Source organism: Streptomyces sp. NPDC094143, assembly GCF_040303825.1.
In the GTDB taxonomy this organism is placed as follows: Bacteria; Actinomycetota; Actinomycetes; order Streptomycetales; family Streptomycetaceae; genus Streptomyces.
The window spans coordinates 1-56,222 of the sequence record NZ_JBEOTZ010000027.1 but is presented as its reverse complement, the minus strand read 5'-3'; the positions used below and the strand labels follow the sequence as shown (position 1 = coordinate 56,222).

Sequence of the window (56,222 nt, the reverse complement as noted above, 5' to 3'; positions counted from 1 at the left end):
CTGGCTCGGACTGCACGCGCTGCGCGTCGACACGACGACCGCGCTGCTGAAGATGTTCCGCCACCGGGACCGCTTCGGGGAACAGCGCACCCGCTACCACCGCACGCTCAACTCCTGGTACTGGCTGGGCTGGTGGGTGCAGCCCGTGCTGGAGAGCCCGCGCGACCTGCTGCTCGCGCACGCCTCGCACTGGCTGGACGGCCGCCATGTCCCCGAGCTGGACCGGGCGCTCGCCGGGCTGCCGCCGGTGGACACCGACCACCAGGTCCGTTTCCTGCACGCCTGCCGCGCCTATCTGGTCAAGGACTGGGAGCAGTTGGTCCGGCACACCGACCCGCTCCTCGACGACCCCGTGCTCGGCATCGAGGCGGGGCTGTTCGGCGGCATGGCCCGGGTGCGGCTGGAGATGTACGGGCAGGCCGAACCGCTGCTGTCCGCCGCGCTGATGCGCTGCCGCAGCGAGCAGCCGCAGCGCAAGGAGCTGCGCTACTGGCTGGCCCGGGCCCATGAGGGCACCGGCCGCAGTGCCGCCGCGCTCCCCCTGTACCGGGCCGTGCACCGGGTCGACCCGGCGTTCATGGACACCTCGGCCCGGCTCGCCGCGATCGCCGAGGGCGACGGCTACGAGGACGCCGCCGGCCTCGCGGCGATCACGCTCACCGGTGCCGGGCAGGACGCCGTGGACGGGCCGGACGGCTTCGACCCGCTCTTCGGCACCGAGGGGCGCGAGCTGAGACTGCCCGACCTGGAGCCGCCCGCCTCCGCTCCCCTGCCACCGGTCACGGGCCCCGCGGTCCGCGCGAGGACCGGCCCGACGCCGTCCCTGCCCACCGGGCCCACCGACCCCGCGTTACTGGAGGAGGCGCTCGCCGAGCTGGAGCGGATGGTCGGGCTGGAGCCGGTGAAGCGCCAGGTCAAGGCGTTGTCGGCGCAGTTGAACATGGCCCGGCTGCGGGCCGGCCAGGGGCTGCCGGTCCAGCCGCCGAAACGCCACTTCGTCTTCTCCGGCCCCTCCGGCACCGGCAAGACCACCGTCGCCCGCATCCTCGGCCGTGTCTTCTACGCCCTCGGGCTGCTCGGCGGCGACCATCTCGTGGAGGCCCAGCGCGCCGATCTGGTCGGCGAGTACCTCGGGCAGACCGCCGTGAAGGCGAACGAGCTGATCGACTCGGCCCTCGGGGGCGTCCTCTTCGTCGACGAGGCGTACGCGCTGTCCAACTCGGGATACGGCAAGGGCGACGCGTACGGCGACGAGGCGCTCCAGGTGCTGCTGAAGCGGGCGGAGGACAACCGCGACCACCTCGTGGTGATCCTGGCCGGCTACCCGGAGGGCATGGACCGGCTGCTCGCCGCGAACCCCGGGCTGTCGTCCCGCTTCACCACACGCGTCGACTTCCCGTCCTACCGTCCCCTGGAACTCACCGAGATCGGCAAGGTGCTGGCCGCGGAGAACGGCGACGTCTGGGACGAGGAGGCCCTGGACGAGCTGCGCTCCATCGCCGGGCACGTGGTGGACCAGGGGTGGATCGACGAACTGGGCAACGGGCGGTTCCTGCGGACGCTGTACGAGAAGAGCTGCGCCTACCGGGATCTGCGGCTGTCGGTGTATCCCGGGGTGCTGGGGCGCGAGGACCTGGCGACCCTGCGGCTGCCGGATCTGATGCAGGCGTACGGGGAGGTGCTGTCCGGGCGGGGCCCGCAGGATCCGCCCGGACCGTGAGGTACCGGCGTGGTGCCGGGCCGCGGCCCGGCGTGGAGCGCCGCTACGTCGCCAGCACCTCCTCGCCCGACCGCGGCTCGGTCAGCCGTACCTCGCGCACCTGGCGGTGGGCGGGGTCCCGCACCTCCCCGACCAGCAGCTCCAGCACGTCCTCCAGGGCGACCAGCCCGAGCACCCTGCCCGAGCCGTCGGCCACCTGCGCCAGGTGCGTCGCCGCCCGCCGCATCACCGTCAGCGCGTCGTCCAGCGGCAGCTCCGACCGCAGGGTCGTCATGGGCCGCCACAGCTGCTGCGGCACGGCCCGGTCCGAGTCCTCCAGGTCCAGGACGTCCTTGACGTGCAGGTAGCCCATGAACGCGCCGTTGTCCGCCGCGACCGGGAAGCGGGAGTACCCCGTGCGGGCGGTCAGCTCGACGATCCGCCCCGGGGTGACCGAGGGGCTGACCGTCACGAGGGACTCGCGCTTCAGCAGGACGTCCGTCACCGGGCGGGAGCCCAGCTCCAGCGCGTCCTCCAGGCGCTCGGCCTCCTCCGGGTCGAGCAGGCCCGCCTGCCCCGCGTCCTCCACCAGCCGGTTGAGCTGCTCGCTGGTGAAGACGGCCTCGACCTCGTCCTTGGGCTCGACGTGGAAGAGCCGCAGGATGCCCTGGGAGACGGCGCCGAGGGCGACGGTGACCGGCTTGCAGAAGCGGGCGAACCAGACCAGGCCGGGGCTGAGCCACAGCGCGGCCTTCTCGGGCGCCGCCATCGCCAGGTTCTTCGGGACCATCTCGCCGATGACGAGGTGGAAGAAGACCACGGCGGCCAGGGCGATCACATAGGTGAGCGGGTGGATCACGCCCTCGGGCAGGTGGACCCGCTCGAAGACCGGCTCCAGCAGGTGGGCCACGGTCGGTTCGGCGACCGCGCCCAGGGTCAGGGAGCAGACCGTGATGCCGAACTGGGCCGCCGCCATCATCTGCGGCAGCCGCTCCAGCCCGTACAGGACCTGGCGGGCGCGGGCGGTGCCGAGCGGTTCGATCTGGCTGCGGCGTACCGAGACCAGCGCGAACTCGGCGCCCACGAAGAAGCCGTTGGCCAGCACGAGCAGCGCGGCGAAGAGGAGTTGGAGCACGCTCATCGGACGGCCTCCGCCCTGGCGGTCACCGGGGCGGTCCGCACGAGCCGGATGCGCTCCGCGCGGTAGTGCCCGACCTGGCGCACCGCGAGGCGCCAGCCGGGCAGCTCCGCCTTGTCGCCGACGGCCGGGATCCTGCCCAGCAGATCGGCGATCAGGCCGGCGACCGTCTCGTAGGGGCCCTCGGGGACGTCGAGGCCTATGCGCTGGAGCACGTCGACGCGGCAGCTGCCGTCGACGTCCCAGGCGGGCCTGCCGTCCTCCGGCGGCGCGGCGGCCAGCTCGGGCAGGTCGTGCTCGTCGTGCTCGTCGCGGACCTCGCCGACGAGTTCCTCGACGATGTCCTCCAGCGTGACGACACCGGCCGTGCCGCCGTACTCGTCGACGACGACCGCGATGGGCTGCTCGCTGCGCAGCCGGGTCAGCAGGGGCTTCACGGGCAGGGTCTCGGGGACGAGCAGCGGCGGGCGGGCGATACGGCCCACGGGGGTGCGCAGCCGGTCCTGGACGGGCACGGCCAGGGCGTCCTTGAGGTGGACCATGCCGACGACCTCGTCGATCCGCTCCCGGTAGACGGGGAAGCGGGACAGGCCGGTGGCGCGGGTCAGGTTGACCACGTCCTCGGCGGTGGCGGAGGACTGCAGGGCACTGACCCTCACGCGCGGCGTCATCACGTGCTGCGCGGTCAGCTCGCCGAGGGACAGGGTCCGCACGAAGAGGTCGGCCGTGTCCTGTTCGAGGGCGCCGGCCAGGGCGGAGTGGCGGGCCAGGGAGACCAGCTCGCCGGGGGTGCGGGCGGAGGCCAGCTCCTCGGCGGGCTCGAAGCCCAGGGCCCGTACGAGCCGGTTCGCCACGGCGTTGAGGCCCGCGATGACCGGGCGGAACAGCCGGGCGAAGACGTGCTGCGGTGCCGCGACGAAACGCGCGACCTGCAGCGGCCTGGACACCGCCCAGTTCTTGGGCAGCAGCTCGCCGATCACCATCTGCACGGCGGAGGCCACCAGCATGCCGACGACGACCGTGACGCCGGAGACGGCTCCCTCAGGTACGCCGATCGAGGTGAACGGGCCGTGCAGCAGCTCCGCGAGCGCCGGCTCCGCGAGCATGCCGACGACCAGGGAGGTGATGGTGATGCCCAGCTGGGTGCCGGAGAGCTGGAAGGACAGTTCCCTGAGTGATTCGACGACGCGCTGGGCGCGCCGGTCGCCCTCGGCGGCGGCCTTCTCGGCCTCGGGCCGTTCGACCGTCACGAGTCCGAACTCGGCCGCCACGAAGAAGCCGTTGGCGAGAATCAGCAGGAACGCGGCTGCCAGAAGCAGCAGGGGGGTGGTCATGATGCCGCCGCCTGTGCACGGTCGCGGACACGGTCCGCGCTATGTCGGCAGGGGGCGGCGCAGGTACTGCAGGACGATCCGTCCATCGCCGGAGGGGGTCACTCCTCTGTCAGCAGGAAGCCTCTGCGCACCGGGCGGGGCAGCAGCGGCGAAGGCGCGTCCGTCGCGCCTCCGCCAACAGATTAATCAAGACACCGCCCGGTGCGGCAGTGGCGACCGCCGTGCGGCTCGCCACGCCTCAGCCCTGATGCCGCTCGGGGTCCGTGACGGAGCGGGCCTCGACGAGCGCCCGCAGGGCCCGGGCGTCGGCGATGGCACGCTGCTTGGCAAGGCCCGGCTGGATGCCCAGGGCGGGCAGGCTGGTGCCGTCGCTGAGGTTGAGGAACACCCAGGGGTCGCCGGGGCGGAGGGTCACCTGGAGGATCTCCGCCCAGGCCAGCCGGCGCTTGTTCGTGAGGTTCACCACGGTGACGCCGTCCTCGTCGGCGACCACCTTGGGCCGCGCCAGCAGGAGCAGCACGGCGTCCAGCAGGAGTGCCGTGACCACGAAGCTGAGGCGCTCGGCGGGGCTGAGCTGCTTCAGCAGCATCGCGACGGCCGTGATCACCACGAGGATCGCGACGGCGGCGCCGATCAGCACGGCGCGGGTGCTGCCCGGGCGGAACGTGACGGGCAGGGTGGGCAGCTCGGACATCGGTGTACGCCCCTCTTACAGACGGCAGGCGTGGATGGCCGTGGTCAGGATGGCCCGGGCGCCGATGTCGTACAGGTCGTCCATGATCCGCTGCGCCTCCTTGGCGGGGACCATCGCGCGCACGGCGACCCAGCCCTCGTTGTGCAGCGGGGAGACGGTCGGCGACTCCAGGCCCGGGGTGAGGGCGACGGCCTTCTCCAGCTGCTCGACCCGGCAGTCGTAGTCCATCATCACGTACGTCCGGGCGACCAGGACGCCCTGGAGGCGGCGCAGGAACTGCTGGACCTTGGGGTCGTCGGGGTCGGCGCCGGTGCGGCGGATCACGACGGCCTCGGACTGCATGATCGGCTCGCCGACGACCTCCAGACCCGCGTTGCGCAGGGAGGTACCGGTCTCGACGACGTCGGCGATGACCTGGGCGACGCCGAGCTGGATGGCCGTCTCGACGGCGCCGTCCAGGTGGACGACGGAGGCCTCGATGCCGTGCTCGGCGAGATGGCCGGCGACGATTCCCTCGTAGGAGGTGGCGACGGTCTTGCCCGCCAGGTCGGCCAGGCCGCTGATGGTGCCGGGCTTGCCGGCGTAGCGGAAGGTGGAGCGGGCGAAGCCGAGCGGGAGGATCTCCTCGGCGTCGGCGCCGGAGTCGATGAGCAGGTCCCGGCCGGTGAGGCCGATGTCGAGCTGTCCGGAGGCGACGTAGATCGCGATGTCGCGGGGGCGCAGGTAGAAGAACTCGACCTCGTTGGTCGGGTCGACGATCCGCAGTTCCTTGGACTCGCGGCGCTGCTGGTAGCCGGCCTCATGCAGCATCTCCGCCGCAGGTCCTGACAGGGAACCCTTGTTGGGGACGGCGATGCGCAGCATGAGGTCGGCTTCCTTTGCGTGGGGTCGGGCGGTAACGGGTGCGGCTTACAGGTGGGCGTAGACGTCGTCCAGGGAGATGCCGCGGGCGACCATCATCACCTGGACGTGGTACAGCAGCTGCGAGATCTCCTCGGCGGCCGCTTCCTTGCCCTCGTACTCGGCGGCCATCCACACCTCGGCGGCCTCCTCGACGACCTTCTTGCCGATGGCGTGGACGCCCTTGCCGACCAGTTCTGCGGTGCGGGAAGTGGCGGGGTCGCCGTGGGCGGCCTTGTGCTGGAGCTCGGTGAAGAGCTCCTCGAACGTCTTCTTGGACATGGTGACGCTCAGCCTATGCCACAGGTGCGGTTCGTCAGCGCCAGGGTTCGGATACTGAGCGGAGCGTGGCCGCCGTCGCCACCGCGGCCGTCACCGCCTCGTGCCCCTTGTCCTCGCTGGAGCCCTCGATGCCCGCGCGGTCCAGGGCCTGCTCCTCGGTGTCGCAGGTCAGCACGCCGAAGCCGACAGGGACGCCGGTGTCGACGGACACCTGGGTGAGGCCCTGGGTGACGCCCTGGCACACATAGTCGAAGTGGGGGGTTCCGCCTCGGATGACGACGCCGAGGGCGACGATCGCGTCGTAGCCGCGGCCCGCGAGGACCTTGGCGACCACGGGCAGTTCCCAGCTGCCGGGAACCCGGAGCAGGGTCGGCTCGTCGATGCCCAGGTCGTGCAGGGCCCGCAGGGCGCCGTCCACCAGACCGTCCATCACCTTCTCGTGCCACTGCGCCGCGATGACGGCGACCCGGAGATCACCCACATTGCGTACGGACAGTTCCGGTGCACCCTTGCCGCTCACGTTGCTCCCTAGTGTGCTTCGTTACTGGTTGCCGCAGGCCGGCACGGTGGTCGTGTCCAGCCAGGGCAGGTCGTGGCCCATCCGGTCCCGCTTGGTGCGCAGGTAGCGGAGGTTGTGCTCGCCGGCGCTGACCGGCATCGGTAGGCGCGCGGTGACGACGATGCCGTGCCGGGTGAGGGCGTCGGTCTTGTCGGGGTTGTTGGTCAGCAGCCGGACGCCGCGCACGCCGAGGTCGGCGAGGATCTGCGCGCCCGCGCCGTAGTCGCGGGCGTCGGCGGGCAGGCCGAGTTCGAGGTTGGCGTCGAGGGTGTCGCGGCCGCGCTCCTGGAGCTCGTAGGCGCGCAGCTTGGACATCAGGCCGATGCCGCGGCCCTCGTGTCCGCGCAGGTAGACCACGACTCCGCGGCCCTCGTCCTGGATGCGGGCCAGGGACGCCTCCAGCTGGGGGCCGCAGTCGCAGCGGGCCGAGCCGAAGACGTCGCCGGTGAGGCATTCGGAGTGGACGCGGACCAGGACGTCCTGGCCGTCGCCGATGTCGCCGTGCACCAGGGCGACGTGCTCGACGCCGTCGACGGTGGAGCGGTAGCCGTAGGCGGTGAACGTGCCGTGCGCGGTGGGCAGTCGGGTCCTGGCCTCACGGCGGACGGTGGGCTCGCTGCTGCGGCGGTAGGCGATCAGGTCCTCGATGGAGATGATCGTCAGACCGTGCTTGCGGGCGAAGGGGACCAGCTCGGGCAGGCGCAGCATGCGCCCGTCCTCGCCGGCGATCTCGACGATGGCACCGGCCGGGCGCAGGCCGGCGAGGCGGGCGAGGTCGACGGCGGCCTCGGTGTGGCCGTTGCGGGTCAGGACGCCGCCGGGCCGGGCGCGCAGCGGGAAGATGTGGCCGGGGCGGACGAAGTCGCCGGGCCCGGACACGCCGTCGGCGAGCAGCCGCAGGGTGGCGGCGCGGTCGGCGGCGGAGATGCCGGTGCTCACGCCGTGGGCGGCGGAGGCGTCGACGGAGACCGTGAAGGCGGTCTTCATCGACTCGGTGTTGTCCTCGACCATCTGCGGGAGCTTCAGCCGGTCCAGTTCGTCGCCCTCCATGGGGGCGCAGATCAGGCCGCGGCACTCGCTCATCATGAAGGCGACGATCTCGGGCGTCGCCTTCTCGGCGGCGATGACGAGGTCGCCCTCGTTCTCCCGGTCCTCGTCGTCGACGACCACGACCGGGCGGCCGGCGGCGATGTCGGCGATGGCCTGCTCGACGGGGTCGAGCACCAGGTCCTCGAACTCACCGTCGGTGCGGTACAGGATCGGTGCGGCACTCATGCCGGCGCTCCTTCCAGGGTGGGCCGCGCGGCCTGACGCGAGCGCAGCCACCAGTCGCGCAGGCCCCACAGGACGAGCGCGCCGTAGATGACGTAGACGAAGCCGGAGAAGGCGTAGCCGTTGGCGAAGTTGAGGGGCACACCGACGAGGTCGACGAGCAGCCAGGCGAACCAGAACTCGACCATGCCGCGGGCCTGCGCGTACATGGCGACCACCGTGCCGACGAAGATGTAGGCGTCCGGCCAGGGGTCCCAGGACAGCTTCGGGTACGCCGTGAACAGCAGCGCCACCGCGACCGTCCCGGCGGCGGCCGCCGCGGCCATCGCCGCGCGCTCGCGCCAGGTGGCGAACCGTACGGCGATGTGGCCGTCCTCGCCCCGGCCCGTGCCGCGCTGCCACTGCCACCAGCCGTACAGGGCGACGACCATGACGACCGCCTGCTTGCCGGCGCTGCCTGTCAGGTGGCCGAAGAAGGCGCCGAAGAGGATGAGGCCGGCCAGGAACTGCACGGGCCAGGTCCAGATGGAGCGCCGCCAGCCGAGGGCGAGGGCGGCCAGGCCGAAGAGGTTGCCGACCATGTCGGACCAGAGGATGTGCTGGCCGAAGAGGACGAACGCCTCGGAGTTCAGCGTGTTCACCGGCCGGCCCCCTGCGCGCGGTCGCCGAGCATCCGCTCGACGTACTTGGCGATGACGTCCACTTCGAGGTTGACCGGGTCGCCGGGCTGCTTGTGGCCGAGCGTGGTCAGGTCGAGGGTGGTGGGGATGAGGCTCACGGTGAAGTGGTCCGGGCCGGCGTCGACGACGGTGAGGCTGATGCCGTCGACGGTGATGGAGCCCTTCTCGACCACGTACCGGGTGAGGTCCGCGGGCAGGGAGATCTTCACGATCTCCCAGTGCTCGGACGGCTTGCGCTCCAGGATCTCGCCGGTGCCGTCGACATGGCCCTGCACGATGTGCCCGCCGAGGCGGTCGCCTACCGCCATGGGGCGTTCGAGGTTGACGCGGGATCCGGCCCTGAGGGCACCGAGGCTGGAGCGGTTCAGGGTCTCGGCCATGACGTCGGCGGTGAACTCGTCGCCTTGGTGGTCGACCACCGTGAGGCAGACGCCGTTGACGGCGATGGAGTCGCCGTGTTTCGCGCCCTGGGTGACGACGGGGCCCCGCAGGCGGAAGCGACAGGCGTCGTCGAGGGTCTCGACGGCGGTGACCTCGCCCAGCTCTTCGACGATTCCGGTGAACACTTCCCGGGTCCTCCTGCCTCTTCGGGCACGGACTCCGGGGCTGTCGATGACGACAGATGGAACGAACGGGAACACCGGGGACGACGCCGGACGGAGTCCGCCCTCAGGACGGACCGCTCGGGCGGCGCGCACGGATGCCCGCTCGCCGCGCACTGCCTCCCATCCGGACTTTAACCGTCGGTCCAGGAATTTCACCTGGTCAACCGGCCGCTGGAGGCGACCGGGTCGCGGACTGTAACCGCCGGTTCGGACTTTCACCGACCCCGGAGTGCGCTGCTACTGGTACACGGCCAGTGTGCCACGCCTGATCGGGGTCCAGACGGGCGAGCGGTGTGGGGTGCCTCACAGAACGTGGCACATTCCTTCCCGTGCGCGACGGTCCGCCAACTCCCGCGCCCGGCCCGGGACTCGGCTTGGTACACACCTATTGACGCTGTGGTCTAGTCCTTTCTAGGGTCAGCGCCAGGGTCGGCACTTCCCACCCCCCCACGGACCGGCCCGGCGGCGGTGACGACGGCCCTTGCCCGCCGTCGGGCCTCCCAAGCGCCGGGCAAGCGCGGCGCGCCCGTCCGCCGCGGGCGCTACCAGCGCGGCGCCGCCTCCCCGCGCGTGAACAGCTCGTCCTGCGCGCGGTCCCGCGCCGTCAGCAGCGCACCGCGCAGGACCGCGCCGCCGCCCAGGGTGGTGGCCCGCACCTCGGTGGGCAGCGGGGTCATCCGGGCGAGGCGCTCGCGCACCCGCGCGGCGAGCTCCGCGCCACCGGCCCGCCCGACCTCACCACCGAGCACGACGCACCCGGGGTCGAGGATCGCGACGACCGAGGCGACCCCGACGGCCAGCCGGTCGGCGAGGGCGTCCAGAAACCGGGCGGCGGGCGCGGTGTCCCGAGCCGCCGCATCCCGGACCAGTCCGGCCGCCGCCCGCAGCACTCCCCCGGCCGAGGCCCGCCGATCGGCGGCCGTCGGCACACCGCAGCGCCCGGCGAGGTCCACCACCGCCGCCGCCGAGGCCAGGGAGTGGAAGCCGCCCTCGCAGTCGGTGGCGGTCGGCAGCGCTGCGGTACCCGGCACGGGGAGGAAGCCGATCTCGCCGGTGCCGCCGGAGGCACCGCGGCGCAGCGCGCCGTCGAGGACCACCGCCGCTCCCGTGCCGTGGCCCAGCCACAGCAGGACGAACGTGTCGCGGTCCCGGGCTGCGCCGTCGCGCTGCTCGGCCACGGCCGCGAGGTTGGTCTCGTTCTCCACGCTCACCCGCGCCTCGGGCAGCCGCTCCTGGAGGGCGGCGACCAGCCGGCGGTGCCACTCCGGCAGTCCCGAGGAGTCGCGCAGTTCGCCGGTGGCCGGGTCGATCAGACCGGGCGCCCCGATGCCGACGGTGTGCAGCCGGTCCGCCCCGGCCTCCTTGACCGCGCGCTCGACCAGCGCGACCGCCTGCTCCACGGCGGGGCCCGTGCCCACACCCCCGTCGATCGGCACCGACGCCTCGGCCAGCACCCGCCCCACCAGGTCGGCTACGGCCACGGCCACGCCCTCGGTGCGCACGTCCAGCGCGGCGAGGTGCGCCCGGTCGGCGACGATGCCGTACACCTTGGCGTTGGGTCCGCGCCGCTGCTCGCCCGCCTCGCCGACGACCGCGATCAGGCCGGCGCCGGTGAGCCGCTCGACGAGGTCGGCGACGGTCGGCCGGGACAGTCCGGTCAGCTGCTTCAGCTGCCCCGCCGTCAGCGGGCCCTCCTGCTGGAGCAGACGCAGGGCGAGCCGGTCGTTGATGGCCCGGGCGGTGCTCGGGGATGCGGGCATGCCGGGATCCTTCCAGATCGTCGGACCGCTCGGCCGTGACCCGACGGGAGACCCTCTTATTATCAGGCAGGGTTCCTGATAGTTTACGGCCGCACGACGTGGTGCACGAGCGAGCAGGAGGGGGACCGCAGAATGGGCAACGTGGTCGACGCACAGCGCGAGGTGAAGCGGTCGCGGTACGCCGTGGCCGCCGTCTTCGCGGTGCACGGCGCCGTGACCGGCTCGTTCGCCACCCGGGTCCCCTGGATCCAGGACCACGCCGGGGTGAGCGCCGGTCAGCTGGGCATCGCCCTGGCCTTCCCCGCGCTCGGCGCCTCGATCGCGATGCCGCTGGCCGGCAGCGTCAGCCACCGCTTCGGCGCCCGCAACGCGCTGCGGGGGCTGATCGCCCTGTGGACGCTGTCGCTGGTGCTGCCGGCCCTCGCGCCGAACCTGCTCACCCTCTGCCTGGCGCTGTTCGTGTACGGCGCCACGGCGGGCATGGCGGACGTGGCGATGAACGCGCTGGGCGTCGAGGTCGAGAACCGCCTGGACCGGTCGATCATGTCCGGGCTGCACGGCATGTGGAGCGCGGGCGCCCTGATCGGCTCGGCGGCCGGCACGCTCGCCGCGCACCTCGGCTCGGACGCCCGGCTGCACCATGTCCTGGCCGCCGCGGTCCTCACCGTGGCCGGTGTGCTGTCCTGCCAGTGGGTGCTCGACCTGCAGCCCGCCGAGGACGAGGAGCCGCCGCCCCGGTTCGCGCTGCCGCCCCGCTCGGCGCTGCTCATCGGCGCGATCGGGTTCTGCGCGGTGTTCGCGGAGGGCGCGAGCCTGGACTGGTCGGCGGTGTACCTGCGCGAGCAGTTGCAGACCTCGGCCGGTCTCGCGGCGGCCTGCACGACGGGCTTCACACTCACCATGGCCGTGGCCCGGATCGCCGGCGACAAGGTCGTGGACCGCTTCGGCGCCGTGCGGACCGTGCGGGCGAGCGGGGTGTTCGCCGTCCTCGGCGGGCTGCTGATCGTCCTCGCCGAACATCCGGCGGTGGCCATGGCGGGGTTCGCGCTGATGGGACTGGGCATCGCCGTCGTGGTGCCGCTGTGCTTCGCGGCGGCGGGCCGCAGCGGCGCCAACCCGAGCCTGGCCATCGCCGGCGTCGCGACCATCACCTACACCTCGGGCCTGATCGCGCCGAGCGCGATCGGGATGCTGGCCCAGGCGACCAGCCTGATGGTGTCGTTCTGCCTGGTGACGGTGCTCTCCGGCGGCCTGGTCGTCTTCGCCCGGGTGCTCCGCCCGGGCGACCGGGTGAAGATCAGCCGGCCGGACGCAGCAGTTCCCGGCCCGCGGCCCTGAACTCCTCGCTCCAGGGGGCCGGGCGCAGCGTGGCGGCGTCCAGCCGGACCAGGACCCGGGTGCCGCGGGCGTAGGTGGTGGCGCCGTCCGCCGAGCAGAAGCGGAAGCCGTAGGTGAGCCCGGTCGTGCCGAGACGCTCCAGCCAGAGGTGCACGGCGTAGGGGCCTGGCCGGTTCACCGGAGCCTCGTACGTGATCGTCAGCTCCTTCACCGCGTTGCAGGCGTCGCCGGCGGCCGCCCAGTCGCCCTCGAAGCGGATGCCCCGCTCCTGCCACAGTCCGGCCCAGGCCCGCTCCACCATGAGCGGGTAGCGGGCGTTGTGCAGCAGGCCCAGCGCGTCCAGGTCGTCGAAGTGGACGGTCACGGGGACCAGCCGGCCGTGGGACAGGGCGGGGCTGGTCAGGGCTTCGGCGGTCACGGGCGGGGGCTCCTGGGCGTACGGATCGGTGGTTACTACAGCGACCACCATCCTAAGCGTCCGCTCATGTGTACGGAGCATGCCCCGGCAGCCCGGACAATGGTCCGGACTCAGCTGCCCGCACGACGAAAGCGACACCCCCATGGATCTCGGCGTCCGCTGGAAACTGCACGGCGACGGACGCGTCCCGGCCCCCGGTGCGGTGGTCCGGCCCGATGAGCGGCTCTCCTGGCCCCGCACGGCCGGACTCGGCGCCCAGCACGTGGTGGCCATGTTCGGGGCGTCCTTCGTGGCGCCGGTCCTGATGGGCCTGGACCCCAACCTGGCGATCATGATGTCGGGCGTCGCGACGGTGGTGTTCCTGCTGGCCACGCGCGGCCGGGTGCCCAGCTACCTGGGCTGCTCGCTGTCCTTCGTCGGGGTGGCGGCGGTGATCCGCGCGCAGGGCGGCAGCAGCGCCACCGTCACCGGCGCGGTCTTCGTGGTGGGCGCCGCGCTGTTCCTGGTGGGACTCGCCGTGCGGCGGTTCGGGGCGCGGATCATCCACGCCGCTATGCCGCCGATCGTGACCGGCGCGGTGGTGATGCTGATCGGCTTCAACCTGGCCCCGGTGACGGCCTCGACCTACTGGCCGCAGGACCAGTGGACGGCCCTGCTGGTGATGCTGTTCACCGGGCTGGCGGTGGTCTGCCTGCGTGGTTTCTGGTCCCGGATCGCGATCTTCCTGGGCCTGGTCTTCGGGTACGGCATCTCCTGGGTCTTCGACCTGGCCTTCGGGAAGATCCACTCCGCGGACGGCAGCGGCAAGGTCACCGACCACTGGCGTCTCGACCTCTCCGGTGTGGGCCAGGCCGACTGGATCGGACTGCCGACGCTGCACGGCCCGTCCTTCGAGTGGTCGGCGATCCTGATCGCCCTGCCGGTCGTCATCGCGCTGGTCGCGGAGAACGCCGGGCACGTGAAGGCGGTCGGCGAGATGACCGGCGACTCGCTGGACGACAAGCTCGGCACGGCGATCGCGGCCGACGGCGTCGGCTCGATGCTGTCCACCGCGGTCGGCGGCCCGCCCAACACCACGTACTCGGAGAACATCGGCGTGATGGCCGCGACCCGCGTCTACTCCACGGCCGCCTACTGGGCCGCCGCCGGCTTCGCCCTGCTCTTCGGCCTCTGCCCGAAGTTCGGCGCGGTCGTCGCGGCCATCCCCGGCGGGGTGCTCGGCGGGATCACCGTCATCCTGTACGGCATGATCGGCCTGCTCGGCGCGCAGATCTGGATCAACGCCGAGGTGGACCTGCGCAATCCGCTGAACCTGGTCCCGGCGGCGGCGGGCATCATCATCGGCGTCGGCAACGTGTCCATGGAGATCACGGACACCTTCTCGCTGAGCGGCATCGCGCTCGGCACGGTGGTCGTCATCACCGGCTACCACGCCCTGCGGGCCTTCGCCCCGGCCCACCTGAGGACGCAGACGCCACTGCTGGACGAGGGCACCTCGTCCTACGACGACGCCAAGTCGTAGGCGTAGGACGCGTTGAACGTCCCGGGCCTGCCCCTGCAGCCGTCCGACTCCCCCGGCAGCTTGACCCACAGGTAGGCGTCGATCCGGGGTTCGCCGGTGGTCAGGGTCGGGGTGCGGCCGAGGCCGCGGCCCGCGGGGTCGCACCACTCGCCGTCGGCCGGGGCGCCGTTGCCGTTGCGGCTGGTGTCGATGACGGCGCCGAGGCTCGCCGGGCCGCCGAGTGCCTCCAGGACCCGCCGGTCGTGGGCGATCTCGTCGGCGGTGGTGTGGAAGTTGGAGACGTTGCTGAAGATCCCGTCCGAGGACGCGGGCGAGGCGGCACCGGCCTGGCGCAGCCAGGCGGCCTGCTTGCCCGGTGCGTTCCAGCCCGAGTGCCCGGCGTCGAAGTAGACGCGGGCCCGGGGGTTGGCGTCCTTCAGGACCCGCCCGGCCCGGGCCAGGGAGGCGAAGCGGTCGGCGCGCTCACCGGCGGAGAGGCACTCGGCCTGGGCGACCGAGTCCGGCTCCAGGACGACGATGACCTCGCCGGAGCCCAGCCCGTCGGCGAACCGGTCGATCCAGGAGTCATAGGCGTCCAGGTCGGGCGCCCCGCCCTGGGAGTGGCCGCCGCAGTCCCGGCCGGGGATCGCGTATGGCACGAGGACGGGCACCCGGCCCTGGGCGGCCCCGCCCGAGGTGACGGCGGCGACCCGGCCGGTGACGGTGTCCGGGGCGTACTCGGCGAACCAGACCGCGGCCGGCTGCTCGGCGATACGGGACGCGATGACCGCGTGCCGGGGGTCGCCGGAGTGGGTGCGCACCCAGTCGAGCACCTGGGAGTCGGGGTGGCGGTAGAGCCGGCCGGCCGCCGGGGCGTCGCGCTGGTGCCGCACGGCCCTGCTCCGCGACGGGGACGGCGAGGGCGAGGGACGCGCGGACGCGGAGGCCGAGGACGCAGCCGCGGACGGGGACGGCGACGGCACCGCGGGCAGGGGCGCCAGGCGCGGGGAGGCGGTCACCTCGGGGGTCCTGGCCCGGTCGGAGCCGCGCCGACCGCCGTCGAACGCGGAGAACGTCCCGGCGACCGCACCCGCCACGACCACGACGGCGGCCGCCGCGACCATGGCGCCGCGCCGGGCGGCGCGTCGGCGCGCGGCCCTGCGGGCGGCCAGGCGCTGGGCACGCGAGCATGACACCGTGCTGCTCCCCCTCCCCCTGCGGCGGGCGGTGTTCCCCCGTTCCGGGGAAGCGCCGGGCCCGCCGGTACTTCCGCCGGCCTGGAGCTGGGACTCTGCCCGCATGCCGCGCTGCGAACAAGTCCCCCCGGCCGTGGACACACCCGTCGACGGAGTCGTCCGCCGTATGCGCACCCTCGACGCGGCCCTGCATCCGCGCGACGGCGTGGCGGTCTTCAACCGCGTCTACCTCGCCGTGACGGAGACGGTGGACCGGTACGTCGACACCGGGCGGTTCGCGGACCCGTACGCCGCGATCACGCTGGACGTCCGGTTCGCGCGGCGGTACCTGGACGCGGTCGACGCGGCGGCCCGCGACCGGCGCGCACCGGCCTGCTGGCGGCCGCTGTTCCAGTTCCGCCGCCATCCCGGGGTACGCCCGTTGCAGTTCGCGCTGGCGGGCATCAACGCGCACATCGGCCACGATCTCGCGCTGGCCGTCGTGGACACCTGCCGTACGCTCGACTGCGCTCCGGCCGAGCTGGAGGACGAGTTCGACACCGTGGGCGATCTCCTCGTGTCGCTGGAGGAGCGCATCCGCGAAGATCTGATGCCGGGCCCCGACCTCCTGCAGATCGCCGACCCGCTGACCCATCTGCTCGGCTCCTGGAGCCTGGAACGGGCCCGGGACGCGGCCTGGACGGCGGCCCGGGCCCTGTGGGCCCTGCGTGGACTCCCCGACCTCGCCGGGGAGTTCACCGAACGCCTGGACACGGCGGTGGGCCTGGCGGGGCGCATGCTGCTCACGCCCCTGGCCGAACCGCCGCTCCGGAGCTAGTCCTCCGGCAGTTCGACGGGTGCGATCTCGTCGTAGACGTCGCCCGGCCCCGGGTTGGTCGGGTCGGTCGTGCCGCCGAGGTGGTGCATGACGCCCCAGACCGCGTTGAGGGCGGTCTGGACCGCGCCCTCGGCCCAGCCGGCCGTCCAGGAGATGTCGTCGCCTGCGAGGAAGATGCCGCGCTTGTCCTCGGGCAGCCGGTCCTGCATGAAGTGCGTGAACAGGCGCCGCTGGTAGCGGTAGTGGCCGGGCAGGTTGGCCTTGAACGCGCCCATGAAGTAGGGCTCGTTCTCCCAGGACACGGTGACCGGGTTGCCGATGATGTGCTTGCGGATGTCGACCTTGGGATAGATCTCGCCGAGCGACTTCAGCATGACCTCCATCCGCTCGTTCGCGGACAGCGGCAGCCACTTCAGGCTGTCGTCGCACCAGGTGTAGGACAGGCAGATGACGGCGGGCTTGTCCGGGCCGTCGTCGAGCAGGTAGGTGCCGCGGGTCATGCGGTCGGTGAGCGTCATCGACATGACGTCGCGGCCGGTCTCCTCGTCCTTGTCCAGCCAGAACGGGCGGTCCACCGGCACGAACAGCTTGGAGCTCTCCATGTAGTGGGTGCGCTCGATGGCCGTCCAGTGGTCCATCGGGAAGAGCGACTCGTCGCAGTCGATCTTCGACAGCAGCATCCAGGACTGGGCGGTGAAGATCGCGGCGCGGTAGGTGCGGATGTCGCCGCGCGCGTCGGTCACCGTGATGCGGTTGCCGGCCGTGCGGTGCAGCCGGGTCACCGCGGGGCGGGGCTCGCGGCCCTCGTGCAGGCCCGCGAGCGAGGTGCCGAGCGGCCAGTGGACGATCTTCTGCGGCTCGCGCTCCCACAGGCGCAGCGGCAGCTGCTGGGAGCCGCCGACGATGCCGCGGTGGTGGTCGTCGGCCTCGGTGTAGACGACGCGGAGGATCTCCAGGATGGAGTTGGGGAAGTCGGTGTCCCAGCCGCCCGTGCCGAAGCCGACCTGGCCGAAGATCTCGCGGTGCCGGAAGGACTTGAACGCCTCGGAGTCGCACAGGAAGCCGTAGAAGGTCTGGTTGTCGAGCTTCTCGACGAGCCGGGACCAGATCTCGCGGATGCGCGGGACGTCCCGCTCGCGCAGGGCGCGGTTCATGTCGGAGAAGTCGGCGCCCTCCTCCAGGCACCGGCCCCAGGCCTCGGCGACGTCCCGGTAGACCTGCGGCAGGTCGTCGATGGTCTCGGCGTAGTGCGACTCGCCCTTGAGGTCGACGACGGTCGACGGGGTCGCCTCGGCCAGCGGGTTGGGGAACGGCCGCGTCTCGAGGCCGACGAGGTCGATGTAGTGCTGCAGGGCCGTGGAGGACGGCGGGAAGCGCATCGCGCCCATCTCGGCGGTGAGGGACGCCTCGCAGCCCTCGAAGCCGACCGTGCGCAGCCGCCCGCCGATCTGGTCGGCCTCGTAGACGACCGGCTTGAGGCCCATCTTCATCAGCTCGTACGCGGCGACGATGCCGGACAGGCCGCCGCCGATGACCGCGACCTCCGTGCCGTGCTCGGTGGCGGGTATCTGCCCGAGACCGGCCGGGTGGGCGAGGAAGTCGTCGTAGGCGTACGGGAAGTCCGGGCCGAACATGGTGATCGGCGGCTGCTGCGCGTCTGCGTGCTCGACGGCGTTGGGCACGGTGGACGTCATGGGGTACGGACTCCTTGCACAGAAACGAACGGGCGGTTCAGGGGGTTTCAGACGAGCGGCCCGTACAGGCCGGGGCGCCGGTCCCGCAGATACGGGTTGTTCTCGCGCGACGCGGCGAGGAAGGCCGGGTCGACGTCGGCCAAAACGAGGTCCTCGCCCCGCCCGGCCCGGGTCCGGGCGATGCCGTCGGGCCCGGCCAGCGTGGACAGGCCCACGAACTCGAACTCGCTCTCCCGGCCCACCCGGTTGACGTACGCGACGTACAGCTGGTTCTCGAAGGCCCGCACCGGGATCATCGACTCGGCGACGAACTGGAACGGGTGCATCTGCGCGGTCGGCACGACCAGCAGGTCGGTTCCCGCCAGGGCGTGGGCGCGGACGTTCTCCGGGAACTCCACGTCGTAGCAGATGAGGATCCCGACGCGCAGGCCGGCTACCTCGGCCTGGACGACCTGCTGCTCGCCCGGCGTGAAGTGGTCGCGTTCGAAGCAGCCGAAGAGGTGGGTCTTGCGGTAGTTCGCCAGGCGGGTGCCGTCGGCCGAGATGAGCTGGGCGGAGTTGAACACCGCGTCGCCGGCCCGCTCGGGGTAACCGTAGGCGATCGCCAGCCCGTGGCTCGTCGCGATCTCGGCGATCGCGTCCGCGCAGTCGCCGTCGGCCGGTTCGGCGAGCCGGGCGATGTCGTCGCCGATCGCGTAGCCGGTCAGGAACATCTCCGGGGTGAGCAGCAGCCCGGCGCCCGCGGCGGCGGCCCGGCCCGCGGCCTCGTCGAGGACCTTGAGGTTCTCGACGGTGGAGCCGGGGCGGCCGGAGCTCTGGAGCAGGGCGGTGCGCATGCGTGTTCCTCACCGGGCGAAGGGTGGCTGGCGGGCCCAAGGGGTGGTTGAGGGGGCCACGTAGACGGTACGGGCGGCTGACCAGGGCGGACAAGCAGGAGCCGTTGCGCGCCGGTGAACGGTTCGTTGCGTGCTTGCGGGGGCCGGCGGCGATTCGTTGCGCGACTTCGGGCGTAGCCCCGCTCCTCCTGGGAGCCCGGTCCCGGCCGGTCCTCCCCGCCGCGCGGCGGAGGCGGGGTCCCGTCCGGAGCGCGATGTCCCGCGGGTGCCGGGCCGGGAGAGTGAGGGCTGTCCACACGACCTGCGGAAAGGACCGAAATGAAGCGCCGTACGAAGATCGTCGTGCTCGGCTCCGCACTGCTGCTCACCGCCGGGGCGGCCTCGGCCGCGACCGCGTCCGACGCGCCCCGGCCGCGCGAGGCGGCGGCCCTCACCGGCACCGCCAAGCTGTACCGCTCGGCCGGGGACGACATCACCTTCTCCTTCGACGCGCACCTGGCCGCGCGGGACAAGGCCGATCCGATGAAGGCCACCGGCACCTTCGAGTTCAGCCACTACCTGAACGGCGAGGGCGCCCGGGCGGAGGTCGCGGTCGACTGCCTGGTGACGGGCGGCAGGGTCGCCGTCGTCTCGGGCGTCGTCACCGAGTCGGATCTGCCGGGCGCCGAGGGCAAGCGGGTCGGGGTCACCGTCCACGACCTCGGCCGCCACGACCGGCTCGGCTACAGCTGGGCCGCCACGGGCAACCCCGCCGAGATGGAAGGGCTGCCCAAGTGCGTGAGCTCCGCCCCCTTCGAGAAGGTCGCGAAGGGGACGGGCGACTTCACCGTCGTGCCGTGGCAGCCCGAGCTCTGAGCAGCGCCAGGGCGGTCATCAGGTAGGGCACCGCGAGCACCGCGAAGACGGTGCCGTGGGAGAGGCCGGCCCCGAGCAGCGCGTACGCGCCGAACGTGGCGACCGTGGCCAGCTCGGTGGCCAGGCTCGCCACGGAGGTGAGCGTGGCCCGGCGGGACTCGTCGATGCGGTGCTGGAGGCGGACGTCGGCCAGCACCTCCGCCAGCTGGAACCCGGCGAAGGCGAGGCCGACCAGGGCGATACCCGTCAGAGAGCGGGACACGCCGCCCACGGCCAGGACGAGGGCAGCGCCCGCGAGCAGGGCCGCGAAACCGGTCGTGCCGAGACGTTCGGCCGGTCCGGCCAGGAGGCCGCCGACGGTGGCGCCCGCCCAGATCAGCATGATCAGGTAGGGCACCGTCGCCTCCGCGACGCCGATGTCGCGGACCAGCAGCGGGGTGTACTCGTCGAGCGCGCCCCACACCGCGGCCACGGCCGGGACCAGCAGCAGGGCGCCGCGCACCGAGCGGTCCCGGCGGACCTGGGCGAGTCCGGTCCGCAAGGTGGCCGCCCAGCCCTCGCCGCCGGTCTCCGGCCGCACCCGGTGCTCGGGGAACCGGGTCGCGGTCAGGGCGGTCAGCGCACAGGCCACAAGACTGGCGGCACCGACGGCGGCGTAGCCGCCCTGGGCGAAGACGGGTCCCGCGAGGCCGAGGGAGGCCACGGTGCCCGTCAGCCGCGCGGCCCGGGCCCGGCCCATCACGCGCGCGTACCGGCCGGCGGCGCCCAGGTGGTCCAGTTCGTCGTAGACGAGGGCCTCCAGCGCGCCCGAGCCGAGCGCGCCGCCGGCACCCCACAGGACGAAGCCGGCCGCGAAGGCCCCGTACGACGGGACAGCCACCCACAGCGCGAAGCCGGCTGCGGTGAGCAGCGGGCCGATCCACAGCAGCCGACGGCGCGAGGCGGTGTCGGCCCAGGCGCCGGAGGGCACTTCCAGCAGCACGCCGGTGACCGACCACAGGGCGAACAGGGAGGAGATCTGCCAGAGCGACAGGCCGGTGTCGGCGAACAGCAGCGCGTACACCGGGTAGAGCAGGACGAAGTCGTCGAGGAACGCGTAGCCGTACAGCGTGGTTGTCAGCCGCCGGACGCCGGTGGCGGGCACGCGTGCGGGTGAGAGTGTCATGGGGCCTTCCCGTCAGGACCGATCGGACGCCGGAGGTACGGCGGCCGGGGCGGTCCCCGGGAGGCACGGCGGGTGGATCAATGTCGCCAGGTCATGACACCGATGCTAGGCGCCGGCCGGCGGATCGGCCCCTGCTTTACGTGGGCGACCCCGACGAGAAGCGCCGCAGCAGCGGCGACAGGACGAGCACGGACTTGGTCCGCTCGACGAACGGCTCCCCGGCGATGCGCTCCAGCACCCGTTCGAAGTGCCGCATGTCGGAGGCGAAGACCTGGGCGATCGCGTCCGCGTCCCCGGTGACGGTGGAGGCGGCCACGACCTCCTGGTAGCGCTCCAGGCCGCGCTGGATGGTCTCCGGGGAGGTGTTGCCGCGGCAGTAGATCTCGACGAACCCCTCGGTCTCCCAGCCGAGGGCGCCCGGGTCCACGCGTACGGTGAAGCCGGTGATCGCTCCGGTGGCCCGCAGCCGGTCCACGCGCCGTTTGACGGCGGGCGCGGACAGGCCGACGAGTTGGCCGATGTCGGCGTAGGAGCGGCGGGCGTCCTCGGCGAGGGCGTGCACGATGCGTTCGTCGAGATCGTTCAGCACTGTGGGTCGTTCACTTCTCGGATGGTGCCAGTCGGGAACGGCGGTAGCCGTACACGAAGTAGAACACGAGCCCGGCGGCCATCCAGACACCGAAGACGACCCAGGTGACGGCCGACAGGCTGCCCATCATCCAGACGCAGAAGGCGAAGCCCAGCGCGGGCAGGACCGGGGAGAGCGGCACGCGGAAGGTGCGCGGCATGTCCGGCTTGGTCCGGCGCAGCACCACGACGGCCACGTTGACCAGCGCGAAGGCGAACAGGGTGCCGATGCTGGTGGCGTCGGCGAGCTGCCCGAGCGGGATCGCGGCGGCCAGCACACCGCAGAACAGGGAGACGATCAGGGTGTTGGCGCGGGGCGTGCCGGTCCTGGGGTTGACCCTGGCGAACACCTTGGGCACCAGACCGTCGCGGGACATGGCGAACAGGATGCGGGTCTGGCCGTAGAGCACGGTCAGGACGACGCTCGCGATGGCGATGACGGCGCAGAACGCCAGCAGCGTGCCCCAGAAGGTCTGCCCGGTGACCTCGCGCATGATCTGGGCGAGGGCGGCCTCGGAGTCGGTGAAGTTCCGCCAGGGCTTGGCACCGACGGCGACGGCGGCGACCAGGACGTACAGCGCGGTGACGATGACCAGCGACAGCATGATCGCGCGGGGCAGGTCGCGCTGGGCGTCCTTGGCCTCCTCGCCGGCGGTGGAGGCGGCGTCGAAGCCGATGTAGGAGAAGAACAGCGTGGCACCGGCGGCGCTGACCCCGGCCATGCCGAGCGGCATGAAGTTCTCGTAGTTGCCGGAGCGGAAGCCCTGGACGCCGATGGCGCAGAACAGCACGAGAGCGCCGATCTTCACGATGACCATGATCGTGTTGGCGCGGGCGGACTCACGGGCGCCGCCCAGCAGGAACGCCATGGCGAGCAGGACGACGATCAGCGCGGGCAGGTTGAACACGCCGCCGTCACCGGGCGGGGCGGACAGGGCGGCCGGGATGGTGACGCCTATGGTCCCGTCGAGCAGTTCGTTGAGGTACTCGCCCCAGCCGACCGCGACGGCGGCCACGGACACGCCGTACTCCAGGACCAGGCACCAGCCGCAGATCCAGGCGATCAGCTCGCCCATCGTTGCGTACGCATACGAGTAGGAGGAGCCGGAGACCGGGATGGTGCCGGCCAGTTCGGCGTAGGACAGGGCCGAGAACAGGGCGGTCAGACCGGCGATGACGAAGGAGAGCGTGACGGCCGGGCCCGCCTTCGGGACGGCCTCGCCGAGGACCACGAAGATGCCGGTCCCGAGGGTGGCGCCGATGCTGATCATGGTGAGCTGCCACAGCCCGAGGGTGCGCCGCAGCGACCCTCCCTCGCCCTGGCCACCCTCCGCGACCAGGCGTTCCACGGGCTTGCGGCGCATGAGGCGAGCAGCGACGCCCGGGGACGGCGGGGCGGTCTGGTTTCTGCTGTGCGGGGGTGCGCCTTGGTCGAGCACGCGCTGACTCCTTCGTCGCTGCCGGTCTCGTGCAGCGGGGACCGGCGGCGACCCGCCCGACAGCCGGGACCCACCGAGCGGGGTCCCCGCCACGCCACGTACGAGGCGACAGCCTACGAGCAGGGGCGTTGCCCGTGTAATGCAGCAACCTTGCGCATGCCCGCAAGATCATTGCGTTCCTCGCGGCGGGCCGGAGGTTCGTTGCACGGCTGTTTTCGTCCGTTGCGCACGACTTGCCCGGGGCCGCGCTTCCACGGGGAACGTGAGGTTCTCGTGGCATTCGCGCGTGACGCCCTCGTGGTCCTCGTACGACCAGCGGCCGACGCGGGGCGGGGCGGGCCGACAGCCGAGCCGGGCGTCCGGCGCGGCGGCACGTGGGTGGTCGTCGGCGACGCCGAGCCCGATGGCCGTGCGACCCCGCTCACGGGCCCGTTCCTCGGCCGCCGCGATCAGCGCGCTGCCGATGGCCGGGAGCGCAGCGCCGGGGGCCGCACGCCCAGCGCGTTGATCTCCGGGTTCCACGCGCGCCGCTTCGAGCGCCAGGAGCGGGGCCTGAGCACCTGCCTCGTCGCATGGCGGGGCGAGCGGCCCGTCGGGCACGCGGAGCTGCGCTGGGGCGGCTGCGACGACGCCGCCGCACGGGGATGCGACCCGGGTGCGAGATGGCGCCCGGGGAGCCGATGTACCGGTCGAGCACCGCCACGTCGGCGGCCCGGCAGTCGGGGATCTCATGGCGCCCGGCGGTAGGGCGTGAGCACGCGCGAAGGCCCCCGGATCTCTCGTCGGGGGCCTTCGCGCGGGGTGGGAACCGGTCAGTTCCAGCTGGCGTGCAGCGGCTTGCCCTCGGCGTAGCCCGCGGCGCTCTGGATGCCGACGATGGCCTTCTCGGCGAACTCCTCCAGGGAGGCGGCACCGGCGTAGGTGCAGGAGGAGCGCACGCCCGCGATGATCGAGTCGATCAGGTCCTCCACGCCCGGGCGGGCCGGGTCGAGGAACATGCGGGAGGTGGAGATGCCCTCCTCGAACAGCGCCTTGCGCGCCCGGTCGTACGCCGACTCCTCGGAGGTGCGGTTGCGCACGGCACGGGCGGAGGCCATGCCGAAGGACTCCTTGTAGGCACGGCCCTGGGCGTCGTGCTGGAGGTCGCCCGGGGACTCGTAGGTGCCGGCGAACCAGGAGCCGATCATCACGTTGGACGCGCCGGCGGCGAGCGCCATGGCCACGTCGCGGGGGTGGCGGACACCGCCGTCGGCCCACACGTGCTTGCCGTACTTCCGCGCCTCGGCGGCGCACTCCAGCACGGCGGAGAACTGCGGCCGGCCGACGCCGGTCATCATGCGCGTGGTGCACATGGCACCGGGACCGACGCCGACCTTGACGATGTCCGCACCCGCCTCGATGAGATCGCGCACGCCCGCGGCGGCCACCACGTTGCCCGCGACGATCGGCACCTGCGGGTCGAGGTCGCGCACCAGTTTCAGGGCGCTGATCATCGACTCCTGGTGGCCGTGCGCGGTGTCGATGACGAGCGCGTCGACGCCCGCGGCCAGCAGCTGCTCGGCCTTGCCGGCGACGTCGCCGTTGATGCCGACTGCGGCGGCGACGCGCAGGCGGCCCCGGGCGTCGGTGGCCGGCGTGTACAGCGTGGCCCGCAGGGCGCCCTTGCGGGTGAGGATGCCGGCGAGCGTGCCGTCCTTGTGCACGGCCGGGGCGTAGCGGCGGTTGGCGTGGTCGAGGGTGTCGAAGGCCTCGCCCGGATCCATGTCCGCGTCGATGAGCAGCAGGTCCCGGGACATGACCTCGGCCAGCTGCGTGAAGCGGTCCACCCCGGACAGGTCCGTGTCGGTGACCACGCCGACCGGCTTGTGGTGCTCGTCGACGACGACGCCGGCGTTGTGCGCCCGCTTGGGCAGCAGCGACAGGGCGTCGGCGACGGTCTGGTGCGGGGACAGGATGATCGGGGTGTCCAGCACCAGGTGGCGGCTCTTCACCCAGGAGACGACGTCGGTGACCACGTCGATCGGGATGTCCTGCGGTATCACCACCAGGCCACCGCGGCGGGCCACGGTCTCGGCCATGCGGCGCCCGGCGATGGCGGTCATGTTCGCGACGACGAGCGGGATGGTGGTGCCCGTGCCGTCCGGGGAGCTGAGGTCGACGGCCTGCCGGGAGCCCACCGAGGAGCGGCTCGGCACCATGAAGACGTCGTCGTACGTCAGGTCGTACCCGGGCTGGATGTCGTTGAGGAAACGCACGTGCTGCACATCCCAGTCGTTCAGAGGTGACCCCCCGACCGGCCGGCCAGGGGGAAAGAGCACGTACTTCATTGTCCCATGACGGGCGTGCGAACGGCCCCCGGCGGATCGTCCAGGCCGGTCAGGGGGCCGTTCGGAGGTTTCTCCGAGCGGGGCGGTTCAGGAGCCGAGGGTCACGAACAGGCCCGGGCCCCGGTCCGTCGCCTCGGCGAAGATCTCCTCGGCGACCTGCCACTCCTCGGGCCGCGCCTGGGCGTAACCCCGCCAGCCCGTCACGACGACCAGCAGCCCTCGCTCCCCGGCCCCCTCGGGCCACAGGGCGGGGTCGGACAGGCAGTCGGCGAGGGCGTCCCAGTTGCGGCCGAACCACTCGGGCAGGGACAGGTCACGGGCGCAGCGGTCCATCAGGCCCGCCTTGTCCGTGACCCCGTCGAGGTCCAGGACGAGGACGATCCGGCCGGCCGGATCGTCCGGCACCGCGTGCGCCTGACCCGCCATCCGTCAGACTCCGTCCGGGTCGGCCCGGTTGAGCGCGGGCCTGGGCGCCGGTCCCGCCGTCATCAGGTAGTCCGCGGCCGACGTGTCCGTCACCAGGCTGGTGACGAGCCCGGAGCGCAGCACCGCGTCGATCGCCGGTCCCTTGCGCTGCCCGCCCGCGATCGCGACGACCTCGGGGATGCGGCGCAGCTGGTCGGCCTTGACCGTGATGCACCGCTCGCCCAGGTCCCGGCCCACGCGGCGGCCCTCGGAGTCGAAGAGGTGCGCGGACATCTCGGCGGCGACACCGAGGGAGGCGTAGTGCGCCCGCTCCTCGTCGCTGAGCATGTCGTGCACCGTGGAGATGCCCGGCTCCCAGGAACCGATGGAGACGCAGGCGACGGTGACCTTGTCGAAGTGCTCGAAGGCCCGGGCGATGCCCGTCTGGTTGCGCAGCGCCGTGGCCGTCGCGGCGTCGGGCAGCAGCATGGGCGCGTAGATGGGGTGGGCGTCCCCGCCGGAGACCTGGGCGGCGCGGCGCACGGCCTCGACCGAGCCGCGCTCGGCGGTCCCGGCGTCGTACACGCCCGTCAGCTGCACCACCGTGCAGGGCGGCAGCCGGTCGAGCGCCGCCGCCATGTGGATGGTGGAGCGGCCCCAGGCCAGGCCCAGCACGTCACCCTCGTTGACCAGTTCGCCGAGCAGGTCGGCGGCCACTTCTCCCAGGTTCTCCGGGTCTGGCGTCTCCTCGGCCTCGGCCGGCGACTCGACCACGACGGCGTGCCTGAGGCCGTACCGGGCACGGAGCGCGTCCGAGCGGTCGGCGTCCAGTTCCGCAGGCACCCGGATCTCGATTCGTACGAGGTCCCGTTCGAGGGCGGTCTCCAGGACCCGGGCCACCTTGAAGCGGCTGACGCCGAACTCCTCCGCGATCTGGATCTTGGACTTGCCCTCGAGGTAGAAGCGGCGGGCCATGGCCGCCGCCTGCACCAGCTCAGCGGGTCCCATCCGCATGGCTGACCGGCCCGCCGACATACCCGACACGGCGATCTCCTCACTGCTGTTCACACTCTGGATTCGCCGTTCATCCTTGCAGATCCGGCGCGGATGATCAGCCCTGATGAGAGCCGTTCACTTTGCTGTGGCTCAGTGGTCGCAGGCCCAGGAGGCCTTCGCCGTGGTCGCCTCGGCCTGCGTGCGCAGTGCACGTACCGCCTCTGCCGGGTCGTTTGCCCCGTAGACCGCCGATCCGGCCACGAAGACGTCGGCTCCGGCGTCGGCGCAGCGCTCGATGGTGGAGGCGGAAACTCCGCCGTCGACCTGGAGCCAGAGCTCCAGTCCGTGCTTGCTGATCAACTCGCGGGTGCGGCGAATCTTCGGAAGCATGATGTCGAGAAAGGCCTGTCCCCCGAAGCCCGGTTCGACCGTCATGATCAGCAGCATGTCGAGCTCGGGGAGCAGGTCCTCGTACGGCTCGACGGGGGTCGCGGGCTTCAGCGCCATGGAGGCACGGGCGCCCTTGGCCCGGATCTCCCGCGCGAGCCGGACCGGGGCGGCGGCGGCCTCGACGTGGAAGGTGACGGAACCGGCCCCCGCCTCCACGTACTGGGGCGCCCAGCGATCGGGGGCCTCGATCATCAGATGGCAGTCCAGCGGGGTGTCCGTCGCACGGGCGAGCGACTCAACGACCGGCACGCCGAGCGTGAGGTTCGGGACGAAATGGTTGTCCATGACATCGACGTGGAGCCAGTCGGCTCCCTCCACGGCCTTCGCCTCGTCCGCGAGGCGGGCGAAGTCGGCGGACAGGATGCTGGGGTTGATCTGGACGGCCATGTCCTAAGACTGCCATGCCCTGCGGGGGTTGTGGGCATCGGTCCCGGGTCGCACAGGGGGTTGCCATGAAACAGGGCGTCGCGCATCTGGTCTGCGGGCGGCGGGCCAAGTGGCTGGTGGTGGCGTTGTGGCTGGTGGTCCTGTTCGTGGCCGTGCCGTTCGCCATGAAGCTCACCGACGCCCAGGACAACGACGCGGCGTCGTGGCTGCCGGGCTCCGCCGAGTCGACGCAGGTGCTTCAGGCGTCCGAGGACTTCCGGCCGGAGCAGATCCCGGCGATCGTGATCTACGCACGCGACGGCGGGCTCACGGCGCAGGACCGGGCAACGATCGCTGAGGACGTCCGGCAGCTGAAGCAGCTGCGCGACCACGGCATCATGGGCGAGCGGACGCGGGGTCCGGTCTTCGACCGGCAGGCCGATCCGCGCGCGGCGCAGGTCTTCGTGCCGATCACGATGGACGAGAAGGGCTGGGAGCGGATCTCCCCTGCCGTCGACTCCATCCGGGACGACGTCGGTGAGGGCGGCGGCGGACTGGCCGTGCACATCACCGGCCCGGGCGGCACCTCCGCGGACTTCGCGAAGGCCTTCGAGGGCATCGACTCGACGCTGCTGTTCTCGGCCATGACGGTCGTCGTCGTCATGCTGCTCATCACCTACCGCAGCCTGACGCTGCTGCTGGTGCCCCTGATCGCGGTGGTGTGCGCGCTGTTCGCCTCGCAGGCCCTGATCTACCTGCTCGCCGAGCACGCGGGCCTGACCGTCAACGGGCAGAGCGCCGGCATCCTCACCGTGCTCGTCTTCGGCGCGGGCACGGACTACGCCCTGCTGCTGGTCGCCCGCTACCGGGAGGAGCTGCGCCGGCACGCGGACCGGCACGAGGCGATGGCCCTGGCCCTGCACCGCGCCGGCCCGGCCGTGCTGGCCTCCGGCGCGACGGTCGTGCTGAGCATGCTGGTGCTGCTGGCCGCCGAGATGAACTCGACCAGGGGCCTGGGCCCGGTCGCCGCGATCGGTGTCGCCGTCGCCCTGCTGGCGATGATGAGCCTGTTCCCGGCGCTGCTGGTGGTCGTCGGCCGGTGGATCTTCTGGCCGGTGATCCCGCACCACGGCGCCCCCGACCCGGCCGAGCACGGCGTCTGGGCGCGCACCGGTCGCCGGATCGCCCGCCGCCCCCGCATGATCTGGGCCGTGACGGCCCTGGCCCTGGCGGTGTGCTCGCTGGGCCTGATCCAGCTGCGCGCGGAGGGGATCGGCAACGCCGACGCCTTCACCGGGAAACCGGACTCGATCACCGGCCAGGAGGTCTCGGCACGCTACTTCCCGGCGGGCAGCGGTGATCCGCTGGTGATCATCAGCAACCAGGCGCAGGCCGTGCGGGTGGGCCGCGCGGTCGCCGCGACACCAGGGGTGGTCCCCCAGTCCCTCGGCCTGCCGCCCGGCACGAAGCCGGCCTTCGAGGGCAGGGTCCTGTTCGAGGCCACCATGACCGCCCCGGCCGACAGCGAGGCCGCCAAGCAGACCGTGGAACGGGTACGGAACGCCGTGCACGCGGTGCCGGACGCCGACGCCCGGGTGGGCGGCGGCACGGCGGCCCTGCTCGACATGGACCGGGCGACCACCCACGACAACGTGCTGATCATCCCGCTGGTGCTGCTCGTCGTGCTGCTGATCCTGTGCGCCTTGCTGCGCGCCCTGATCGCACCGCTGCTGCTGATCGGGACGGTGATCCTGTCGTTCGCGGCGGCGCTCGGCATCAGCGCGCTCGCCTTCCGGTACGTCTTCGACTACGCGGGCGAGTCGACCGACTTCCCGCTGTTCGTCTTCGTCTTCCTGGTGGCGCTCGGCATCGACTACAACATCTTCCTGACCACCCGCATCCGTGAGGAGGCCGCCCGGCAGGGCACCAGAGCGGGCGTGGTCACCGGCCTGGCCGCCACCGGAGCGGTCATCACCTCGGCCGGACTGGTACTGGCCGGCACCTTCGCCGCCCTCGGCACCCTGCCGATGGTCGGCTTCGCGGAGATCGGCTTCGCTGTCGCCCTCGGCGTCCTCATCGACACCTTCGTCGTGCGCTCGGTCCTGGTGACGTCCCTCTTCCTGGACGTGGGCCCGAGGGTGTGGTGGCCGCACCGGCTGGCCCGGGAGGACAGGGGTGCCTCGGCGGCCCGGGAGAGCGCCGGGGCGGGGGTCAGCCGGTCCGGCGAATGAGCGCCAGGTACATCGCGTCGGTCCCGTGCAGATGCGGCCACAGCTGCACGTCGGGCCCGTCACCCAGGTCGGGCACGCCGGGCAGCAGGGGCCGGGCGTCGATGAGATCGGTCCCCGGGTGCTGCTTGAGGACGTCGGCGACGACGGCCCGGGTCTCGGCGAGGTGCGGCGAGCAGGTCGCGTAGCCCACGACACCGCCGACCCGCACGGATTCCAGGGCGGTGCGCAGCAGCCCGCGCTGCAGCGGCGCGAACCCCTCCAGGTCCTGCGGACGGCGTCGCCAGCGCGCCTCGGGGCGGCGGCGCAGGGCACCGAGGCCGGTGCACGGCACGTCGACCAGGACCCGGTCGAAGCTGCCGGGCCGCCACGCGGGCCGGGTCCCGTCCGCGGCGATCACCTGGTACGGCCCCGGGTTCCCGTCCAGCGCCCTGGCCACGAGCCCGGCGCGATGGGTCTGCTTCTCGGAGGCGACGAGCAGGGCGCCGCGCTCGGCGGCCAGGGCGGCGAGCAGCGCGGCCTTGCCACCAGGTCCGGCGCACCCGTCCAGCCAGCGCCGGTCGGGTCCGTCCACCGGCGCGTTGGCCAGCGCGATCGCCACGAGCTGGCTGCCCTCGTCCTGCACACCCGCGCGCCCGTCCCGCACGGCCGGAACGGCACCGGGCTCGCCGCCCTCGCTCAGCCGCACGGCGTACGGCGACCAGCGCCCCGGTACGGCGGCGTCCTCACCCAGCAGTTCCTCGGCGGTGGCCCGGCCGGGCCGCGCCACGAGCGTCACCTCGGGCCGCTCGTTGTCGGCCCGCAACAGCTCCTCGATGCCCGCGCGTCCGCCGCCCAGGGAGTCCCACAGCGCGGACACGACCCACCGGGGATGCGAGTGGACGACGGCGAGATGGTCCTCGGGATCCTCGTCGTAGGGCGGCGCGACCCGCTCCAGCCAGCCGTCCAGATCCTCCCGCGCGACCTTGCGCAGCACGGCGTTGACGAACTTGGCCCGGCCGTCGCCGAGCACGACCCGGGCGAGTTCGACGGTGGCGGACACGGCCGCGTGCGTCGGGATCCGCGTGCCGAGCAACTGGTGCGCGCCGAGGCTGAGCACGTCCAGCACCGGCGGGTCGACCTCGCCGAGCGGCCGGTCGACACAGGTCGCGATGATCGCGTCGTACGTGCCCTGCCGCCGCAGCGTCCCGTACACCAGCTCGGTGGCCAGCGCGGCGTCCCGTGCGTCGAAGTCGCCCTTGTCCCGCGCCTTGCGCAGCAGGGGCGGCAGCACGAGGTTGGCGTAGGCGTCCCGCTCGTCCACGGCCCTCAGCGCCTCGAAGGCGAGGGTGCGGACGGGGTCCTTCTGGGGGCGCCGGTAGGGCTTGCCGGACGGGCGGGGCCGACGGGGCTGGTCACTCACGAAAAAGGTGCTCCGGGTATCAGGGGAAGTGCGCGCTCCAGCCTACGCCGCGACACGGCTCGCGCCGGGGCCAGGTGAGCGGGACGGTGGGGCATGCGACGGTTGGGCACGCCGGGTGGTGGAGGCGGGACGGTGGGGCACACCGGGTGGGGTCGCCCCGGGCGGACGGCCGACCCGGGCCGACCCGAGTGCCCCCCGTGGGACCCGAGTGCCCGGGTGACCCGGGTGACGGCTCAGCTCCCGAGCCGCTCCCCCTCGGCGATCCGCACACCGCGGGCCCAGTCCGCCGCCCGCATCGGCTTCTTGCCCTGGGCCTGCACCCACAGCAGCTCGACACCGTACGAGCCGGTGCCGACGTACACGTTGTTCTTCCCGGCCGCGATCTGCCCCGGGGCGAGGTCCGTCCGCTCGGGCACGGGGGCTGCCTGGATGAGCTTGAGCCGCTCACCGCGGAACGTGGTCCAGGCGCCGGGCGCCGGCGTGCAGCCCCGCACCACCCGGTCGACGCGCAGCGCGGGCGCGTTCCAGTCGAGGTGGGCGTCCTCGACGTTGACCTTGGGAGCCAGGCTGACCCCCTCGGCCGGCTGCGGTACGGCCTTCAGCGTGCCGTCCTCGATCCCGTCCATGGTCGCCGCGAGCAGCCCGGCCCCGGCGAAGGCGAGCCGGGTGAGCAGGTCCCCGCTGGTGTCGGTGGCCCGGATCTCCTCGGTCACCGTGCCGTAGACCGGCCCCGAGTCGAGCCCTTCCTCGATCAGGAAGGTGGAGGCCCCGGTGATCTCGTCCCCGGCCATGATGGCGTGCTGCACGGGCGCGGCACCCCGCCAGGCCGGCAGCAGCGAGAAGTGCAGGTTGACCCAGCCGTGCGCGGGGATGTCGAGGGCGACCCGGGGCAGCAGCGCGCCGTAGGCGACGACGGGGCAGCAGTCGGGGCCGATCTCCCGCAGGCGCTCCAGGAACTCGGGGTCCTTCGGCTTCGCCGGCTTCAGCACCTCGATCCCGGCCTCCTCCGCCCGCTCGGCGACGGGCGACGCGACCAGCCTGCGCCCGCGTCCGGCCGGCGCGTCGGGCCGTGTGACGACGGCGGCCACCTCGTGCCGCCCGGAGGCGAGAAGAGCGTCCAGAGCGGGAACGGCGACCTCGGGGGTACCGGCGAAGACGAGCTTCATGGGGTGGTGGCGGCCTCTCGGTCGGGGGCGATCATTGGCAACGCCCAAGTCTATGAGCCGGGAACGGATCGCTGCCGACGGCGGCCCGCCCCCCCCCCCACACACGGGAGAGCCGGGCCTGCGGACGGACAGCTACGGGCGGTGCGCGGGTGGGAGAGGGCAGCTCACGGCCGAAGGCCGAGGCGCACGCCCCGCGCAAACGGGCGCACGCATGTGCCCCCGCGCCCCCACACCGTGACCAGCGGAGCGAATCCGCGTTGGTCAAGACAGAGTTGACCACAACGGGCCGCGATCGCGGCCCGATTCCTTTCAACGCCGGTTCGAGAGGCTTGTTCATGGCCGACCACGCAACCCACGACGCCCAGGCTCGGGCCAGCCTGCACTTGCTGGTGCGGGACATCGAGCGGGTCCGCCGGCAGGTGGACGCACTGCGCACCCTCACCGCCCAGCTGGGCAACGTCTACCGCCCGCGCCGCTCCGGCCCTTCCACGGGCTTCGTCGTCTACGGACGCGCCCCCGCCCCGACGGTACGTCTCGCCCAGGAACTGCGGGACAGTGTCGAGACCCTGGTGACGGCGGCCGTGGACTTCGACCGCTCACTCGGCTTCTCGTGGGACGCCGTGGGCTCCGCACTCGGAGTCACCAAACAGGCGGTCCACCGCCGTTACGGTGCCCGCCGGGCCACGGCCCAGACCGCCACCGCCGAGCCGGAGCGCACACCGGAGCCGACCGGCAGCCGCGCGGTCAACGTGACCACCGGCCTGCCCACCGTCCCGACGGTCCCCGCGGCCCGCTCGATGCCGACACAGCCCACGGCGGGCAGCCCGGCCCTCCGCGACGAGGCGCGGCCGACGGCCTTCCCGGGCCCGCGCAACGGCTGACAGTTCCTCCGCCCTGCCCTCCCGGACCCACCGGGAGGGCAGCCGCATGCACGGGCACCGGAACCACACCCGAAGGGGCAGCCGCGTGCACGGGCACAGGAGCATGGCTCCCGAGCGTTCTCCTCAGCCGATGTCGGCCGGATCGATCCGCACCCACACCCCGGCTCCCGCGCCGCTCCCGCCCCCCCGGGCCATGCGCGCGGCCTGCGCGGCCTTCAACGAGGCGGCCAGCGCCGCCCCCCTCCCCGGCGGCACCCGCACCAGCGCCCGCTCCCACTGCTCGCCCGGCGGCGGCGCCCCCGTGCGCCGCGGACGCCCGGCCGCGGTGACGGGCAGCGGCACCGGCCCCAGCACCTCGGCCTCCGGCGGCAGTCCGGCCGTACGGAGGAAGTCGGCCACCGCCTCCGGCGGACCCGCCACGGCCGCCATCCGGGACACCGGCGGGTATCCCAGCTCGGCCCGCTCGGCCAGCTCCCGCACCGCGTGCCCGACGGGGTCCCACCGGACGAGCGCCTGCACCGGCCGCAGCGTCGGCTCGGCCACGACCACCACCGTGCCCCCCGCTGACTGCGGCCGGACCAGCGAAGCGGCCGCGATCCAGCGCCGCAACGCGTCCTCCCCGGACCGCAGATCGGGCCGCCCGAGCATGGCCCACCCGTCCAGCAGCAGCGCCGCCGCGTAGCCGCCCTCGGCGACGGGTTCGGCACCCGGTGTGCTCACCACCAGCGCGGGCGCCCCGGGCACCGTGTCCAGCACGTGTTCGCGCCCCGAGGTGCGCACCGGCACCGCGGGGAAGGCCCGTCCGAGTTCCTCGGCCGTCCGCCGGGCCCCCACCACCGAGGCGCGCAGCCGGAAGGACCCGCACTCCGGGCAGTGCCAGTTCTCCTCCGCGCGACCGCACCAGGCACAGCACAGCGCACCGCCGTCCGGCGCCTCCAACGGCCCCGAGCAGTGCCGGCACCGCGCGGGGGCCCGGCAGGTGGCGCAGGCCATGCGCGGCACGTATCCCCGCCGGGGCACCTGGACCAGCACCGGCCCGTGCCGCAGGCCCTCGCGGACGGCCTGCCAGGCGAGGGTCGGCAACCGGGCGGCCCGGGCGGCCTCGTCCCGCGCGAGGTCCCCGTCCCCGACGGTCCGTACCAGCGGGGCGGCGGCGCGCACCTCGTCCCGCCCGGCCACGAGCGGCCGCGCCCAGCCGCTCTCGACGAGCTGCGCGGCCTCCACCGTGCAGGCCCAGCTGCCCAGCAGAAAACCGCACCTGTCCTGGGCGGCCCGCAGCAGGAGCACCTCGCGGGCGTGCGGCTGCGGGGCGTGCAGCTCGCTGTGGCTGTCGTCCCCGTCGTCCCAGAGGGCGACCAGGCCGAGGTCCTGGACCGGGGCGAACATCGCGGCCCGGGTCCCCACCACGGCCCGCACCGAGCCGCGCCGCACGGCGAGCCACTGCGCGTACCGCTTCTCGGGGCCGGCGTCGGCGGTGAGCACCGCGTGCCGCCCCTCCCCCAGCAGGGCGGTCAGCGCGGCGTCGACCCGGGCGACGGCCCGTCCGTCGGGCAGGACGGCGAGCGCTCCACGGCCGGAGGCCAGCGTCGCCGCGACGGCCCGGGCCAGTTCCTCGCTCCACTGCGGTCCCGGCAGCGCGTTCCACACGGCCCGGGGCGCACCGCCGGAGGCCAGCGACTCCAGGAAGGCCGCTCCCCGCTCGTACCGCTGCCAGGATCCGGCCTCGGGTGCCGGGGGCGGCGGCAGGGGCTCCGGGGAGGCGCGCTGCTCGGCCCGTGCGTTGCGCGGCGGCACGGCGAGCTGCAGGACGTCGGCGAGGCTGCCCGCGTACCGGTCGGCGACCGCCCGGGCCAGTCCCAGCAGCTCTTCGCTGAGCACCCGCTCGGGCGACACGACCTGGGCGAGGGCGGCCAGCGGCCCGGAGTAGTCGGACTCGGGCAGCCGCTCGACGAGGAAACCGTCGATCAGCCCACCGCCCTCACGGCGTCCCTCGCGCACCCGGTGCCGCCCGGCCCCGAACCGCACCCGCACCCGCACGCCCGGCTGGGCCTGCTCGTCCAGCTCCTCGGGGACGGCGTAGTCGAAGTACCGGTCGAGGTGGAGCACGCCCTTGTCGACGAGCACCCGGGCGACGGGCAGGTCCTTGGCGAGCGCGGCACCCCGCCACGTCCGCGGCTTGGCCCGGGGCGTCTGCGCCTTGCGCACGCTCTCCCGGATGAGCGCGAGCTGCTCGGGCGGCGCACCCTCAGCACCGCCGCCCGCCTGTCCGTTCTCGCTGCTCACGCTTGCATTCTTACCAAACACCACTGACATCCGGCGGCCTCCGGCGATGAGCCCGGGACACGGCGAAGGCCCGGTTCCCCGAGGGGAACCGGGCCTTGGAGCCTCAGGGCTCGTTACAGCCCCGCCGCCTTGCGCAGCGCGTCCACGCGGTCCGTGCGCTCCCAGGTGAAGTCGGGCAGCTCACGGCCGAAGTGACCGTAGGCCGCCGTCTGGGAGTAGATCGGGCGGAGCAGGTCGAGGTCGCGGATGATGGCGGCCGGACGCAGGTCGAAGACCTCGTCGATCGCCTTCTCGATGCGGTCCGTGTCGACCTTGGCGGTGCCGAAGGTCTCGACGAACAGACCGACCGGCTCGGCCTTGCCGATCGCGTACGCGACCTGGACCTCGCAGCGGGTGGCGAGACCCGCTGCGACCACGTTCTTCGCCACCCAGCGCATCGCGTACGCCGCGGAGCGGTCGACCTTGGACGGGTCCTTGCCGGAGAAGGCACCGCCGCCGTGCCGGGCCATGCCGCCGTAGGTGTCGATGATGATCTTGCGGCCGGTGAGGCCGGCGTCGCCCATCGGGCCGCCGATCTCGAAGCGGCCGGTGGGGTTGACCAGGAGACGGTAGTTCTCCGTGTCGAGCTTGATGCCCTCGTCCAGGAGCGCCTTCAGCTCCGGCTCGACGACGAACTCCTTGATGTCGGGAGCCAGCAGCGAGTCCAGGTCGATGTCGGAGGCGTGCTGCGACGAGACGACCACGGTGTCCAGACGGACCGCCTTGTCGCCGTCGTACTCGATGGTGACCTGCGTCTTGCCGTCCGGGCGCAGGTAGGGGATCGTGCCGTTCTTGCGCACGTCCGACAGGCGCTTGGACAGGCGGTGGGCCAGGAAGATCGGCAGCGGCATCAGCGTCGGCGTCTCGTCCGTCGCGTAGCCGAACATCAGGCCCTGGTCGCCCGCGCCCTGCTTGTCGAGCTCGTCCTCGTCGCCCTCGACCCGGGACTCGTACGCGGTGTCCACGCCCTGGGCGATGTCGGGCGACTGGGCGCCGATCGACACCGAGACACCGCAGGAGGCGCCGTCGAAGCCCTTCTTGGAGGAGTCGTAGCCGATCTCCAGGATCTTGCTCCGGACCAGCGTCGCGATGTCCGCGTACGTCTTGGTGGTGACCTCGCCGGCCACGTGCACCAGACCGGTCGTGATCAAGGTCTCGACGGCGACCCGGGAGGTCGGGTCCTCACGCAGGAGCGCGTCGAGAATGGTGTCGCTGATCTGGTCAGCGATCTTGTCGGGGTGACCCTCGGTCACGGACTCCGAGGTGAACAGACGACGGGACACAACGCTCCCTGGGGTTGCAGCGGCTGCTGGCTGATCATTGGCGGACGGCGGGGGCTGCACCCGGCGCCGTCCGTGGAACAGTTTATCGGTCACGCTTCGGCCACGGTCCCCCCGTCTCGCCACTCGGGAGTGCTGTGACCTGCGGCACGGGCATTCTGCCCAATGCCGAGCGACGTTGGCCAGAGGCGCCACGCCCCGACTGGCCGGGTTTCACGGGACCGCGAAGCGCCGGAAACATCAGCGCAGACGCTCGGCGACCAGGTCCCACACCGTTTCGGCCAGGGCTTCCTTCGGTCCGTGCGCCACCGGCGTCTCGCTGCCGTCGGCACCGAGCACGACGGCCTCGTTCTCCTCGGAGCCGAACGTCTTGCGCTCCCCCACCTCGTTCACCACCAGCAGATCGCAGCCCTTGCGCTTCAGCTTGGCGCGGCCGTTGGCGAGGACGTCGTCGGTCTCCGCGGCGAAGCCGACGACGACCTGTCCGGCACGGGCCCGGTCGGCGGAGATCTCCGCGAGGATGTCCGGATTCCGCACCAGGGCGATCGGCTCCGGCTCCTGGTCGTCCTTCTTCTTGATCTTCCCGGTCGCGTACGCCGCCGGGCGGAAGTCCGCGACCGCCGCCGCCATGACCACGGCGTCGGCGTCGGCGGCGGCCTTCAGCACCGCCTCACGCAGCTGCACGGCCGTGCCGACGGGGACGACGTCCACGCCGGCCGGGTCCGGCAGGGCGCTGTTGGCCGCGATCAGCGTGACGCGGGCGCCGCGGGCGGCGGCGGTGCGGGCGAGGGCGTAGCCCTGCTTGCCGGAGGAGCGGTTGCCGAGGAAGCGGACCGGGTCCAGGGGCTCGCGGGTGCCCCCGGCGCTGACGACGACGTGCCGGCCCGTGAGGTCCGGCTCGCGGACGCCCCGGGCGAGCACGCGGCGGCACACCTCGAAGATCTCGGCCGGGTCGGGCAGCCGGCCCTTGCCGGTGTCGACACCGGTGAGGCGGCCCACGGCCGGCTCGACGACGAGGGCGCCGCGGCGGCGCAGCGTCGCCACGTTCTCCTGCGTGGCCGGGTGCTCCCACATCTCCGTGTGCATGGCGGGGGCGAAGACGACCGGGCAGCGGGCGGTGAGCAGGGTGTTGGTCAGGAGGTCGTCGGCGAGGCCGTGGGCCGCCTTCGCGAGCAGGTCGGCGGTGGCCGGGGCGACGACGACCAGGTCGGCGTGCTGCCCGATGCGGACGTGGGGCACCTCGTGCACGTCGTCCCAGACCTCGGTGGCAACCGGCTTCCCGGAGAGCGCGGACCAGGTCGCGGCACCGACGAAGTGCAGCGCGGACGCGGTGGGCACCACGCGCACGTCGTGGCCCGACTCCGTCAGCCGCCGCAGCAGCTCACAGGCCTTGTACGCGGCGATGCCACCGCTGACCCCCAGAACGACCTTCGGCTTGTCCACGTCTCTCCCCGTCTCTGACCGGACCTCGGCGACCCGGACCTCGGCGACCGGCCCACCGTACGACTCCATGACACACCACAGGCCCGGCAGTCAGCCTGCCGGGCCTGTGGAAAAGTCAGCATCAAGCTGCAAATACTACTTACTGGGCCGGGCCTTCGACGGCCTCGGACGTGAGCAGCCCCGCGTTGATCTCGCGGAGGGCGATCGAGAGCGGCTTCTCGTGGACGTGGGTGTCGACGAGGGGACCGACGTACTCGAGGAGACCCTCGCCGAGCTGCGAGTAGTACGCGTTGATCTGGCGGGCCCGCTTGGCCGCGTAGATCACGAGGCTGTACTTCGAGTCGGTGGCCTCGAGGAGCTCGTCGATCGGCGGGTTGATGATGCCCTCGGGCGCGGAGATGGAAGAGGACACGCTCTACCTTCCGATGGATGGGAAAGATTCTGTCGGGGTGATCAGCGAGGACCGGATCGGTCAGCGATGGTCACACGACGTTCATCAAGGCTAGCAGCTCGCGCGCCACGTCCTCGACGGAGGTGTTGACCAGCGTCGTGTCGAACTCCGGTTCGGCCGCGAGCTCGATCTTGGCGGCCTCCAGCCTGCGCTCGATCACCTCGGGCGGTTCGGTGCCCCGCCCGGTGAGTCTGCGCACCAGTTCCTCCCAGGAGGGAGGGGCCAGGAACACCAGCTGAGCCTCGGGCATCGACTCCCGGACCAGACGGGCGCCCTGCAGGTCGATCTCCAGCAGGACGGCCTCGCCCTTCTCCAGGCGCTCCTGCACGGCCGCGCGCGGCGTGCCGTAGCGGTTGCCGGCGAACTCGGCCCACTCCAGCAGCTCGCCGTTGGCGATCAGCTTGTCCATCTCGTCGTCGGTGACGAAGAAGTAGTGGACTCCGTGCTGCTCGCCGGGGCGCGGCTTGCGGGTCGTCGCCGACACCGAGAGCCAGACCTCGGGGTGTTCCTTGCGCATATGAGCGACGACCGTGCTCTTGCCGACCCCGGAGGGGCCGGAGAGCACGGTCAGCCGCGGACCTACGTCCGGGGGTACGGGGGTCGTCCCCCGGGGTGTTGCTGCCATGCAGCGATTATCCAGCAATCCCGGAGTGCCCGGGACTCGCTACCCCGGATAGCCCGGTTCAGGAGCCGGTACTGCCGAACTCGCGCTCCAGGGAGGCGATCTGGTTGGACCCGAGACCGCGCACGCGGCGGCTCTCGGAGATGCCCAGTCGCTCCATGATCTGCTTGGCGCGGACCTTGCCCACGCCCGGCAGGGACTCAAGAAGGGCGGAGACCTTCATCTTGCCGATGACGTCGTTCTCCTGGCCCTGCTTGATGACCTCGTGGAGGGAGGCGCCGGAGTGCTTGAGTCGATTCTTGACCTCGGCCCGCTCCCGGCGAGCCGCGGCGGCCTTTTCGAGCGCGGCTGCGCGCTGTTCAGGGGTAAGGGGCGGAAGAGCCACGCCTACGTCACCTCGGATGTCGAACTGTCGGATACGGACCGGTGAGGAACCTAGTCGCCCCACACCTGGGGAGCCACGAGCAACACACGCTTGCCCGCTCTCTCGTCGGAGACTAGCGGGCAAGTCCGCCAGAGTCAGCGAGAACAGCGGAAAAGTCCTGGTCAGCCTTCATCTGAACGGACATTTAAGACATACTGCCCCGGATTTGAGGATGTATTCAGACTCAGGAGGCCCCCTGACCACTCATCGCAGGTCTCGCGATATGGTCTGGACCGCCTCACGAGGCCGTCACGGCGTGCCTGACCTCCTGGGCGAAGCGTTCCGCCGCGTCACGGAGAGCGACCGCGTCGGGACCGTGGCGCAGCACTCCCCGGCTGACGTTCGGCACGACATTGCGCACGGCCGCCCCGAAGACCCGGGGAAGATCGGCCGGCGTGGCCCCCTGGGCGCCGATGCCGGGCGCGAGGAGCGGGCCGTTGATGTCGAGGTCGTAGGTCGACAGATCACCCAGGGTGGCGCCGACGACCGCTCCGAAGGAGCCCAGGGGCCGCTCCCCCGCGTTCTCGGCGGCCAGGTGCGCCAGTATCGTCGCTCCGACGTCGCGGCCGTCGGGGCGGACGGCGTGTTGCACCTCGCCGCCCTCCGGGTTGGACGTCAGCGCCAGCACGAACAGCCCGGCGCCGCTCTCCCGGGCCAGCGCGACGGCCGGGGCGAGCGAGCCGTAGCCGAGGTAGGGCGAGACGGTCAGGGCGTCGGAGAACAGCGGCGCGTCTTTGTGCAGGAAGGACGCGGCGTAGGCGGCCATGGTCGAGCCGATGTCGCCTCGCTTGGCGTCCATCACGACCAGCGCGCCCGCCGCACGGGCCTCGGCGACGGACTTCTCCAGCACCGCCACGCCCCGTGAGCCGAAGCGCTCGAAGAACGCGCTCTGCGGCTTGAGCACGGCGACCCGGTCGGCGACGGCCTCGACGACCGTGCGGCTGAACCGCTCCAGACCCGCCACGTCGTCGTTCAGGCCCCACTCGGCCAGCAGGGACGCGTGCGGGTCGATGCCCACGCACAGCGGGCCGCGCTCGTCCATGGCCCGGCGCAGACGCGCGCCGAAGGGTTCGGGACCACTCATGCCGTCTTCCTCACGTCGGCGCCCACCGCGTCGGCGAGCGTGGCGTACGGGCTCGTGCGCAGGCGTGCGGCGAGGCCCTTGTGGATGGCGCGGGCGTAGAACGGCCCTTCGTAGACGAAGGCGCTGTAGCCCTGGACCAGGGTGGCGCCGGCCAGGATGCGCTGCCAGGCGTCCTCGGCGTTCTCGACGCCCCCGACGCCCACCAGGGTGATCCGGTCGCCCACGCGCGCGTAGAGGCGGCGCAGGACCTCCAGGGAGCGCTCCTTCAGGGGCGCCCCCGACAGGCCGCCGGTCTCCTTGACCAGGGACGGGTCGGACGTCAGGCCGAGTCCCTCGCGCGCGATGGTGGTGTTCGTGGCGATGATGCCGTCCAGGCCGAGTTCCACGGCGAGGTCGGCGACGGCGTCGACGTCCTCGTCGGCGAGGTCCGGCGCGATCTTCACCAGGAGCGGGACGCGCCGCGCGGGCACCGTGCGGTCGGCGGCCTCGCGGACCGCGCTCAGCAGGGGGCGCAGGACCTCGGTGGCCTGGAGGTCGCGCAGCCCGGGCGTGTTCGGCGAGGAGACGTTGACCACCAGGTAGTCGGCGTAGGGCGCGAGACGCTCGGCGGACTTCACGTAGTCCGCGACGGCCTCCTCCTCGGGTACGACCTTGGTCTTGCCGATGTTGACGCCCACGACCGTCTTGAAGACGGGCGTACGGGAGGCCAGGCGGGCGGCGACGCGCAGGGAGCCGTCGTTGTTGAAGCCCATGCGGTTGATCAGCGCCCGGTCCTGGACCAGGCGGAACAGCCGCTGCTTGGGGTTGCCGGGCTGGGGCTCGCCGGTGACCGTGCCGATCTCGACGTGGTCGAAGCCGAGCATGGCCATGCCGTCGATGCCGACGGCGTTCTTGTCGAAGCCGGCCGCCAGCCCGAAGGGGCCGTGCATGCGCAAGCCCAGGGCCTCGGTGCGCAGCTCCTTGTGGCGGGGCGCGAGGGCGGCCGCGAGGAAGGTGCGCAGCACCGGCACCCGGGCGGCCAGGCGGATCCAGCGGAAGGCCAGGTGGTGGGCCTGCTCCGGGTCCAGCCGTTTGAAGACGAGACGGAAGAAGATCTTGTACATGGTGTCCTCACGAGGACGTGGCGTCCTCACGAAGAGGGGGACACCGTTTCCGGTGTCCCCCTCGGGGCTGCTAGTCGCGGGCCGCGGTCAGGTGTTCCGCGTGTTCCTGGAGCGATCGGACGCTCACGTCGCCGCGGTTGAGGGCGTCGATGCCCTGGACCGCCGCCGCGAGCGCCTGGACCGTCGTCAGGCAGGGCACGGAGCGTGCCACGGCCGCCGTGCGGATGTCGTAGCCGTCGAGGCGGCCGCCGGTGCCGTACGGGGTGTTGACGATGAGGTCGACCTCGCCGTCGTGGATGAGCTGGACGATGGTCTTCTCGCCGTTCGGGCCCACGCCCTCGGACTGCTTGCGCACGACGGTGGCGTTGATGCCGTTTCGCTTGAGGACCTCGGCCGTGCCGGAGGTGGCCAGCAGCTCGAAGCCGTGCGCGACCAGCTCACGGGCCGGGAAGATCATCGAGCGCTTGTCGCGGTTGGCGACCGAGATGAACGCGCGGCCCTTGGTGGGCAGCGGGCCGTAGGCGCCGGCCTGCGACTTGGCGTACGCCGTGCCGAAGACGGCGTCGATGCCCATGACCTCGCCGGTGGAGCGCATCTCCGGGCCGAGGACCGTGTCGACGCCGCGGCCGTGCACGTCGCGGAAGCGCGACCAGGGCATGACGGCCTCCTTGACGGAGATCGGCGCGTCCAGCGGCAGCTCGCCGCCGTCGCCGTGCGCCGGGAGCAGGCCCTCGGCGCGCAGTTCGGCGATGGTGGCGCCCAGCGAGATGCGGGCGGCGGCCTTGGCCAGCGGCACCGCCGTCGCCTTCGAGGTGAAGGGGACGGTCCGGGAGGCGCGCGGGTTGGCCTCCAGGACGTAGAGGATGTCGCCGGCGAGCGCGAACTGGATGTTGATCAGGCCGCGTACGCCCACGCCCTTGGCGATGGCCTCGGTGGAGGCGCGCAGGCGCTTGATGTCGAAGCCGCCGAGCGTGATCGGGGGCAGGGCGCACGCCGAGTCGCCGGAGTGGATGCCGGCCTCCTCGATGTGCTCCATGACACCGCCGAGGTACAGCTCCTCGCCGTCGTAGAGGGCGTCGACGTCGATCTCGATGGCGTCGTCGAGGAAGCGGTCGACCAGGACCGGCCGCGAGGGGCTGATCTCGGTGGACTCGGCGATGTAGGACTCCAGGCGGGTCTCGTCGTAGACGATCTCCATGCCGCGTCCGCCGAGGACGTACGAGGGGCGCACCAGGACCGGGTAGCCGATCTCGTCGGCGATGGCCTTGGCCTCGGCGAAGGTGGTGGCGGTGCCGTGCTTGGGGGCCGGGAGGCCGGCCTCCTTGAGGACCTGTCCGAAGGCGCCCCGGTCCTCGGCGGCGTGGATGGCCTCCGGGGAGGTGCCGACGATCGGCACGCCGTTGTCCTTCAGCGCCTGCGACAGGCCCAGCGGGGTCTGCCCGCCGAGCTGCACGACGACGCCCGCGACGGGTCCGGCCTGCCGCTCGGCGTGCACGACCTCCAGCACGTCCTCCAGCGTCAGCGGCTCGAAGTACAGGCGGTCGGAGGTGTCGTAGTCGGTCGAGACGGTCTCCGGGTTGCAGTTGACCATCACCGTCTCGTAGCCCGCGTCGCTGAGCGCGAACGAGGCGTGGACGCAGGAGTAGTCGAACTCGATGCCCTGGCCGATGCGGTTCGGGCCGGAGCCCAGGATGATGACGGCCGGCTTCTCGCGCGGCGCCACCTCGGTCTCCTCGTCGTAGGAGGAGTAGAAGTACGGCGTCTTCGCGGCGAACTCGGCGGCGCAGGTGTCGACCGTCTTGTAGACCGGGCGGACGCCGAGCGCGTGCCGGACCTCGCGGACGACATCCTCGCGCAGGCCGCGGATCTCGGCGATCTGCTGGTCGGAGAAGCCGTGCCGCTTGGCCTCGGCCAGCAGGTCGGCGGTCAGCTCGGGTGCCTCGGCCAGCTCGTTGGCGATCTCCTTGATCAGGAAGAGCTGGTCGACGAACCACGGGTCGATCTTCGTGTAGTCGAAGACCTCCTCGGGCGTGGCGCCGGCGCGGATGGCCTGCATGACGGTGTTGATGCGGCCGTCGGTGGGGCGGACGGCCTGCTCCAGCAGCTGCGTCTTGTCGCCCGGCTCGCCGACGAAGGTGAACTGGCTGCCCTTCTTCTCCAGGGAGCGCAGGGCCTTCTGGAAGGCTTCGGTGAAGTTGCGGCCGATGGCCATGGCCTCGCCGACCGACTTCATGGTGGTGGTGAGGGTGGAGTCGGCGCTCGGGAACTTCTCGAAGGCGAAGCGCGGGGCCTTGACGACCACGTAGTCGAGCGTCGGCTCGAAGGAGGCCGGGGTCTCCTGCGTGATGTCGTTGGGGATCTCGTCCAGCGTGTAGCCGACGGCCAGCTTGGCGGCGATCTTGGCGATCGGGAAGCCGGTGGCCTTGGAGGCGAGCGCGGAGGAGCGGGACACGCGCGGGTTCATCTCGATGACGATCACGCGGCCGTCCTCGGGATTGACCGCGAACTGGATGTTGCAGCCGCCGGTGTCGACGCCGACCTCGCGGATGATCGCGATGCCGACGTCGCGCAGCACCTGGTACTCGCGGTCGGTGAGCGTCATCGCTGGCGCGACGGTGATGGAGTCGCCGGTGTGCACGCCCATGGGGTCGAAGTTCTCGATGGAGCAGACGACCACGACGTTGTCGTTCTTGTCGCGCATCAGCTCCAGCTCGTACTCCTTCCAGCCGAGGATGGACTCCTCCAGGAGCACCTCGGTGGTCGGGGAGAGCGTGAGGCCCTGACCGGCGATGCGGCGCAGCTCCTCCTCGTCGTGGGCGAAGCCGGAGCCGGCGCCGCCCATGGTGAAGGAGGGGCGGACCACGACCGGGTAGCCGCCGAGCTCCTCGACGCCCTTGAGGACGTCCTCCATGGAGTGGCAGATGTAGGACCGGGCGGACTCGCCGTGGCCGGTCTTCTTGCGGACCTCTTCGACGACCAGCTTGAACCGGTCGCGGTCCTCGCCCTTGTGGATGGCCTCGACGTTGGCGCCGATCAGCTCGACGCCGTACTTCTCCAGAACACCGTTCTCGTGCAGGGAGATCGCGGTGTTCAGGGCCGTCTGGCCGCCCAGGGTGGGCAGCAGCGCGTCGGGCCGCTCCTTGGCGATGATCTTCTCGACGAACTCGGGGGTGATCGGCTCGACGTAGGTGGCGTCGGCGATCTCCGGGTCGGTCATGATCGTCGCCGGGTTGGAGTTCACGAGGATGACCCTGAGGCCCTCGGACTTCAGCACGCGGCACGCCTGGGTGCCGGAGTAGTCGAACTCGGCGGCCTGGCCGATGACGATCGGGCCGGAGCCGATGACCAGGACGGACTGGATATCGGTGCGCTTAGGCACGCTGGCCCTCCATCAGGGAAACGAAGCGGTCGAACAGGTAGGCGGCGTCGTGCGGGCCGGCTGCCGCTTCGGGGTGGTACTGGACGCTGAAGGCGGGGCGGTCGAGCAGCTGCAGACCCTCCACCACGTTGTCGTTCAGGCAGACGTGCGACACCTCGGCGCGGCCGAACGGGGTCTCGGAGACCTCGTCGAGCGGGGCGTCGACGGCGAAGCCGTGGTTGTGCGCGGTGACCTCGACCTTGCCGGTCGTACGGTCCTGCACCGGCTGGTTGATGCCCCGGTGGCCGTACTTCAGCTTGTAGGTGCCGAAGCCGAGGGCGCGGCCGAGGATCTGGTTGCCGAAGCAGATGCCGAACAGCGGCGTGCCGCGCTCCAGGACACCCCGCATGACGGAGACGGGGTGGTCGGCGGTGGCCGGGTCGCCCGGGCCGTTGGAGAAGAACACGCCGTCCGGGTTCACCGCGTAGACGTCCTCGACGGTCGCGGTCGCGGGGAGCACGTGCACCTCGATGCCGCGCTCGGCCATGCGGTGCGGGGTCATGCCCTTGATGCCGAGGTCGACGGCGGCGACGGTGAACTTCTTCTCGCCGATCGCGGGCACCACGTACGGCTCAGTGGTGGCGACCTCGGCGGAGAGGTCGGCGCCCTTCATCTGCGGGGCTTCCTGCACGCGTGCGAGGAGCGCGCTGTCGTCCTTGACCGCGTCGCCGCTGAAGATGCCGACACGCATGGCGCCGCGCTCGCGCAGGTGGCGGGTGAGGGCACGGGTGTCGATGCCGGAGATCCCGACGACGCCCTGCGCGGCCAGCTCCTCGTCCAGCGTGCGCCGGGAGCGCCAGCTGGACGGCACGCGTGCGGGGTCGCGCACGACGTAGCCGGAGACCCAGATGCGCTTGGACTCCATGTCCTCGTCGTTCACTCCGGTGTTGCCGACGTGCGGGGCGGTCATCACCACGACCTGCCGGTGGTACGACGGGTCGGTGAGGGTCTCCTGGTAACCGGTCATGCCGGTGGAGAACACCGCTTCGCCGAAGGTCTCCCCCACGGCCCCGTAGGCGCGGCCGCGGAAGACCCGGCCGTCCTCCAGGACGAGTACGGCGGGAGTTTTGGCTCCCCTGGTGGAGGTGGTCATCGTTCGACGCCTTCCCTGGTGTTCGTTTCGATCATGGTGGTGAGGACTTCGGCCCACTCGTTGTGCTCGGCCGCGTGGTCGGAGCGGAAGCCGGAGTCGATCAGCCGGTCGCCGTGCGCCCAGGTGACGACCAGCAGGCCGCCCTCGGTGAGCACCTTGCCGGCGATGCCCTTGTCGAGCCGGGCCTCGCGCAGGGCGGCCGCCGGGACGAAGAAGTCGCTCGCCCCGGGGCGTACGACGGCCAGTCCGGCGTCGCTGAGCGTGAGCTCCGCGCGGCTGCGGGTGCCCAGGCCGTGCGCGACGATGCGGTCGAGCCACTGCCCTGCGGTGGTGGAGCCGTGGTAGCGGCCGCTCATGGTCAGACGCGCCGGGCCCGGGTCGTCCGGTGCGGTGGGCAGCTCGGGCAGGTCGCCCTGGAGGGTGCCGCGCCACTTCCAGCCCTCGCGCATCAGCCAGTAAACGAGCGCGACGAAGAGGGCGAGGCCGACGACCCAGCCGATGCGGGCGGACCAGTCGGTCACTTGCGCCGATTCCTTCTCGGCGGCCAGCAGGAGTACAGGTGTCACGTGAGCTTCCCGTCGACGAGCGTGGCCTTGCCCCGCAGCCACGTGTGCGTCACACGGCCCGGCAGCTCGCGGCCCTCGTAGGGGGTGTTGCGGCTGCGCGAGGCGAAGCCCGCGGGTTCCACCAGCCCACGGTATGCCGTGTCGACCAGGGTGAGGTTGGCGGGCTCACCTGCCGAGACGGGACGGCCGTGGCCCGTGGCCTGTCCGATCTGCGCGGGCTTGACGGACATGCGGTCGGCGACGCCGGCCCAGTCCAGCAGGCCCGTGTCGACCATCGTCTCCTGGACCACTGACAGCGCGGTCTCCAGGCCCACCATGCCCATGGCGGCCGCGGCCCACTCGCAGTCCTTGTCCTCGTGCGGGTGCGGGGCGTGGTCGGTGGCGACGATGTCGATCGTGCCGTCGGCGAGCGCCTCGCGCAGGGCCATCACGTCCCGTTCGGTCCGCAGCGGCGGGTTGACCTTGTAGACCGGGTTGTACGTGCGCACCAGCTCGTCGGTGAGGAGCAGGTGGTGCGGGGTGACCTCGGCGGTGACGGCGATGCCGCGGGACTTGGCCCAGCGGACGATCTCGACCGACCCGGCGGTCGACAGGTGGCAGATGTGGACGCGGGAGCCGACGTGGTCGGCGAGCAGGACATCCCGGGCGATGATCGATTCTTCGGCCACCGCGGGCCAGCCGCCGAGGCCCAGCTCCGCGGAGACGACGCCCTCGTTCATCTCGGCGCCCTCGGTCAGCCGCGGCTCCTGCGCGTGCTGCGCGATGACACCGCCGAAGGCCTTCACGTACTCCAGGGCCCGGCGCATGATCACGGCGTCGTGGACGCACTTGCCGTCGTCGGAGAAGACGGTGACGCCGGCGGCCGACTCGTGCATGGCGCCGAGCTCGGCGAGCTTCCTGCCGTCGAGGCCGACGGTGACGGCGCCGATCGGCTGGACGTCGCAGTAGCCGTGCTCCTTGCCGAGCCGCCAGACCTGCTCGACGACGCCGGCGGTGTCGGCCACGGGAAAGGTGTTGGCCATGGCGAAGACGGTGGTGTAGCCGCCGGAGGCAGCGGCCCGGGTGCCGGTCAGGACGGTCTCGGAGTCCTCGCGGCCCGGCTCGCGCAAATGGGTGTGCAGGTCGACCAGGCCCGGCAGCAGCACCTTGCCCCCGGCCTCGACGACCTCGGCGCCCTCCGGGGACAGCCCGCTGCCCACCTCGGCGATCGTCTCGCCGTCGATCAGCACCTCCTGCGGCTCGCCGCCGAGCACCTTCGCACCACGGATCAGGGTCTTGCTCATCTGTCTTACTTCTCCTCGGTACGGGGGTGGGTGACGGCGGGCTCGTTTCCACCGAGCAGCAGGTACAGCACGGCCATCCGGATGGACACTCCGTTGGCGACCTGCTCGACGACGGTGCAGCGGTCGGAGTCGGCGACCTCGGCGGTGATCTCCATGCCGCGGACCATCGGCCCGGGGTGCATCACGACGGCGTGCTCGGGCATCCGCGCCATGCGGTCGCCGTCCAGGCCGTAGCGCCGGGAGTACTCGCGCTCGGTGGGGAAGAACGCGGCGTTCATCCGCTCGCGCTGCACGCGCAGCATCATCACCGCGTCGGACTTGGTCAGCGTGCTGTCGAGGTCGTAGGAGACCTCGCAGGGCCAGGTCTCGACGCCGACCGGGAGCAGAGTCGGCGGGGCGACGAGGGTGACCTCGGCGCCGAGGGTGTGCAGCAGGTCGACGTTGGAGCGGGCGACGCGGCTGTGCAGCACGTCGCCGACGATCGTGATGCGCCGGCCGGCGAGGTCCTGGCCGAGTCCGGCGTCCGGGCCGATCAGACGGCGGCGCATGGTGAAGGCGTCCAGCAGGGCCTGGGTGGGGTGCTGGTGGGTGCCGTCGCCGGCGTTGACGACGACCGCGTCGATCCAGCCGGAGTTGGCCAGCCGGTAGGGGGCTCCGGAGGCGCCGTGCCGGATGACCACGGCGTCGACGCCCATGGCCTCCAGGGTCTGGGCGGTGTCCTTCAGGGACTCGCCCTTGGAGACGCTGGAGCCCTTGGCGGAGAAGTTGATCACATCCGCGGACAGCCGCTTCTCGGCGGCCTCGAAGGAGATCCGGGTGCGGGTGGAGTCCTCGAAGAAGAGGTTGACGATCGTGCGGCCGCGCAGGGTCGGCAGCTTCTTGATCGGCCGGTCGGCGACCCGGGCCATCTCCTCGGCGGTGTCGAGGATCAGGACGGCGTCGTCGCGGGTGAGGTCGGCGGCCGAGATGAGATGACGCTGCATCTGTCAGGCTCCGTAAGGCAGTTCAAACGGGAGATTCGGGGCAGACGGGCGCGCGAACGCGCGCACTGAGCCGGCGTACGCCTGAAGCGCTACTGGGCGTCCGGCTTGGCACCGAGCAGCACGGTGTCGCGACCGTCCTCCTCGGCGAGCTGGACCTTGACCGTCTCCCGCAACGACGTGGGGAGGTTCTTGCCGACGTAGTCGGCGCGAATGGGCAGTTCGCGGTGACCGCGGTCGACGAGCACGGCGAGCTGCACGGCGCGCGGGCGCCCGATGTCGTTCAGGGCGTCGAGGGCGGCGCGGATGGTGCGGCCGGAGAAGAGCACGTCGTCGACGAGGACGACCAGCTTGCCGTCGATGCCGTCACCGGGGATCTCGGTGCGGGCCAGCGCACGCGGCGGGTGCATGCGCAGGTCGTCGCGGTACATGGTGATGTCGAGCGAGCCGCAGGGGACCTTGCGCTCGGTGATCTGCTCCAGCTTGTCGGAGATCCGCCGGGCGAGGAAGACGCCCCGGGTCGGGATACCGAGGAGCACCACGTCGTCGGCGCCCTTGGCGCGCTCGACGATCTCGTGGGCGATGCGGGTCAGCACCCGCGCGATGTCGGGCCCTTCGAGAACGGGCCGGGCATCGGACTGCGAGTCGTGCGTGTCCATATGAAACGGACCTCCTTCTCCGCCTCACGGGACGGACCTTAAAGGACGTCGGGATTGCGCCATCCACGGTAGCAGGCCTCCGCGATCCCCCGGACGGCCCCCTCGGATCACCTATTCGGCCCAATGCGAGGCCACTACCACGGAAGAGCCGGTGCGGACCATTCGGCTTGACGCGACAGAGTAACGCTGCGTAACCTCACAGTGAGTTACCAGCCGCGCGGGCTGGCACCCACGCCAGACGCGTCGACACAGTGCCGGGGAGCTATATGTCCAGCGAATACGCCAAACAGCTCGGGGCCAAGCTCCGGGCCATCCGCACCCAGCAGGGCCTTTCCCTCCACGGTGTCGAGGAGAAGTCCCAGGGACGCTGGAAGGCGGTCGTGGTCGGTTCGTACGAGCGCGGCGACCGTGCCGTGACCGTGCAGCGCCTTGCCGAGCTGGCGGATTTCTACGGCGTTCCGGTGCAGGAGCTGCTCCCGGGCACGACCCCGGGCGGCGCCGCCGAGCCGCCGCCGAAGCTGGTCCTGGACCTGGAGCGGCTGGCCACGGTGCCGGCCGAGAAGGCTGGCCCCCTCCAGCGCTACGCGGCCACGATCCAGTCGCAGCGCGGTGACTACAACGGCAAGGTGCTCTCGATCCGCCAGGACGACCTGCGCACACTCGCCGTCATCTACGACCAGTCCCCCTCGGTGCTCACCGAGCAGCTGATCAGCTGGGGCGTCCTGGACGCGGACGCGCGCCGCGCGGTCGCCACCCACGAAGAGGGCTGAGCCGCCCCACGGGGGCCAGCAGAAACGTGCCGCCGGGGTGGCCGGAACCATACGGTTCCGGCCACCCCGGCGGCATTTTCGGGGCCCCGCCGCCATCGCACGGTGCGTGGGGCCCGGCGGCCCTCGAAGGTGCGTGGACACGCCGGAGGGCCCGCAGCGGTCGTGCTGCGGGCCCTCCGGCGTTCTGTCTGTCTGGGCCTGTCTCGGTCTCTCTCAGGCCTCGTCGCGGCGGAGCGAGGGCTTGAGCTCCTTCAACCGGCCGAGCAGGCCGTTCACGAAGGCGGGCGACTCGTCCGTGGAGAACTCCTTGGCGAGCTGCACCATCTCGTCGAGGACGACCGCGTCCGGGGTCCCGTCGACCCAGATCAGCTCGTAGGCGCCGAGCCGCAGGATGTTCCGGTCGACCACCGGCATCCGGTCCAGCGTCCAGCCGACCGAGTACTGGGCGATCAGCTCGTCGATGCGCTTCGCGTGCTTCGCGTAGCCCTCGACCAGCTCCATCGTGTACTCGCTGACCGGCGGCTGCCGGGTGTCCGTCCGGGAGTGGCGGACCCAGTCCGCGAGGACCGTCAGGACCTCGGCGCCACGCTGGTCACCCTCGAAGAGGATCTGGAAGGCGCGCTTGCGGGCCGTGTTGCGGGCAGCCACGGTTAGCTGTTCACCCGGCCGAGGTAGTCGCTGGTGCGGGTGTCGACCTTGATCTTCTCACCGGTGGTGATGAAGAGCGGGACCTGGATCTGGTGGCCGGTCTCCAGCGTGGCGGGCTTGGTGCCGCCGGTGGAGCGGTCGCCCTGGACGCCCGGCTCGGTCTCCTGGACGGTCAGCTCCACGGCGGCCGGCAGCTCCACGAAGAGCACCTCGCCCTCGTGCTGGGCGACCGTGGCCGTGAAGCCCTCGATCAGGAAGTTGGCGGCGTCACCGACGGCCTTGCGGTCGACCATGAGCTGGTCGTAGGTCTCCATGTCCATGAAGACGAAGTAGTCGCCGTCCATGTAGGAGAACTGCATGTCGCGCTTGTCGACGGTGGCCGTTTCGACCTTGACGCCGGCGTTGAAGGTCTTGTCGACGACCTTGCCGGAGAGCACGTTCTTGAGCTTGGTGCGCACGAAGGCCGGGCCCTTGCCGGGCTTGACGTGCTGGAACTCGACGACGGACCAGAGCTGGCCGCCTTCGAGCTTGAGCACCATGCCGTTCTTGAGGTCGTTCGTGGAAGCCACGGTTGCGGAATCTCCTGGACTGACGTACGACCCCGGTGCACGCACCTTCCTAGAGGGCGAGCAGCTCCTTGGTCGTGATGGTGAGTAGCTCGGGTCCGCCGTCCGCCTCGGGGCGGACGACGAGCGTGTCATCGATCCGGACACCGCCCCGGCCCGGGAGGTGGACCCCCGGTTCGACGGTGACCGGCACGCAAGCGTCCAGTTTACCCATGGCCGCGGGACTCAATTGAGGGTCCTCGTCGATTTCGAGCCCCACACCGTGTCCGGTCAGGGCCGTGAGGCCCTCCGTGTACCCCGCGGAGTCCAGGACCTGACGGGCGGCGCGGTCGACGTCCCGGCAGGCGGCGCCGGGTACCAGGCTCTCACGTCCGGCACGCTGGGCCGCGAAGACCAAGTCGTACAGCTCGATCTGCCAGTCCGCCGGAGCGGTGCCGATGACGAACGTGCGGCCGATCTCGCAGCGGTAGCCGCGGTAGGTCGCGCCGAGGCAGACGGAGAGGAAGTCGCCCTCCTCCACTCGGCGGTCGGTGGGGCGGTGGCCGGGGCGACCGGAGTTGGGGCCCGTGGCCACGGAGGTGGGGAAGGCCGGGCCGTCGGCTCCGTGGTCGACGAGGCGTCGTTCGAGCTCCAGGGCGAGGTGGCGCTCGGTGCGGCCGACGAGGATGGACTCCAGCAGCTCGCCGAGGGCCTGGTCGGCGATCTCGGCGCCGATGCGCATGCAGGAGATCTCCTCCTCGTCCTTGACGACTCTGAGCTGCTCGACCGCGCCGCCGAGGTTGGCGAGGCGGAGCCGGGGGGCGACGGAGCCGAGGGCCCGGTGCCGGGCCACGGTGAGGTGGTGCTCCTCCACGGCGAGGGAGTCGGCTCCCTGGCCCTGGGCGATGTCTGCCGCCGCGACGGCCGGGTCGCCGCCGACTGCTCCGGGCAGGGTCTGGACGCGCAGGGCCTCGTCGGGACGCTCCGCCGGCGGGCGGTTCGGGGACGGGCCGCACACCAGGAGGTCCTCGGTCTTGCCGAGCAGCAGGACGGCGCCCTGTGGGGCGGCGCCCGCGAGATAGCGCACGTTGGCGGGGCGGGAGATCAGCGCCGCCGCGCTGCCGCCCGCGTTGCAGTATTCCCTCAGACGCGTCCGGCGGGCCGCGTACACCTCTGACATGACCCGAGCCTATGAGCTCCGCCGGTTCGGCGCCGGTTGAGGGCGTCTGAGTGGGCGGTGCCCGAGATGTCCGGGTGGGTGGGGGTGCCGTTCGGGGTTGCGCGCCGTCCGCGCGTGCGTGGGGGCCTGGCGCGCGGTTCCCCGCGCCCCCGCGGGGCGCTCACCACTGCGGCGGGCTTGCGATCGACCTGGCCAGGACGTCGTCCAGGATTCTCGCCGTCTCGGGGACGTCCAGCTGGGAGTTGTCGATGATCGGCAGTCCGGAGCCGTACCAGCCGGCCATGCGGCCGTGGATACGGGCGACCTCCTCGTCGGACAGCCGCCGGTTCCCCGAGCGCTCCGCGTTGCGTTCGAGGACGATGTCCAGCCCCGGGAGGAGGACGACCGGCAGCAGGCCGGGCCCGACGTGCCGCTTCCAGCCGCCGAGGCCGACGACCGGCCGGTCGGGGAAGACCGCGTCGTCGAGGATGCACGAGATGCCGTTGGCCAGGAAGTTCCGCGCGGCGAAGCCGCAGGTGCGGCGGGCGAGGCGGTACTGCGCCTCGGAGTTGTCGTTCCACCCGGACTGCGGGTCGGCGAAGCCGGAGCGGACCCACTCGCGCACGTCGTCGAGGCTGATGTGCGCCGTGGGTACGCGGCGGTGGTCCGCCCAGTACTTGGCGACGCTGGTCTTGCCCGCGCCCGCGGGGCCGATCAGCAGCACGGCGAGCGTCGTGCCGGAGGGGTCGGGGGCCGCGGCGGCGGAGGGCGCGCTCGGCATGGCGACCGGGGCGCCCGGCGGCAGCGGCACATGGCCGGTGGTGTCCGGCGGCGGAGGAGCGGAGGCCTGCGGTGGCGGCGAGGCCGGGCCGGGCGGGGGCACCGGGTACCCCGGGGCCGGGGGCGGCGGGGGCACGGGCGCGGGGCCCTGGTGCGCACCCAGGTGCGCGCCTGGGTGGTGCGGACCCGGGTGTTGTGCGGCCGGTGACCAGCCGATGGCCGGTCCGTGCCCCGGCTGATGGGGCGGCGGCAGCGGAGAACCCACTGCGTGCTGCATCCGGTGCCACTCCGTCTCGTACAGGCGATGGGCGCTGACAGCGGGGCGGAACCCGCTGCTACCGAACGGTACCGCCCCCGGTCGTCGATGTGTGAACGGCCGGGGGCGGTCCGAAGTGCCCGGCCCCGTAAGGCGATTCCGGGCGGAAGACGCGCAGCGGGACTTACTGCCCGACTTCGCCGTACGCGGCGAGCAGCACGGCCGGGTCAGGGCCCTCAAGGACGGTGGGCTTGGCCAGGCCGTCGAGGACGATGAAGCGCAGCAGGTCGCCGCGGGACTTCTTGTCGACCTTCATGGTCTCCAGCAGCTTGGGCCACTGGTCGTGACGGTAGTACAGGGGCAGCCCGACCGATTCGAGGATCGTGCGGTGGCGGTCGGCCGTCGCGTCGTCCAGCCGGCCCGCCAGGCGGCCGAGTTCGGCGGCGAAGTGCATGCCGACCGAGACCGCGGCGCCGTGGCGCCATTTGTAGCGCTCGTTCTTCTCGATGGCGTGGCCGAGCGTGTGGCCGTAGTTGAGGATCTCGCGCAGGCCCGATTCCTTCAGGTCCGACGACACGACGTCGGCCTTGACCCGGATGGAGCGCTCGATGAGCTCGGCGGTGTGCGGACCGGCCGGGGTGCGGGCGGCCTCCGGGTCGGACTCGATGAGGTCGAGGATCACCGGGTCGGCGATGAAGCCGGCCTTGATGACCTCGGCGAGCCCAGAGACGTAGTCGTTGACCGGGAGGGAGTCCAGCGCGGCCAGGTCGCAGAGCACACCGGCGGGCGGGTGGAAGGCGCCGACGAGGTTCTTGCCCTCGGCGGTGTTGATGCCGGTCTTGCCGCCGACGGCCGCGTCGACCATGGCGAGCACGGTGGTCGGGATGGCGATCCAGCGCACCCCGCGCAGCCAGGTCGCGGCCACGAACCCGGCGAGGTCCGTGGTGGCGCCGCCGCCGACGCCGACGATGACGTCGGTGCGGGTGAAGCCGGACTGGCCGAGCGCCTTCCAGCAGTAGGCGGCGACCTCGGCGGTCTTGGCCTCCTCCGCGTTGGGCACCTGGATAGCGACGGCCTCGAAGCCCTGCTCGGCCAGGTCGGCGCGGAGCGCCTCGCCCGTCTCGGCCAGGGCCTCGGGGTGGACGATCGCGACCCGTTTGGCCTTGCCGCCGATCAGTCCGCCTAGCTCGCCGAGGAGCCGGTGGCCCACCAGGACCTCGTAGGGGTCGGTGCCCGCGGTGCCGCCGACCTGGATCCGCGTCACTGCCTCGCTCATGCTTCCTTCAACTCCAGTGCGTCGAGGGCGACTTGCGTTACCTCTTCGGGCGTGCGGCCGTCGGTGGCCACGACGACCGTGGCGACCTCCTCGTAGAGGTGCCGACGGGCCTCCATCAGCTCGCGCCACTGCTTGCGCGGGTTGACCGCGAGCAGCGGACGGGCCGCGTTGAGGCCGGTGCGCTTGACCGCCTCCTCGACGTCCATCGACAGGTACGCCACCCGCTGCCCGGCGAGCAGCGCGCGTGTGTCGGCGTCGAGGATGGCGCCGCCGCCGAGGGCGAGCACGCCGTCGTGCTCGGCGAGCGCCTTGTGCACGGCCGCCTTCTCGACGGCCCGGAAGGCGGCCTCGCCCTCGTCGACGAAGATCTCGGCGACGGTCCGGCCCTGTGCGGCGACGATGTCGTCGTCGGTGTCCCGGTAGGAGACCCCGAGCCGCTCGGCGAGCAGCTGTCCGACGGTGGACTTGCCCACGCCCATCGGGCCGACCAGGACGACCAGCGGGCCGCTCATCGGATGGCGAGGTGGTCGAGGTACGAGGTGACGTTGCGGCGGGTCTCCGCCACCGAGTCACCGCCGAACTTCTCCGCCACCGCGTCCGCCAGCACGAGAGCGACCATCGCCTCCGCGACGATCCCGGCGGCCGGGACCGCGGAGACGTCGGACCGCTGGTGGTGGGCCTGGGCGGCCTCGCCGGTGGTGACGTCCACGGTCTGCAGGGCGCGCGGGACGGTCGCGATGGGCTTCATCGCGGCGCGGACCCGCAGCAGCTCGCCGGTGGTCAGACCGCCCTCGGTGCCGCCGGAGCGGCCGGAGGTGCGCCGGATGCCGTCGTCGGTCTTCACGATCTCGTCGTGTGCCTGGGAGCCCGGGACGCGCGCCAGCTCGAAGCCGTCGCCGATCTCGACGCCCTTGATGGCCTGGATGCCCATCAGCGCGCCGGCGAGACGGGCGTCGAGCTTGCGGTCCCAGTGCACGTGCGAACCCAGACCCACCGGCACCCCGTAGGCCAGGACCTCCACCACACCGCC

General features: G+C 72.2%; 52 protein-coding genes and 1 riboswitch (1 of these 53 running past the window's edge). Of the genes, 8 read left to right on the top strand and 44 right to left on the bottom strand.

Annotation, left to right across the window (positions count from 1 at the left end):
- A protein-coding gene (locus ABTZ58_RS28830; protein ID WP_351362752.1) for an AAA family ATPase crosses the window boundary here: on the top strand, positions 1–1,720 show its 3' portion. The gene continues 143 nt to the left of window position 1, outside the view; the window shows 1,720 of its 1,863 coding nt (coding positions 144–1,863); its start codon lies off the left edge, out of view; it ends in the stop codon at positions 1,718–1,720.
- Between the two features lie 43 nt (positions 1,721–1,763).
- Here the strand turns inward: ABTZ58_RS28830 and ABTZ58_RS28825 are convergent, their stop codons facing one another.
- The 10 genes from ABTZ58_RS28825 to ABTZ58_RS28780 all read right to left on the bottom strand — a co-directional run bounded on the left by ABTZ58_RS28825 (position 1,764) and on the right by ABTZ58_RS28780 (position 10,923).
- Complete coding sequence (locus ABTZ58_RS28825; RefSeq protein WP_351362749.1) at positions 1,764–2,840, bottom strand: hemolysin family protein; 1,077 nt, start codon at positions 2,838–2,840, stop codon at positions 1,764–1,766.
- On the bottom strand, positions 2,837–4,171 hold the full coding sequence (locus tag ABTZ58_RS28820; RefSeq protein WP_351362746.1) for a hemolysin family protein: 1,335 nt from the start codon (positions 4,169–4,171) through the stop codon (positions 2,837–2,839). The genes ABTZ58_RS28825 and ABTZ58_RS28820 overlap by 4 nt, the downstream gene beginning before the upstream one ends.
- 238 nt (positions 4,172–4,409) lie before the next feature.
- The gene (locus ABTZ58_RS28815) at positions 4,410–4,865 is read right to left on the bottom strand and encodes a PH domain-containing protein (protein ID WP_351362743.1); all 456 of its coding nucleotides are present in this window, start codon (positions 4,863–4,865) and stop codon (positions 4,410–4,412) included.
- A 15-nt stretch (positions 4,866–4,880) separates the two neighbouring features.
- Positions 4,881–5,729, bottom strand: a complete 849-nt coding sequence (gene hisG / locus ABTZ58_RS28810) for an ATP phosphoribosyltransferase (RefSeq protein WP_351362740.1) — start codon at positions 5,727–5,729, stop codon at positions 4,881–4,883.
- Between the two features lie 45 nt (positions 5,730–5,774).
- Positions 5,775–6,047, bottom strand: a complete 273-nt coding sequence (locus ABTZ58_RS28805) for a phosphoribosyl-ATP diphosphatase (protein WP_007491392.1) — start codon at positions 6,045–6,047, stop codon at positions 5,775–5,777.
- Between the two features lie 34 nt (positions 6,048–6,081).
- Positions 6,082–6,567, bottom strand: a complete 486-nt coding sequence (gene ribH / locus ABTZ58_RS28800; RefSeq protein WP_031116695.1) for a 6,7-dimethyl-8-ribityllumazine synthase — start codon at positions 6,565–6,567, stop codon at positions 6,082–6,084.
- A gap of 21 nt (positions 6,568–6,588) precedes the next feature.
- The gene (locus ABTZ58_RS28795; RefSeq protein ID WP_351362736.1) at positions 6,589–7,881 is read right to left on the bottom strand and encodes a bifunctional 3,4-dihydroxy-2-butanone-4-phosphate synthase/GTP cyclohydrolase II; all 1,293 of its coding nucleotides are present in this window, start codon (positions 7,879–7,881) and stop codon (positions 6,589–6,591) included.
- The gene (locus tag ABTZ58_RS28790; protein WP_351362733.1) at positions 7,878–8,519 is read right to left on the bottom strand and encodes a nicotinamide mononucleotide transporter family protein; all 642 of its coding nucleotides are present in this window, start codon (positions 8,517–8,519) and stop codon (positions 7,878–7,880) included. Before ABTZ58_RS28790 ends, ABTZ58_RS28795 begins: the two co-directional genes overlap by 4 nt.
- Positions 8,516–9,124, bottom strand: a complete 609-nt coding sequence (locus ABTZ58_RS28785) for a riboflavin synthase (RefSeq protein WP_351362730.1) — start codon at positions 9,122–9,124, stop codon at positions 8,516–8,518. Before ABTZ58_RS28785 ends, ABTZ58_RS28790 begins: the two co-directional genes overlap by 4 nt.
- 145 nt (positions 9,125–9,269) lie before the next feature.
- A riboswitch (FMN riboswitch) is annotated at positions 9,270–9,400 on the bottom strand.
- A gap of 305 nt (positions 9,401–9,705) precedes the next feature.
- Entirely contained in the window at positions 9,706–10,923 is a 1,218-nt protein-coding gene (locus tag ABTZ58_RS28780; RefSeq protein ID WP_351362728.1) for an ROK family transcriptional regulator, read from the bottom strand.
- Between the two features lie 132 nt (positions 10,924–11,055).
- Here ABTZ58_RS28780 and ABTZ58_RS28775 point away from each other — a divergent pair, with 132 nt between their 5' ends.
- Positions 11,056–12,261: an MFS transporter gene (locus tag ABTZ58_RS28775; RefSeq protein WP_351362725.1), complete on the top strand. Its 1,206-nt coding sequence runs from the start codon at positions 11,056–11,058 to the stop codon at positions 12,259–12,261.
- Here the strand turns inward: ABTZ58_RS28775 and ABTZ58_RS28770 are convergent.
- Positions 12,221–12,679 carry an acyl-CoA thioesterase gene (locus tag ABTZ58_RS28770; RefSeq protein WP_351362722.1) on the bottom strand — a complete coding sequence of 153 codons (459 nt, stop codon included), beginning with the start codon at positions 12,677–12,679 and terminating at the stop codon, positions 12,221–12,223. The two genes, ABTZ58_RS28775 and ABTZ58_RS28770, sit on opposite strands and share 41 nt — an antisense overlap.
- Before the next feature lie 142 nt (positions 12,680–12,821).
- Here ABTZ58_RS28770 and ABTZ58_RS28765 point away from each other — a divergent pair, with 142 nt between their 5' ends.
- Positions 12,822–14,201 carry a uracil-xanthine permease family protein gene (locus ABTZ58_RS28765; RefSeq protein ID WP_351362719.1) on the top strand — a complete coding sequence of 460 codons (1,380 nt, stop codon included), beginning with the start codon at positions 12,822–12,824 and terminating at the stop codon, positions 14,199–14,201.
- Here the strand turns inward: ABTZ58_RS28765 and ABTZ58_RS28760 are convergent.
- Positions 14,180–15,304, bottom strand: coding sequence for a glycoside hydrolase family 6 protein (locus tag ABTZ58_RS28760; RefSeq protein WP_351362894.1), 1,125 nt, complete (start codon positions 15,302–15,304; stop codon positions 14,180–14,182). The two genes, ABTZ58_RS28765 and ABTZ58_RS28760, sit on opposite strands and share 22 nt — an antisense overlap.
- 175 nt (positions 15,305–15,479) lie before the next feature.
- On the opposite strand from ABTZ58_RS28760, the gene ABTZ58_RS28755 reads away from it, so the two are divergent.
- A complete protein-coding gene (locus ABTZ58_RS28755; protein WP_351362716.1) occupies positions 15,480–16,193 on the top strand; it encodes a DUF5995 family protein in 714 nt (237 codons plus the stop codon).
- Here the strand turns inward: ABTZ58_RS28755 and ABTZ58_RS28750 are convergent.
- Entirely contained in the window at positions 16,190–17,887 is a 1,698-nt protein-coding gene (locus ABTZ58_RS28750; RefSeq protein WP_351362713.1) for a flavin monoamine oxidase family protein, read from the bottom strand. The two genes, ABTZ58_RS28755 and ABTZ58_RS28750, sit on opposite strands and share 4 nt — an antisense overlap.
- Before the next feature lie 47 nt (positions 17,888–17,934).
- Positions 17,935–18,723, bottom strand: coding sequence for a carbon-nitrogen hydrolase family protein (locus ABTZ58_RS28745; protein ID WP_351362710.1), 789 nt, complete (start codon positions 18,721–18,723; stop codon positions 17,935–17,937).
- A 318-nt stretch (positions 18,724–19,041) separates the two neighbouring features.
- Between ABTZ58_RS28745 and ABTZ58_RS28740 the strand changes: the two genes are divergently transcribed.
- Positions 19,042–19,578, top strand: coding sequence for a Repetin (locus tag ABTZ58_RS28740; RefSeq protein ID WP_351362707.1), 537 nt, complete (start codon positions 19,042–19,044; stop codon positions 19,576–19,578).
- On the opposite strand, the gene ABTZ58_RS28735 is transcribed toward ABTZ58_RS28740, so the two are convergent.
- The 7 genes from ABTZ58_RS28735 to rpe form a co-directional block, all read right to left on the bottom strand.
- Positions 19,547–20,743 (bottom strand): MFS transporter, encoded by a 1,197-nt coding sequence (locus tag ABTZ58_RS28735; RefSeq protein WP_351362704.1) that lies wholly within the window; start codon positions 20,741–20,743, stop codon positions 19,547–19,549. The genes ABTZ58_RS28740 and ABTZ58_RS28735 overlap by 32 nt on opposite strands.
- Positions 20,744–20,879: 136 nt before the next feature.
- On the bottom strand, positions 20,880–21,332 hold the full coding sequence (locus ABTZ58_RS28730) for an Lrp/AsnC family transcriptional regulator (RefSeq protein WP_053668336.1): 453 nt from the start codon (positions 21,330–21,332) through the stop codon (positions 20,880–20,882).
- A gap of 10 nt (positions 21,333–21,342) precedes the next feature.
- Positions 21,343–22,809, bottom strand: a complete 1,467-nt coding sequence (locus tag ABTZ58_RS28725) for an amino acid permease (RefSeq protein WP_351362700.1) — start codon at positions 22,807–22,809, stop codon at positions 21,343–21,345.
- 812 nt (positions 22,810–23,621) lie between these two features.
- On the bottom strand, positions 23,622–25,064 hold the full coding sequence (locus tag ABTZ58_RS28715; RefSeq protein WP_351362891.1) for a GuaB1 family IMP dehydrogenase-related protein: 1,443 nt from the start codon (positions 25,062–25,064) through the stop codon (positions 23,622–23,624).
- Between the two features lie 159 nt (positions 25,065–25,223).
- Complete coding sequence (locus ABTZ58_RS28710) at positions 25,224–25,541, bottom strand: barstar family protein (protein WP_351362888.1); 318 nt, start codon at positions 25,539–25,541, stop codon at positions 25,224–25,226.
- A 24-nt stretch (positions 25,542–25,565) separates the two neighbouring features.
- Entirely contained in the window at positions 25,566–26,609 is a 1,044-nt protein-coding gene (locus ABTZ58_RS28705) for a sugar-binding transcriptional regulator (RefSeq protein WP_351362697.1), read from the bottom strand.
- A 78-nt stretch (positions 26,610–26,687) separates the two neighbouring features.
- On the bottom strand, positions 26,688–27,374 hold the full coding sequence (rpe, locus tag ABTZ58_RS28700; protein WP_351362694.1) for a ribulose-phosphate 3-epimerase: 687 nt from the start codon (positions 27,372–27,374) through the stop codon (positions 26,688–26,690).
- 65 nt (positions 27,375–27,439) lie between these two features.
- Here rpe and ABTZ58_RS28695 point away from each other — a divergent pair, with 65 nt between their 5' ends.
- On the top strand, positions 27,440–29,584 hold the full coding sequence (locus tag ABTZ58_RS28695; RefSeq protein ID WP_351362691.1) for an MMPL family transporter: 2,145 nt from the start codon (positions 27,440–27,442) through the stop codon (positions 29,582–29,584).
- Here the strand turns inward: ABTZ58_RS28695 and ABTZ58_RS28690 are convergent.
- Entirely contained in the window at positions 29,565–30,983 is a 1,419-nt protein-coding gene (locus ABTZ58_RS28690; protein ID WP_351362688.1) for an RsmB/NOP family class I SAM-dependent RNA methyltransferase, read from the bottom strand. The two genes, ABTZ58_RS28695 and ABTZ58_RS28690, sit on opposite strands and share 20 nt — an antisense overlap.
- A 233-nt stretch (positions 30,984–31,216) precedes the next feature.
- Entirely contained in the window at positions 31,217–32,149 is a 933-nt protein-coding gene (gene fmt, locus ABTZ58_RS28685; RefSeq protein WP_351362686.1) for a methionyl-tRNA formyltransferase, read from the bottom strand.
- 335 nt (positions 32,150–32,484) lie between these two features.
- Here fmt and ABTZ58_RS28680 point away from each other — a divergent pair, with 335 nt between their 5' ends.
- Entirely contained in the window at positions 32,485–33,030 is a 546-nt protein-coding gene (locus ABTZ58_RS28680; protein ID WP_351362683.1) for a hypothetical protein, read from the top strand.
- Positions 33,031–33,153: 123 nt separating this feature from the next.
- On the opposite strand, the gene ABTZ58_RS28675 is transcribed toward ABTZ58_RS28680, so the two are convergent.
- The 14 genes from ABTZ58_RS28675 to pyrR all read right to left on the bottom strand — a co-directional run bounded on the left by ABTZ58_RS28675 (position 33,154) and on the right by pyrR (position 49,758).
- Complete coding sequence (locus tag ABTZ58_RS28675) at positions 33,154–35,313, bottom strand: primosomal protein N' (RefSeq protein ID WP_351362680.1); 2,160 nt, start codon at positions 35,311–35,313, stop codon at positions 33,154–33,156.
- A gap of 113 nt (positions 35,314–35,426) precedes the next feature.
- The gene (metK, locus tag ABTZ58_RS28670) at positions 35,427–36,635 is read right to left on the bottom strand and encodes a methionine adenosyltransferase (RefSeq protein ID WP_094056334.1); all 1,209 of its coding nucleotides are present in this window, start codon (positions 36,633–36,635) and stop codon (positions 35,427–35,429) included.
- Positions 36,636–36,872: 237 nt separating this feature from the next.
- Positions 36,873–38,075 (bottom strand): bifunctional phosphopantothenoylcysteine decarboxylase/phosphopantothenate--cysteine ligase CoaBC, encoded by a 1,203-nt coding sequence (coaBC, locus tag ABTZ58_RS28665; protein ID WP_351362676.1) that lies wholly within the window; start codon positions 38,073–38,075, stop codon positions 36,873–36,875.
- Between the two features lie 139 nt (positions 38,076–38,214).
- Positions 38,215–38,487 carry a DNA-directed RNA polymerase subunit omega gene (rpoZ, locus tag ABTZ58_RS28660; RefSeq protein WP_003988945.1) on the bottom strand — a complete coding sequence of 91 codons (273 nt, stop codon included), beginning with the start codon at positions 38,485–38,487 and terminating at the stop codon, positions 38,215–38,217.
- A 70-nt stretch (positions 38,488–38,557) separates the two neighbouring features.
- Positions 38,558–39,151 (bottom strand): guanylate kinase, encoded by a 594-nt coding sequence (gene gmk, locus ABTZ58_RS28655; protein ID WP_351362673.1) that lies wholly within the window; start codon positions 39,149–39,151, stop codon positions 38,558–38,560.
- 58 nt (positions 39,152–39,209) lie between these two features.
- Positions 39,210–39,533, bottom strand: coding sequence for an integration host factor (locus ABTZ58_RS28650; protein ID WP_003977346.1), 324 nt, complete (start codon positions 39,531–39,533; stop codon positions 39,210–39,212).
- A gap of 277 nt (positions 39,534–39,810) precedes the next feature.
- Positions 39,811–40,656 (bottom strand): orotidine-5'-phosphate decarboxylase, encoded by an 846-nt coding sequence (gene pyrF, locus ABTZ58_RS28645; protein WP_351362670.1) that lies wholly within the window; start codon positions 40,654–40,656, stop codon positions 39,811–39,813.
- Positions 40,653–41,759 carry a quinone-dependent dihydroorotate dehydrogenase gene (locus ABTZ58_RS28640; RefSeq protein ID WP_351362667.1) on the bottom strand — a complete coding sequence of 369 codons (1,107 nt, stop codon included), beginning with the start codon at positions 41,757–41,759 and terminating at the stop codon, positions 40,653–40,655. The genes pyrF and ABTZ58_RS28640 overlap by 4 nt, the downstream gene beginning before the upstream one ends.
- A 70-nt stretch (positions 41,760–41,829) precedes the next feature.
- Positions 41,830–45,138 (bottom strand): carbamoyl-phosphate synthase large subunit, encoded by a 3,309-nt coding sequence (gene carB / locus ABTZ58_RS28635; protein ID WP_351362661.1) that lies wholly within the window; start codon positions 45,136–45,138, stop codon positions 41,830–41,832.
- Positions 45,131–46,270 (bottom strand): glutamine-hydrolyzing carbamoyl-phosphate synthase small subunit, encoded by a 1,140-nt coding sequence (gene carA, locus ABTZ58_RS28630; protein WP_351362659.1) that lies wholly within the window; start codon positions 46,268–46,270, stop codon positions 45,131–45,133. Before carA ends, carB begins: the two co-directional genes overlap by 8 nt.
- Positions 46,267–46,836 (bottom strand): PH-like domain-containing protein, encoded by a 570-nt coding sequence (locus tag ABTZ58_RS28625; RefSeq protein ID WP_351362656.1) that lies wholly within the window; start codon positions 46,834–46,836, stop codon positions 46,267–46,269. Before ABTZ58_RS28625 ends, carA begins: the two co-directional genes overlap by 4 nt.
- Complete coding sequence (locus ABTZ58_RS28620) at positions 46,833–48,119, bottom strand: dihydroorotase (protein ID WP_351362653.1); 1,287 nt, start codon at positions 48,117–48,119, stop codon at positions 46,833–46,835. Before ABTZ58_RS28620 ends, ABTZ58_RS28625 begins: the two co-directional genes overlap by 4 nt.
- 5 nt (positions 48,120–48,124) lie before the next feature.
- Positions 48,125–49,102 (bottom strand): aspartate carbamoyltransferase catalytic subunit, encoded by a 978-nt coding sequence (locus ABTZ58_RS28615; protein ID WP_351362650.1) that lies wholly within the window; start codon positions 49,100–49,102, stop codon positions 48,125–48,127.
- An 89-nt stretch (positions 49,103–49,191) separates the two neighbouring features.
- Positions 49,192–49,758, bottom strand: a complete 567-nt coding sequence (gene pyrR / locus ABTZ58_RS28610) for a bifunctional pyr operon transcriptional regulator/uracil phosphoribosyltransferase PyrR (protein ID WP_351362647.1) — start codon at positions 49,756–49,758, stop codon at positions 49,192–49,194.
- A gap of 266 nt (positions 49,759–50,024) precedes the next feature.
- Between pyrR and bldD the strand changes: the two genes are divergently transcribed.
- Positions 50,025–50,528, top strand: a complete 504-nt coding sequence (gene bldD / locus ABTZ58_RS28605; protein ID WP_010046440.1) for a transcriptional regulator BldD — start codon at positions 50,025–50,027, stop codon at positions 50,526–50,528.
- 213 nt (positions 50,529–50,741) lie between these two features.
- On the opposite strand, the gene nusB is transcribed toward bldD, so the two are convergent.
- The 7 genes from nusB to ABTZ58_RS28570 all read right to left on the bottom strand — a co-directional run.
- Positions 50,742–51,176: a transcription antitermination factor NusB gene (gene nusB / locus ABTZ58_RS28600; RefSeq protein WP_309095938.1), complete on the bottom strand. Its 435-nt coding sequence runs from the start codon at positions 51,174–51,176 to the stop codon at positions 50,742–50,744.
- Between the two features lie 2 nt (positions 51,177–51,178).
- Complete coding sequence (gene efp, locus ABTZ58_RS28595) at positions 51,179–51,745, bottom strand: elongation factor P (protein WP_070030057.1); 567 nt, start codon at positions 51,743–51,745, stop codon at positions 51,179–51,181.
- 49 nt (positions 51,746–51,794) lie between these two features.
- Positions 51,795–52,901, bottom strand: a complete 1,107-nt coding sequence (locus ABTZ58_RS28590) for an aminopeptidase P family protein (RefSeq protein WP_351362642.1) — start codon at positions 52,899–52,901, stop codon at positions 51,795–51,797.
- Positions 52,902–53,061: 160 nt separating this feature from the next.
- Positions 53,062–53,937: a Pro-rich N-terminal domain-containing protein gene (locus tag ABTZ58_RS28585; RefSeq protein ID WP_351362639.1), complete on the bottom strand. Its 876-nt coding sequence runs from the start codon at positions 53,935–53,937 to the stop codon at positions 53,062–53,064.
- A 163-nt stretch (positions 53,938–54,100) separates the two neighbouring features.
- Complete coding sequence (gene aroB / locus ABTZ58_RS28580; protein WP_351362636.1) at positions 54,101–55,192, bottom strand: 3-dehydroquinate synthase; 1,092 nt, start codon at positions 55,190–55,192, stop codon at positions 54,101–54,103.
- Positions 55,189–55,704 carry a shikimate kinase gene (locus ABTZ58_RS28575; RefSeq protein WP_351362633.1) on the bottom strand — a complete coding sequence of 172 codons (516 nt, stop codon included), beginning with the start codon at positions 55,702–55,704 and terminating at the stop codon, positions 55,189–55,191. The genes aroB and ABTZ58_RS28575 overlap by 4 nt, the downstream gene beginning before the upstream one ends.
- Positions 55,701–56,222: chorismate synthase (locus ABTZ58_RS28570; protein ID WP_351362630.1), on the bottom strand; the 522-nt coding region annotated here is incomplete at its 5' end. The genes ABTZ58_RS28575 and ABTZ58_RS28570, both read right to left, overlap by 4 nt.

What these genes read in the sequence shown, in the direction of transcription:
- bldD (WP_010046440.1), top strand. Translation starts at nt 50,025, where the DNA reads ATGTCCAGCGAATACGCCAAACAGCTCGGGGCCAAGCTCCGGGCCATC.
- pyrF (WP_351362670.1), bottom strand. Translation starts at nt 40,656, where the DNA reads ATGAGTGGTCCCGAACCCTTCGGCGCGCGTCTGCGCCGGGCCATGGAC.
- ABTZ58_RS28620 (WP_351362653.1), bottom strand. Translation starts at nt 48,119, where the DNA reads ATGAGCAAGACCCTGATCCGTGGTGCGAAGGTGCTCGGCGGCGAGCCG.
- ABTZ58_RS28825 (WP_351362749.1), bottom strand. Translation starts at nt 2,840, where the DNA reads ATGAGCGTGCTCCAACTCCTCTTCGCCGCGCTGCTCGTGCTGGCCAAC.
- ABTZ58_RS28575 (WP_351362633.1), bottom strand. Translation starts at nt 55,704, where the DNA reads ATGAGCGGCCCGCTGGTCGTCCTGGTCGGCCCGATGGGCGTGGGCAAG.
- ABTZ58_RS28780 (WP_351362728.1), bottom strand. Translation starts at nt 10,923, where the DNA reads ATGCCCGCATCCCCGAGCACCGCCCGGGCCATCAACGACCGGCTCGCC.
- fmt (WP_351362686.1), bottom strand. Translation starts at nt 32,149, where the DNA reads ATGAAGCTCGTCTTCGCCGGTACCCCCGAGGTCGCCGTTCCCGCTCTG.
- ABTZ58_RS28695 (WP_351362691.1), top strand. Translation starts at nt 27,440, where the DNA reads ATGAAACAGGGCGTCGCGCATCTGGTCTGCGGGCGGCGGGCCAAGTGG.
- ABTZ58_RS28745 (WP_351362710.1), bottom strand. Translation starts at nt 18,723, where the DNA reads ATGCGCACCGCCCTGCTCCAGAGCTCCGGCCGCCCCGGCTCCACCGTC.
- ABTZ58_RS28805 (WP_007491392.1), bottom strand. Translation starts at nt 6,047, where the DNA reads ATGTCCAAGAAGACGTTCGAGGAGCTCTTCACCGAGCTCCAGCACAAG.
- hisG (WP_351362740.1), bottom strand. Translation starts at nt 5,729, where the DNA reads ATGCTGCGCATCGCCGTCCCCAACAAGGGTTCCCTGTCAGGACCTGCG.
- ABTZ58_RS28735 (WP_351362704.1), bottom strand. Translation starts at nt 20,743, where the DNA reads ATGACACTCTCACCCGCACGCGTGCCCGCCACCGGCGTCCGGCGGCTG.
- ABTZ58_RS28585 (WP_351362639.1), bottom strand. Translation starts at nt 53,937, where the DNA reads ATGCAGCACGCAGTGGGTTCTCCGCTGCCGCCGCCCCATCAGCCGGGG.
- ABTZ58_RS28755 (WP_351362716.1), top strand. Translation starts at nt 15,480, where the DNA reads ATGCCGCGCTGCGAACAAGTCCCCCCGGCCGTGGACACACCCGTCGAC.
- gmk (WP_351362673.1), bottom strand. Translation starts at nt 39,151, where the DNA reads ATGGCAGCAACACCCCGGGGGACGACCCCCGTACCCCCGGACGTAGGT.
- ABTZ58_RS28815 (WP_351362743.1), bottom strand. Translation starts at nt 4,865, where the DNA reads ATGTCCGAGCTGCCCACCCTGCCCGTCACGTTCCGCCCGGGCAGCACC.
- ABTZ58_RS28740 (WP_351362707.1), top strand. Translation starts at nt 19,042, where the DNA reads ATGAAGCGCCGTACGAAGATCGTCGTGCTCGGCTCCGCACTGCTGCTC.
- pyrR (WP_351362647.1), bottom strand. Translation starts at nt 49,758, where the DNA reads ATGGACACGCACGACTCGCAGTCCGATGCCCGGCCCGTTCTCGAAGGG.
- ABTZ58_RS28750 (WP_351362713.1), bottom strand. Translation starts at nt 17,887, where the DNA reads ATGACGTCCACCGTGCCCAACGCCGTCGAGCACGCAGACGCGCAGCAG.
- ABTZ58_RS28795 (WP_351362736.1), bottom strand. Translation starts at nt 7,881, where the DNA reads ATGAGTGCCGCACCGATCCTGTACCGCACCGACGGTGAGTTCGAGGAC.
- ABTZ58_RS28590 (WP_351362642.1), bottom strand. Translation starts at nt 52,901, where the DNA reads ATGTCAGAGGTGTACGCGGCCCGCCGGACGCGTCTGAGGGAATACTGC.
- ABTZ58_RS28615 (WP_351362650.1), bottom strand. Translation starts at nt 49,102, where the DNA reads ATGCAGCGTCATCTCATCTCGGCCGCCGACCTCACCCGCGACGACGCC.
- ABTZ58_RS28640 (WP_351362667.1), bottom strand. Translation starts at nt 41,759, where the DNA reads ATGTACAAGATCTTCTTCCGTCTCGTCTTCAAACGGCTGGACCCGGAG.
- ABTZ58_RS28765 (WP_351362719.1), top strand. Translation starts at nt 12,822, where the DNA reads ATGGATCTCGGCGTCCGCTGGAAACTGCACGGCGACGGACGCGTCCCG.
- ABTZ58_RS28820 (WP_351362746.1), bottom strand. Translation starts at nt 4,171, where the DNA reads ATGACCACCCCCCTGCTGCTTCTGGCAGCCGCGTTCCTGCTGATTCTC.
- carA (WP_351362659.1), bottom strand. Translation starts at nt 46,270, where the DNA reads ATGACCACCTCCACCAGGGGAGCCAAAACTCCCGCCGTACTCGTCCTG.
- ABTZ58_RS28680 (WP_351362683.1), top strand. Translation starts at nt 32,485, where the DNA reads ATGGCCGACCACGCAACCCACGACGCCCAGGCTCGGGCCAGCCTGCAC.
- rpe (WP_351362694.1), bottom strand. Translation starts at nt 27,374, where the DNA reads ATGGCCGTCCAGATCAACCCCAGCATCCTGTCCGCCGACTTCGCCCGC.
- ABTZ58_RS28760 (WP_351362894.1), bottom strand. Translation starts at nt 15,304, where the DNA reads ATGGTCGCGGCGGCCGCCGTCGTGGTCGTGGCGGGTGCGGTCGCCGGG.
- aroB (WP_351362636.1), bottom strand. Translation starts at nt 55,192, where the DNA reads ATGAGCGAGGCAGTGACGCGGATCCAGGTCGGCGGCACCGCGGGCACC.
- ABTZ58_RS28775 (WP_351362725.1), top strand. Translation starts at nt 11,056, where the DNA reads ATGGGCAACGTGGTCGACGCACAGCGCGAGGTGAAGCGGTCGCGGTAC.